Annotated in this window: 58 protein-coding genes, 1 tRNA gene and 1 pseudogene (1 of these 60 only partly in view); 35 read left to right on the forward strand and 25 right to left on the reverse strand. The window is 55.3% G+C overall.

From position 1 onward, the window contains the following. Window positions 1-110 (forward strand): integrase core domain-containing protein (locus tag ACFQUU_RS02510; RefSeq protein ID WP_382243339.1); only part of this gene is annotated, 110 nt, incomplete at its 5' end. A gap of 108 nt (window positions 111-218) precedes the next feature. Here ACFQUU_RS02510 and ACFQUU_RS02515 read toward each other — a convergent pair. The 5 genes from ACFQUU_RS02515 to ACFQUU_RS02535 form a co-directional block, all read right to left on the reverse strand. Continuing rightward, window positions 219-608, reverse strand: a complete 390-nt coding sequence (locus ACFQUU_RS02515) for a response regulator (RefSeq protein ID WP_382242206.1) — start codon at window positions 606-608, stop codon at window positions 219-221. Between the two features lie 361 nt (window positions 609-969). Then, window positions 970-1,581 (reverse strand): hypothetical protein, encoded by a 612-nt coding sequence (locus ACFQUU_RS02520; RefSeq protein WP_382242210.1) that lies wholly within the window; start codon window positions 1,579-1,581, stop codon window positions 970-972. Between the two features lie 14 nt (window positions 1,582-1,595). Continuing rightward, on the reverse strand, window positions 1,596-1,988 hold the full coding sequence (locus ACFQUU_RS02525; RefSeq protein ID WP_382242212.1) for a hypothetical protein: 393 nt from the start codon (window positions 1,986-1,988) through the stop codon (window positions 1,596-1,598). A 227-nt stretch (window positions 1,989-2,215) separates the two neighbouring features. Continuing rightward, window positions 2,216-2,536, reverse strand: coding sequence for a hypothetical protein (locus tag ACFQUU_RS02530; RefSeq protein WP_382242215.1), 321 nt, complete (start codon window positions 2,534-2,536; stop codon window positions 2,216-2,218). A gap of 12 nt (window positions 2,537-2,548) precedes the next feature. Then, window positions 2,549-3,433 (reverse strand): hypothetical protein, encoded by an 885-nt coding sequence (locus tag ACFQUU_RS02535; RefSeq protein WP_382242218.1) that lies wholly within the window; start codon window positions 3,431-3,433, stop codon window positions 2,549-2,551. Window positions 3,434-4,152: 719 nt separating this feature from the next. Here ACFQUU_RS02535 and ACFQUU_RS02540 point away from each other — a divergent pair. Next, window positions 4,153-4,401, forward strand: coding sequence for a hypothetical protein (locus tag ACFQUU_RS02540; protein ID WP_382242221.1), 249 nt, complete (start codon window positions 4,153-4,155; stop codon window positions 4,399-4,401). Window positions 4,402-4,783: 382 nt separating this feature from the next. Here ACFQUU_RS02540 and ACFQUU_RS02545 read toward each other — a convergent pair whose 3' ends face one another. After that, window positions 4,784-5,689 carry a YihY/virulence factor BrkB family protein gene (locus tag ACFQUU_RS02545; protein ID WP_382242224.1) on the reverse strand — a complete coding sequence of 302 codons (906 nt, stop codon included), beginning with the start codon at window positions 5,687-5,689 and terminating at the stop codon, window positions 4,784-4,786. A gap of 756 nt (window positions 5,690-6,445) precedes the next feature. Further along, a complete protein-coding gene (locus ACFQUU_RS02550; protein WP_382242227.1) occupies window positions 6,446-6,742 on the reverse strand; it encodes a hypothetical protein in 297 nt (98 codons plus the stop codon). A gap of 214 nt (window positions 6,743-6,956) precedes the next feature. On the opposite strand from ACFQUU_RS02550, the gene ACFQUU_RS02555 reads away from it, so the two are divergent. Further along, a tRNA-Asn gene (locus tag ACFQUU_RS02555) sits at window positions 6,957-7,032 on the forward strand. 56 nt (window positions 7,033-7,088) lie between these two features. Here the strand turns inward: ACFQUU_RS02555 and ACFQUU_RS02560 are convergent. Together ACFQUU_RS02560 and ACFQUU_RS02565 are read right to left on the reverse strand one after the other, a co-directional pair. Beyond that, a complete protein-coding gene (locus ACFQUU_RS02560) occupies window positions 7,089-7,277 on the reverse strand; it encodes a hypothetical protein (protein ID WP_382242230.1) in 189 nt (62 codons plus the stop codon). A 328-nt stretch (window positions 7,278-7,605) separates the two neighbouring features. Next, the gene (locus ACFQUU_RS02565; RefSeq protein ID WP_382242233.1) at window positions 7,606-8,136 is read right to left on the reverse strand and encodes a surface-adhesin E family protein; all 531 of its coding nucleotides are present in this window, start codon (window positions 8,134-8,136) and stop codon (window positions 7,606-7,608) included. Window positions 8,137-8,413: 277 nt separating this feature from the next. Between ACFQUU_RS02565 and ACFQUU_RS02570 the strand changes: the two genes are divergently transcribed. Continuing rightward, window positions 8,414-8,656 carry a hypothetical protein gene (locus tag ACFQUU_RS02570; protein ID WP_382242236.1) on the forward strand — a complete coding sequence of 81 codons (243 nt, stop codon included), beginning with the start codon at window positions 8,414-8,416 and terminating at the stop codon, window positions 8,654-8,656. Window positions 8,657-9,160: 504 nt separating this feature from the next. Here ACFQUU_RS02570 and ACFQUU_RS02575 read toward each other — a convergent pair. The 3 genes and pseudogenes from ACFQUU_RS02575 to ACFQUU_RS02585 all read right to left on the reverse strand — a co-directional run. Continuing rightward, window positions 9,161-9,385, reverse strand: a pseudogene (locus tag ACFQUU_RS02575) (J domain-containing protein); the annotation flags it as partial. Window positions 9,386-9,571: 186 nt separating this feature from the next. Next, window positions 9,572-9,805, reverse strand: a complete 234-nt coding sequence (locus ACFQUU_RS02580; RefSeq protein WP_382242239.1) for a hypothetical protein — start codon at window positions 9,803-9,805, stop codon at window positions 9,572-9,574. A 322-nt stretch (window positions 9,806-10,127) separates the two neighbouring features. Next, window positions 10,128-10,415 carry a hypothetical protein gene (locus ACFQUU_RS02585; protein WP_382242242.1) on the reverse strand — a complete coding sequence of 96 codons (288 nt, stop codon included), beginning with the start codon at window positions 10,413-10,415 and terminating at the stop codon, window positions 10,128-10,130. A 343-nt stretch (window positions 10,416-10,758) separates the two neighbouring features. On the opposite strand from ACFQUU_RS02585, the gene ACFQUU_RS02590 reads away from it, so the two are divergent. Next, a complete protein-coding gene (locus ACFQUU_RS02590; RefSeq protein ID WP_382242245.1) occupies window positions 10,759-11,031 on the forward strand; it encodes a hypothetical protein in 273 nt (90 codons plus the stop codon). A 218-nt stretch (window positions 11,032-11,249) separates the two neighbouring features. On the opposite strand, the gene ACFQUU_RS02595 is transcribed toward ACFQUU_RS02590, so the two are convergent. From ACFQUU_RS02595 to ACFQUU_RS02620, 6 genes are all read right to left on the reverse strand, one after another. Next, complete coding sequence (locus tag ACFQUU_RS02595; RefSeq protein WP_268793434.1) at window positions 11,250-11,372, reverse strand: hypothetical protein; 123 nt, start codon at window positions 11,370-11,372, stop codon at window positions 11,250-11,252. Window positions 11,373-11,433: 61 nt separating this feature from the next. Further along, on the reverse strand, window positions 11,434-12,576 hold the full coding sequence (locus ACFQUU_RS02600) for a mechanosensitive ion channel family protein (RefSeq protein WP_382242249.1): 1,143 nt from the start codon (window positions 12,574-12,576) through the stop codon (window positions 11,434-11,436). Window positions 12,577-12,769: 193 nt separating this feature from the next. After that, a complete protein-coding gene (locus ACFQUU_RS02605; RefSeq protein ID WP_382242251.1) occupies window positions 12,770-12,892 on the reverse strand; it encodes a hypothetical protein in 123 nt (40 codons plus the stop codon). A gap of 496 nt (window positions 12,893-13,388) precedes the next feature. Beyond that, window positions 13,389-13,697 carry a hypothetical protein gene (locus tag ACFQUU_RS02610; RefSeq protein ID WP_057291717.1) on the reverse strand — a complete coding sequence of 103 codons (309 nt, stop codon included), beginning with the start codon at window positions 13,695-13,697 and terminating at the stop codon, window positions 13,389-13,391. A 225-nt stretch (window positions 13,698-13,922) separates the two neighbouring features. Continuing rightward, entirely contained in the window at window positions 13,923-14,177 is a 255-nt protein-coding gene (locus tag ACFQUU_RS02615) for a DUF1488 family protein (protein ID WP_156396659.1), read from the reverse strand. A gap of 191 nt (window positions 14,178-14,368) precedes the next feature. Further along, window positions 14,369-14,593 (reverse strand): hypothetical protein, encoded by a 225-nt coding sequence (locus ACFQUU_RS02620; RefSeq protein ID WP_382242254.1) that lies wholly within the window; start codon window positions 14,591-14,593, stop codon window positions 14,369-14,371. A 286-nt stretch (window positions 14,594-14,879) separates the two neighbouring features. On the opposite strand from ACFQUU_RS02620, the gene ACFQUU_RS02625 reads away from it, so the two are divergent. Continuing rightward, on the forward strand, window positions 14,880-15,170 hold the full coding sequence (locus ACFQUU_RS02625; protein WP_382242257.1) for a hypothetical protein: 291 nt from the start codon (window positions 14,880-14,882) through the stop codon (window positions 15,168-15,170). A gap of 78 nt (window positions 15,171-15,248) precedes the next feature. Here ACFQUU_RS02625 and ACFQUU_RS02630 read toward each other — a convergent pair whose 3' ends face one another. Continuing rightward, window positions 15,249-15,656, reverse strand: coding sequence for a hypothetical protein (locus ACFQUU_RS02630; RefSeq protein ID WP_382242260.1), 408 nt, complete (start codon window positions 15,654-15,656; stop codon window positions 15,249-15,251). 516 nt (window positions 15,657-16,172) lie between these two features. Here ACFQUU_RS02630 and ACFQUU_RS02635 point away from each other — a divergent pair. The 5 genes from ACFQUU_RS02635 (at window position 16,173) to ACFQUU_RS02655 (ending at window position 22,117) form a co-directional block, all read left to right on the forward strand. Beyond that, window positions 16,173-16,379, forward strand: a complete 207-nt coding sequence (locus ACFQUU_RS02635) for a hypothetical protein (RefSeq protein WP_382242263.1) — start codon at window positions 16,173-16,175, stop codon at window positions 16,377-16,379. A gap of 173 nt (window positions 16,380-16,552) precedes the next feature. Next, window positions 16,553-16,783: a hypothetical protein gene (locus ACFQUU_RS02640; protein WP_057291712.1), complete on the forward strand. Its 231-nt coding sequence runs from the start codon at window positions 16,553-16,555 to the stop codon at window positions 16,781-16,783. Window positions 16,784-16,913: 130 nt separating this feature from the next. Beyond that, entirely contained in the window at window positions 16,914-17,426 is a 513-nt protein-coding gene (locus tag ACFQUU_RS02645) for a glycine zipper 2TM domain-containing protein (RefSeq protein ID WP_382242266.1), read from the forward strand. Window positions 17,427-17,972: 546 nt separating this feature from the next. After that, on the forward strand, window positions 17,973-20,198 hold the full coding sequence (locus ACFQUU_RS02650) for a family 1 glycosylhydrolase (RefSeq protein WP_382242269.1): 2,226 nt from the start codon (window positions 17,973-17,975) through the stop codon (window positions 20,196-20,198). Between the two features lie 128 nt (window positions 20,199-20,326). Further along, entirely contained in the window at window positions 20,327-22,117 is a 1,791-nt protein-coding gene (locus tag ACFQUU_RS02655; RefSeq protein WP_382242272.1) for a glycoside hydrolase family 2 protein, read from the forward strand. Between the two features lie 193 nt (window positions 22,118-22,310). Here the strand turns inward: ACFQUU_RS02655 and ACFQUU_RS02660 are convergent, their stop codons facing one another. Next, window positions 22,311-23,006, reverse strand: coding sequence for a UPF0149 family protein (locus ACFQUU_RS02660; RefSeq protein ID WP_382242275.1), 696 nt, complete (start codon window positions 23,004-23,006; stop codon window positions 22,311-22,313). A gap of 299 nt (window positions 23,007-23,305) precedes the next feature. Here ACFQUU_RS02660 and ACFQUU_RS02665 point away from each other — a divergent pair, with 299 nt between their 5' ends. The 8 genes from ACFQUU_RS02665 to ACFQUU_RS02700 all read left to right on the forward strand — a co-directional run bounded on the left by ACFQUU_RS02665 (window position 23,306) and on the right by ACFQUU_RS02700 (window position 31,966). Next, entirely contained in the window at window positions 23,306-23,737 is a 432-nt protein-coding gene (locus ACFQUU_RS02665) for a type IV pilin protein (RefSeq protein WP_382242277.1), read from the forward strand. Further along, window positions 23,731-24,303 carry a GspH/FimT family pseudopilin gene (locus ACFQUU_RS02670; protein WP_382242280.1) on the forward strand — a complete coding sequence of 191 codons (573 nt, stop codon included), beginning with the start codon at window positions 23,731-23,733 and terminating at the stop codon, window positions 24,301-24,303. Before ACFQUU_RS02665 ends, ACFQUU_RS02670 begins: the two co-directional genes overlap by 7 nt. Window positions 24,304-24,324: 21 nt before the next feature. Continuing rightward, on the forward strand, window positions 24,325-24,681 hold the full coding sequence (locus ACFQUU_RS02675) for a hypothetical protein (protein WP_382242283.1): 357 nt from the start codon (window positions 24,325-24,327) through the stop codon (window positions 24,679-24,681). A 6-nt stretch (window positions 24,682-24,687) separates the two neighbouring features. Next, the gene (locus ACFQUU_RS02680; protein ID WP_382242286.1) at window positions 24,688-25,818 is read left to right on the forward strand and encodes a PilW family protein; all 1,131 of its coding nucleotides are present in this window, start codon (window positions 24,688-24,690) and stop codon (window positions 25,816-25,818) included. Further along, complete coding sequence (locus tag ACFQUU_RS02685) at window positions 25,815-26,483, forward strand: hypothetical protein (RefSeq protein WP_382242289.1); 669 nt, start codon at window positions 25,815-25,817, stop codon at window positions 26,481-26,483. The genes ACFQUU_RS02680 and ACFQUU_RS02685 overlap by 4 nt, the downstream gene beginning before the upstream one ends. A gap of 27 nt (window positions 26,484-26,510) precedes the next feature. After that, window positions 26,511-30,176: a pilus assembly protein gene (locus ACFQUU_RS02690; RefSeq protein WP_382242291.1), complete on the forward strand. Its 3,666-nt coding sequence runs from the start codon at window positions 26,511-26,513 to the stop codon at window positions 30,174-30,176. 107 nt (window positions 30,177-30,283) lie between these two features. Further along, on the forward strand, window positions 30,284-30,886 hold the full coding sequence (locus ACFQUU_RS02695) for an energy transducer TonB (protein WP_382242294.1): 603 nt from the start codon (window positions 30,284-30,286) through the stop codon (window positions 30,884-30,886). A gap of 90 nt (window positions 30,887-30,976) precedes the next feature. Continuing rightward, complete coding sequence (locus ACFQUU_RS02700) at window positions 30,977-31,966, forward strand: serine/threonine protein kinase (protein WP_382242297.1); 990 nt, start codon at window positions 30,977-30,979, stop codon at window positions 31,964-31,966. A gap of 11 nt (window positions 31,967-31,977) precedes the next feature. Here ACFQUU_RS02700 and ACFQUU_RS02705 read toward each other — a convergent pair whose 3' ends face one another. Beyond that, window positions 31,978-32,313, reverse strand: a complete 336-nt coding sequence (locus tag ACFQUU_RS02705; RefSeq protein WP_382242300.1) for a hypothetical protein — start codon at window positions 32,311-32,313, stop codon at window positions 31,978-31,980. Between the two features lie 62 nt (window positions 32,314-32,375). Then, window positions 32,376-32,822, reverse strand: a complete 447-nt coding sequence (locus tag ACFQUU_RS02710; RefSeq protein ID WP_382242303.1) for an Lrp/AsnC family transcriptional regulator — start codon at window positions 32,820-32,822, stop codon at window positions 32,376-32,378. 141 nt (window positions 32,823-32,963) lie between these two features. Between ACFQUU_RS02710 and ACFQUU_RS02715 the strand changes: the two genes are divergently transcribed. From ACFQUU_RS02715 to ACFQUU_RS02775, 13 genes are all read left to right on the forward strand, one after another. Next, a complete protein-coding gene (locus ACFQUU_RS02715; RefSeq protein ID WP_382242306.1) occupies window positions 32,964-34,055 on the forward strand; it encodes a saccharopine dehydrogenase family protein in 1,092 nt (363 codons plus the stop codon). Window positions 34,056-34,069: 14 nt separating this feature from the next. Further along, the gene (locus ACFQUU_RS02720; protein WP_382242309.1) at window positions 34,070-35,602 is read left to right on the forward strand and encodes an aldehyde dehydrogenase family protein; all 1,533 of its coding nucleotides are present in this window, start codon (window positions 34,070-34,072) and stop codon (window positions 35,600-35,602) included. Between the two features lie 144 nt (window positions 35,603-35,746). After that, complete coding sequence (locus ACFQUU_RS02725; RefSeq protein WP_382242311.1) at window positions 35,747-36,640, forward strand: DMT family transporter; 894 nt, start codon at window positions 35,747-35,749, stop codon at window positions 36,638-36,640. Between the two features lie 148 nt (window positions 36,641-36,788). After that, window positions 36,789-37,775 (forward strand): GlxA family transcriptional regulator, encoded by a 987-nt coding sequence (locus ACFQUU_RS02730; protein ID WP_382242314.1) that lies wholly within the window; start codon window positions 36,789-36,791, stop codon window positions 37,773-37,775. A 151-nt stretch (window positions 37,776-37,926) separates the two neighbouring features. Continuing rightward, a complete protein-coding gene (gene astC / locus ACFQUU_RS02735) occupies window positions 37,927-39,183 on the forward strand; it encodes an acetylornithine/succinylornithine family transaminase (RefSeq protein ID WP_382242317.1) in 1,257 nt (418 codons plus the stop codon). 31 nt (window positions 39,184-39,214) lie between these two features. Next, entirely contained in the window at window positions 39,215-40,231 is a 1,017-nt protein-coding gene (locus tag ACFQUU_RS02740) for an arginine N-succinyltransferase (protein ID WP_382242325.1), read from the forward strand. Between the two features lie 8 nt (window positions 40,232-40,239). Next, the gene (astA, locus tag ACFQUU_RS02745; RefSeq protein WP_382243342.1) at window positions 40,240-41,322 is read left to right on the forward strand and encodes an arginine N-succinyltransferase; all 1,083 of its coding nucleotides are present in this window, start codon (window positions 40,240-40,242) and stop codon (window positions 41,320-41,322) included. Next, complete coding sequence (astD, locus tag ACFQUU_RS02750; RefSeq protein ID WP_382242328.1) at window positions 41,315-42,796, forward strand: succinylglutamate-semialdehyde dehydrogenase; 1,482 nt, start codon at window positions 41,315-41,317, stop codon at window positions 42,794-42,796. Before astA ends, astD begins: the two co-directional genes overlap by 8 nt. A gap of 30 nt (window positions 42,797-42,826) precedes the next feature. Then, the gene (gene astB / locus ACFQUU_RS02755; protein ID WP_382242331.1) at window positions 42,827-44,167 is read left to right on the forward strand and encodes an N-succinylarginine dihydrolase; all 1,341 of its coding nucleotides are present in this window, start codon (window positions 42,827-42,829) and stop codon (window positions 44,165-44,167) included. 190 nt (window positions 44,168-44,357) lie between these two features. Beyond that, window positions 44,358-44,516, forward strand: coding sequence for a hypothetical protein (locus ACFQUU_RS02760; RefSeq protein ID WP_382242334.1), 159 nt, complete (start codon window positions 44,358-44,360; stop codon window positions 44,514-44,516). Window positions 44,517-44,670: 154 nt separating this feature from the next. Further along, window positions 44,671-45,438: an ABC transporter substrate-binding protein gene (locus tag ACFQUU_RS02765; protein WP_382242337.1), complete on the forward strand. Its 768-nt coding sequence runs from the start codon at window positions 44,671-44,673 to the stop codon at window positions 45,436-45,438. A gap of 42 nt (window positions 45,439-45,480) precedes the next feature. After that, window positions 45,481-46,275, forward strand: a complete 795-nt coding sequence (locus ACFQUU_RS02770) for an amino acid ABC transporter permease (protein WP_382242340.1) — start codon at window positions 45,481-45,483, stop codon at window positions 46,273-46,275. Further along, complete coding sequence (locus ACFQUU_RS02775; protein WP_382242342.1) at window positions 46,272-47,069, forward strand: amino acid ABC transporter ATP-binding protein; 798 nt, start codon at window positions 46,272-46,274, stop codon at window positions 47,067-47,069. The genes ACFQUU_RS02770 and ACFQUU_RS02775 overlap by 4 nt, the downstream gene beginning before the upstream one ends. A gap of 747 nt (window positions 47,070-47,816) precedes the next feature. Here the strand turns inward: ACFQUU_RS02775 and ACFQUU_RS02780 are convergent. Both ACFQUU_RS02780 and ACFQUU_RS02785 read right to left on the reverse strand, forming a co-directional pair. Further along, a complete protein-coding gene (locus ACFQUU_RS02780) occupies window positions 47,817-48,623 on the reverse strand; it encodes an alpha/beta fold hydrolase (RefSeq protein ID WP_382242345.1) in 807 nt (268 codons plus the stop codon). A gap of 1 nt (window position 48,624) precedes the next feature. Beyond that, entirely contained in the window at window positions 48,625-49,935 is a 1,311-nt protein-coding gene (locus tag ACFQUU_RS02785) for an O-acetylhomoserine aminocarboxypropyltransferase (protein ID WP_382242348.1), read from the reverse strand. Window positions 49,936-50,146: 211 nt separating this feature from the next. On the opposite strand from ACFQUU_RS02785, the gene ACFQUU_RS02790 reads away from it, so the two are divergent. The 3 genes from ACFQUU_RS02790 (at window position 50,147) to ACFQUU_RS02800 (ending at window position 53,982) form a co-directional block, all read left to right on the forward strand. Continuing rightward, a complete protein-coding gene (locus ACFQUU_RS02790) occupies window positions 50,147-50,593 on the forward strand; it encodes a CBS domain-containing protein (protein ID WP_382242350.1) in 447 nt (148 codons plus the stop codon). A gap of 254 nt (window positions 50,594-50,847) precedes the next feature. Then, window positions 50,848-51,855, forward strand: coding sequence for an NAD(P)/FAD-dependent oxidoreductase (locus ACFQUU_RS02795; RefSeq protein ID WP_382242353.1), 1,008 nt, complete (start codon window positions 50,848-50,850; stop codon window positions 51,853-51,855). A gap of 240 nt (window positions 51,856-52,095) precedes the next feature. Next, entirely contained in the window at window positions 52,096-53,982 is a 1,887-nt protein-coding gene (locus tag ACFQUU_RS02800) for an MFS transporter (RefSeq protein ID WP_382242356.1), read from the forward strand. 87 nt (window positions 53,983-54,069) lie between these two features. Here ACFQUU_RS02800 and ACFQUU_RS02805 read toward each other — a convergent pair whose 3' ends face one another. Then, window positions 54,070-55,695 carry the end of a PAS domain S-box protein gene (locus ACFQUU_RS02805; protein ID WP_382242359.1) on the reverse strand. Its footprint extends 1,662 nt past the window's final position, so 1,626 of the gene's 3,288 nt are visible here — the last part of the coding sequence; its start codon lies off the right edge, out of view; the stop codon is at window positions 54,070-54,072.

A 55,695-nucleotide genomic window follows, 5' to 3' on the forward strand; every position in this document is an offset into this window, starting at 1 on the left:
GGCGACAGGAATACAACGACGAACGGCCGCACAGTTCGCTTGGCTACCTGACGCCTAACCGCTTTGCACAACGATTTCTAACCGCAGTTTCCATCGCGGTTTCGGACTAAGTTGGGTTGCAGGTCAATCTCAACAAAATCACGCTGAAATATATTTTCAAAATCCATATGCATGTCTTGTAGATGAGTCGTGCGGCAAGGGTGCGGCGTTAGATGAAGTCACGAAAGACCAGTGACTTTTTCGAGTGCCGCGCGAAGTGCATTGAGCGTGAATGGCTTTGCAAGGAATCGATCTATGAATTCTGCGTGCAGAGGTGTTGATTCCCCTAAATATGCGCTTGTTGCTATCAATTTGATTTGAGGTTGCAGGCTTTTGATCATTCGACCTGTGTCTAGATCTATCGGGCGTGCGTGCCCAATATCTAGCAGTACGACATCAAAATTTATTTGACGCCATATATTATTTTTGACGTCTTTCACTGTGGCAGTTTGATAGCCGCATGACTTCACCATTTCACTGATGGTAACTGAGGCATCGGGATGGAGGTCCCAAATTAAAATCAAGAACTCTTTGTTTTCTTTTGAGGTTGACTGAAGTAACTGTGACATTCTGCACTCTGGACAACGAAAGCGATTCCAAATGATAGTCGGTAATGTGTTGCCTAGGCCAATCAGTAGTCTAACTCAGAAAAATGCTAATTAGATAACGACAAAATAAATGGGGCGACGTTCCGCAATGCGCTTACTCTTCCCCCCCACGCCTAGAACGATCACTTGAATGGGTAAACGATGGGCAACTATACCGTGCAGGATTCGTGTGAGGGTAAATTGCTTTTAAGAGACGGGCTGGTTCGTGAAGACATTAGACGAGATATTGACGCGCTGAAGGTGCGTGTGGAGGAAGCGCTTGCAGCGGGCAGGGCGTGTCAGGCGTTTGTTATTTCTGAAGGCATGGCGCCATAGGCAAGATCTATTTTCCGTGTTTCACGGCCCAAGTGATGTACTGGAATGCTTCCTTAAAACCAAATGCATCACGCGTATCGTCGATGTACTGTTGATAAGGCCATTTCATGTAGCGAGTCGTCACGGATTTGGCCTTCTTTAACTGCGCGATGAGACTTGCGCTTGCGGCACCCGAGAAATCACCGTCGTTTGCGCTTGACGTTGAAATCGGTTTGCCGCCGTCTATCCGAATGGCGACTGAAGTCCCTGGAAAGTGCTCGGCCCCAATGCTGACGACGGCCTTCCCGGTCCCATGTACGTAGACCCAGAGATCTCCCCGGTGCATAGAACAGGTCTTCTTGTCAGTCATCGCATCTGTTTTGCACTCAATGTCCCAGTTACTGCCAAGTTGCTCGCCAACACCCAAATTGTTCCCTTCTTTGCCCGCAAAGATGCCGCTACCATCTGAGTAGTAAACTTTGTAGGCCACACCGTTCAAAACACCTTTTTCTACACCTTGTTCAACGGTGCCTTCAGCCGAAAATTTGGCTGTCCCAGACAGAAAATCCGCTGCCTGTGCCGATACGGCTAATAGTGACGCACATAGCGAAGAGAGAATAAATTTGGGAACTGGCTTCATGACGTCTGTCGGTACTAGTTATTGAACAGGCCAGTCTTCTGGGTCACATGCGATTCGCTCATGGAGTAGCGCTTGACCGTGTTATTCGATTCAAACAGAACCACCAGCTCTTTCTTCTTGCCGCTCGCACTTCCGCCGAACATATTGATGATGGGGACATAGCTGATCGCGTCGGCAGAGACGTTGCTGAACTCGTAGTTCCAGATTTCCAAGCCGCCATCGGTGAAGCTAGTCTTCATCGGCGATCCAAACATGGTGCGGATCTCGTTTTTAGTCGTTTTACCTTCAACGATCTTGGTGGTCACCGTCTGCTCTGACTCGGCACGCAGGGTTTCATTGCCGACGCTTGCACATCCAGTCAAGAAGATAGTGGCAACAGCAGAGATGAGTACGAAGGATTGTTTCAAAGGAAGCTCCGGTCCATTGTTGTAAAGGAATTGCTGAAAGGCAATAGCCTATACATTGAAAGACGTACTCACCATCCCATGAACATGGGAGGATTTTATTCGGGCGTCACTTATGCTTGAACTTCGTCGAGAAGATGGGAAGACAGTGGTTTGTTAGGCCTGATGCCGAATACCGGGCATAGTAATTTGCGAAGCTTTCGAAAATACAAACGGCAATTGCGTTTATCCTAATCGATGTTTTTAAACGACGCGAGCCTTTCTAGTGTCGGATCAATCTTATCAGCTTCATTCGAAGCCCATAATAGCCAAGGATTCGACTCACCGTTATTTGCCTCCAATAGATGCGCAACATAAGAACGAATCTGGCACGCTTGATTCCAAGATAGTGCTTCAGCTTTCAGAAGGTCGCGCTTTCTTCGCTCTTCCTCTTTTTGCCGCTGCTTCTCGGCTGCTATAAATCTCTCTTCTTCGCGACGTTGATCTGCTAAGACACGTAGACGACTATTTTCTGCCGCTGTTACTCGGTCGGCTTTGATGCGTAAGATCACTCGATAGACACGTCAAAAGATGGCGTTTAACTGTATATCAATCGGTCGTTTTTGTTCGTCTGAAAACCTTGTTTCACCTCCTGGATAACATACGAAAACGCGTAGGTTTCCCGTACCTTGTCTTCGTACGTTTTTTTTAATAAGGATTTCAAACTCTGACATCCCGCTAGTTGACCCAATCACTTGCTTGAGTTCTTCGGACATTCGAAGATCCACTTCGATAGCATCCAGTTTTAGTGTCAAGCGTGCTTTTGTAAGCTGGCATTCAAAACCACGTGATTCTGCTGCCTTTAGCAAAGTATCCCAAATGCATAATGCACGATCTGCGGACTCTAAAGAAACCCTCAGCGGAAGGACGCTGTCCGGTATTTCCAAGTAGCCGTGCGATTCATAGTGGCTCCAACTGTGCGAGTCGAATATCGAAAAATCTGGTTCGCGATGCTTTTTGGACTGCGAACGTTTTGCCTTTTCTGCCTTTTTCCGCGCTGATTCTAGGTTTTTCCGTGCCTGATCGACAACACGTCGGCAGTCTCTTACCAATGGGTGCGGACGACGCAAGGACATCTCCACAACGATTTGATGTTCAGCCTCACGCTCGAACGCAATGCGCTCTTTAAGCCAAATTTGCTCTATTGAATTTCGTTCTGTTGACTTCGAGGCGGGATCAGGTCGAGAAATGAACTGAGTTGGGCCGTCAAAAGGAGGCAAAAACTTACTTTTTATCGTTTGGCCAGCGGAGACCTTTGCCCAATGCCCTCGCTCTGGGAGAGGTATCGCTAGCGCTTTGCATACCTTCCGAAGGCCGTTGTCGGACAGACCGTACCGCTTCGCTAGCTGAGTCATTGGGAATTGCCAGACATCGTTGTACAGCGACTCTCGCTCAAAAACGACCTCCATACGGTTCTCCTTATTGCAAATTGTGTATTGCAAAAATTATAACGCGCATCACTCAATGACAGCTTTTTGACAGCATTTTGTTGGGAGCAATATAGATAGAGAGTCAACGGGGGTTCGAATCCCCCCCTCTCCGCCAAGACAAAACGCGTCATCTTTGAATTTCAAAGATGACGCGTTTTTTTATTTGTAATTCAGCTAGCACTATGTAGTTATTGAAGCAAGCTTGTTTTGGCCTGATTAGCAAAGGAGCGCCGGCGTTTTCCAAAGGTTTTCACGTAAATCCTATCTTTGTGATGCTTATTTCAATCACAAACATCCTAAGCAGGATGCCTTAAATCTTGCGAAGTTTCTCTTGCCAACCCAAGCGCCCACCTTTATTCCCATACATATGGGAGAGTGCCGGAAGTCGGTTTACGCTCTAATTGCGCAATATACATAATTACAACGCATCACTACAGGGAGACAACGTGCATCGCATCTTTTCCAGAACGGCACTCATCACAATTTTATTTTGATCGACTTTATTGACTGGCTGCGCGTCCATCGTAAACGGGACAAACCAAGTCGTATCTGTCGAAGCGCGACATAAAGGAACACAAGTCGTAGGCGCACAGTGCGCGCTGGTCAATCCCAAAGGGACATTTTATGTAACGACGCCTGGCACAGTGACAATTAACCGGGCCTACGATGACTTAAATGTCAAATGCGAGAAAGATGGCATGCAACCTGGTATGGCTGCGGTCAAATCAAGCACTAAGAGTATGGCATTTGGCAATATTATTTTTGGCGGCATTATTGGCGCCGCAGTCGATACCAGCTCAGGTGCTGCTTACGATTACCCAACACTAATCAGTGTCATCATGGGCGAGAGCATCGTTCAGGCGCCGCCAGCACAAGCACAATCGGCCGACACATCCGTTAAGCCTGCGGCGACGGCACCTGCAACAACCCCACTGGCTCAAAAATAACTGACAGTCTGGCTGAACTTAAACGTTCGGCCAGACTGTCAATATTTCCCGTGTTTGTGATGCTGGCCTGAGTCGCATACTTGGCATTTGCTGAAATCCTAAACGCATCAGCATGCAATTACGCGCTGTGTATTCCGCCTCCCGCGGCATCGAAATAATCTTTGAGCGTCGTCATAGCGCTGTCATATCAGACGCGTAAGATTCACTCATCTGCTGTACATGCAACCGATATGCATGATGGTAGTCAGGTACGTCCCGCTCGAACATACACGAGCGGACGTACCAACCCCTCCGCTTGCTTCCTCCCTCTGGCATCAAATCCCCGCTGGTCTTCGTGAATTCGCTTTGCCTTTACATCAGGTGATGGTGTTACGTCTGCATCCTACGCTTCGTCCGTATGAAACCCTTCGACGACATCTGTATTCGGTCCGATATCCGTGCGCTCAAACTCTGCAATCGCCTGTGCGCCAAACAAAAATAATGCGGCGGCGATTTCCAGGCTGAGCAGGACAACGATTGCGGTCGTCATTGAGCCGTACACCACATTGATTTGCGACAGCGTCGCAAAGTACCAGACAAGGAGATGCCGTGTGATTTCCCATAACAGGGCGGCTGTGACGCCGCCCACCAGGGCGTGGCGCCACATCAGTCGGCCGACGGGCATGACCATGTACACCGAGGTCAGCACAAGGATTTCCCCTCCGAGTCCCAGCAGGTAAAGGAGCACGCCCGATATGCCGCTTAATGACCATGTTCTTCCGAACAGGTTGATGCTCTCTTCGCCAATGGCTTGCAAACTGCCGGCGACCACGGTGACGATCAGCAATCCCACACCCAATGACAGGATGTAGCAGTAAGGGAGCAGGGCGGAGATCAGAAAGTGCCTGCGCCGGATCGACACGCGATGAAGAAAAATCACCGACATCGCATTCTCCAGGACAGTGAAGGCCAGTGAACTGAAAAAGATCAGCGTCGCAAACAGTAGCCAGCCGATCGTTTCGCGATGGGCCATAAAGTTTGCCAGTTCAGCGACTACTGCCTTCGACTGGCCGGGAATCAGCCACTCCAGGTAACGCCCTATGGTTTGAAGCAGTTCACCCTCGTCCACGAAATGCGATAACGCGAACAGCGTCACGATGAGCATCGGAATGATGGAAAGAAGGGCGTAATAGGCGACTGCGCCGGCTAGTAACAGGCCCTGGTTGGCGCGAAAGCCCTTTAGCGTTCGCAGGGCGAAGGCACCGGGATGTTCGAGCATCAAGCGGGTTTTTTGGTCGGTGATTTGCATGGTGAAATGCAATGATTGAAACCCTTGGACAATACAGTCTGCAAATCATTGCAAGCGAGCGCAATGCATGCTGAAGGGATACAGATTGACGTATTCTGCGCTGTACAGGGCAAGGCCGACGCGTAAAGATGTTTATGCACCTCAATGCCCCTATGCTGCACAAATCTTCATGACTGCTCCCTTAGCTAACCGTTGGCACCCGGCAGCACATCTATTTGCTCTGCGTCAATTGCAATTGTGCTGAGTGTCACATTCGGGTAATGGCTTGCTATTTATAATTTCACTCATCGGAAGTTAATTGCGCACACGGGGGGTAATCATGGGAAGGTCTTTGCACAACAAGATTCGTTTAAAGTCTCGTCCATCATTGTTGAGTAGCGCACAGGTACGTACATTGGTACGTGGCGTCGCGTGCTCGTTGGGCCTGGTATTTCTCGTCCGCAGGGATTGCAAGTAAGTTGAATACCTTGCCGGTGAGAGGCACTGTGCATTGCTGCGTAGATGGTGGCGGTAATGGTTGTGCAGGATTTGCCGGCTTTGTGCGCTGACCCTGTTGTCGATTTTTTCTTGGCGGCCAACAGATCTTGAGGCCATTGGAAAGATAGGCTCCAGTCCCTCAATGCTCCACATCGTAATAATTCAACGAGGCGCTAAGCGCCTCGTTTTGCATCCACGAGGCGCAACCAATTCTCCGGCGACTAGCCTACTATGCGCCTCAGCATCCTTCCTGATATTTCCGTCGCCACACCGGACAAATCAGGTGCCGGCGGAACCCGGATCGGCTGCCGCAGATGCCGAAGGATGATCTTCGAAGTAGGCCTTTTCTATGACGGGGTAGTAAACGGTGTTCTGATATTTCTGTCGGAACCAGCGACTCCAGTCGACGTCCTGGCGCACCGCTTCCTGTGCCTGTTCAAGCTCGCGGATCTGCTGCTTCTGGCGTGCGACCTCTTCCTGAAGGCGGCTTATGGTGGCTGCTGCTTTTTCAACTAGTGCCACAAGATCATCAAGACTGACTTCCCTGTTCGCCGCGTTTTGTTTCGGGTCTTTCATTACGATTGCTATTGATGTTGGCCGTGGAGTAATTAGGTATGCAAAGCGAACGCCAGTTCCGTAAGGCAGGTAGAGCCTCGGCGAAACCCGGCATTGCAGATGCAGATGTGATGCATAAAGCAAGGCAGTATGGCAGGCGATGCGTCGCGATGAAAGGCTTCTGAAATAAATTTTTGACTTGCCGGCAGGATCGCCTTTATAATGCGGCCTCTTTTCCCTGATAGCTCAGTCGGTAGAGCGACGGACTGTTAATCCGCAGGTCCCTGGTTCGAGTCCAGGTCGGGGAGCCAGTATTTAAAAGGCCCGCCAAATCGTATGTCGATTTGGCGGGCCTTTGCTGTTTTAGCTATGCCGATTCCATATGTACCCCGCTTTTGCCCAGCGCTTCCTTATCCAATCCGTATCCGGTCGGCTTCAATGCGGGATGCCGCACCACGAATAGCCGTGGCAGGCAGCAGATGACTGCTGCCGCGATGTAGAGATAGGCGAGCACGCATACCACCTTTATGTACAACCAAACAGAATTTTCTTTCATGTCGCCCTCCCCAGCATGACATTGGCCTTAAGTATGAGTATGGGTATGTTGAAGAGAGTAGACAAAAAGATTTTGATATGCCTTAACCACAAGTCACCTACTGAGCATTCGGTAAATAAATGACAGAGGAGCGTATTGGTGCTTTCGACCCCCATCCTACGCCGGGCGCCCCTAACCCTCCCCCTGCCCGGGGAGGGAACCGGCTCCTTCCTCCTGGCAGGGGGAAGGCTGGGATGGGGGTTGAGTGTGTCAAGTATCTACTGAACTCTCAGTAAAGACACCAGTTCCCTGTGCATGTGAGCAAAGAGCCTGACGAACCGGGTACCGTTCAGGTTCCAGGCTTGGCTTCCGCAGGGGCAGCTTTGCGTGGCGTTGGTTTTGCTGATGGCGCGTTGCGCGGTTTTGGCGCGCATGCGATCTTGAGAATCTGGTCTTCGATCGAGTCGGGTACGACATCGATCATATCGGGATTTTTCATTCGGCTGATACCGACGATGGCGCCGCCGCCAAACCGCTCGGAATACATTGATGTGTCGGCAACCCCAATGCGGGCGCCTTTGCAATCGACTACCATGCGTTCGCGGATCGACAGGTAAACCTTTTCCTTTTCAAGGTATTCTGCCGATAGCAGTTCACGGTCAATCCACAAGGTGATGTTCCCCTTGTCGCTCCTGCGGATATCCTTGTGAATGAAGACTGCGGCATTGTGTGTTTTGCCGAGTGGGCGCCAGTTCGGTGTCATTTCATGTTGCCCGCGCTGGTAGAGCTCATCGATCGTATCGTGTGAGCGGGTCTGTGCGCAGGCACCCGCTGCGGCAAACAGGGCGGCAAGCAAGCTGCCAGATATGAGCCAGGTCATGCAGAATCCTTGAGAATGAATAGATGCCGGACGTAGTTGCCGACAATGACGCGATGATAACGGCTCCAGCCGGCTCCGCAATCTGTTGTTCTTCAAGGACAGGATGGTGTACCATGAAAACATCCCCAATCCCAGACACGGGAATTCATAAGCCGGCCACGAGCCGGTTTTTTATTTAGGCGCCGCACCGGTTTATATCGGTGTGGATATGTCGAAGGCAGTTGGGATAAATGTAAAGAACCGGAACTTACGGCGAAATTTCCGTACGAAGTGACACATGACGTGGAAACCGACCCTGAGGTTCTTGATGCCCGCCGCCGAACATACTGCAAGACAACTTGAGATTTTTGTTGAAGCTGCCTGCCATTATGGATTGGTACTTGAATTGTTATCTGTCATCCACGATATGCGGAATGGACGCCAGTTGGATGCGGAAGATGCCCAACTGGTCAATACTGCTTCGATCGCTGCACTGCTGGCCAAGGTAGAGCGTTCCAATCGTGGAATTGATAGCGAGTAAGGTCTTGCCGCCTACTCGACGTATTTGACGAATTTCACTACCAAGGCAAGATTTCCAGACGGTAACTAATCAATCAATCGTGCTGCACGCTGCATAATCGACGCTACCTCGTCGAGGGTGACGCTTTTGCTTAACAACGTGCACTTTAACTCTTCCAGCTCAATGTCCACCGGGCCCTAAGGCGAGTCCTCTTTGGCTAAGCGTAGATATTGCATTTTGAAATTTTATTGTCAAGTCGATGTGTTTACTAGCCGCGATCGACTCGAACTGCGCCTCTTGAGCCCCTTAGATCTTCCTGAATAGCTTACGTCCCAATTGATCCCAGAACATGAGAGTCTTTTGTAAAGCCTTTAATAGCGGATTGGAATGGGCCCGTCGCGCGAGGAAGCTCCCGAGAGCGGAATGATGGCGATGGCGCGAGCGACGCGACGAAGACCTGCGGATGCTGCGCCCGATAACGAAATCGACATCGTCTATGCTGCCAGTTGCATGCTGGCTCTGCGCTTCCATGCGTGCAATCCACTCATCGTGTTCGCGACGCTTGGCCGGATCTGAAAGGACCGCATATGCCGAGTTGATGATCTGGATAACGCGGATCGAATCAGGGTTATCACTATTGCGATCCGGATGATATTTTTGCGACAGCGTCTTGTACGCCGCACGGATGATCTCCGGCGGCGCATTGCGCGCTACTTTCAAGTTGTCGTAATGCGTGTGGATCTGAGCCATTGGCGGCAATCCAAAGAGAAGTTACATAAAAAGGCTAACCGATGGGCAAGCAGAATATATTTCCATGGTAAGGGAGCTCAGGCATAAAACCATTGCAATTTATCAAGCCGTATAACGAAAGACCCTTGTGCGAGCAAATCACCTCAACCAGTCAATTTAAGCAGGCGATTACTTGCCTGCCTTGCGTTACACCTCTCCCTTTTCGATCATCATTGTACCAACCTGTCGCGCAGCTTCGATCGCTTTTTCATAGGTGTCAAAGGCTTCTTTAGTCGCATGTCGCTTCTCGACGACGCACCGGAAGTCGCCTTTGGCATCGTCAAATTTCAGGATGGTAATGAAAGAATCCCATCGCTGGCCACCCGCCACTTCGTGCGCGACTAAGTGCAGCTGATATTTTCCGATCGTCTCGATTTGCATCTGGCATCTCCATACAGTGTGGACTTATCCTAGCAGCGATGCATGCCAGCTCATTGACCGCTGTCAGGCGTACAAGGCTGGGGTCGAGTACCAAGCTGATCTCGGGGACGGTGTGTACGACGCGAGATGGTAGAAGCGGTATGCGTATGCGGGCTTGCCGGGAATGACGGTGTCTGGACAACGTCGGCTGGACATGCGGGCGTCCGCGCTGAAGGCACTAGCGTAAGCGCGTCGCTGTTCTGGATCTGCCCTTGTTTGCTTGGTGATTGCTGTATCGGGGTCTATCAGGACAGCCAGAGGTACATCGGGCGAGGGAAGATTTTCAGGTATTCCACCATGCACCAAGAAGGCCAATAAGGTAAAGAGCGCATCCCGCCACACCAACCATCCCCGCACTTGCCTGAAAATCGGCTAATGCCGCAGCTCCCGCGCCAATGATCGTGATCAGCCCCGCACGACGCATCAGGCGATACGGCTTCAGCGATGTTTGCTGTGAGAGCGGATGCTGATCCGATGCCGGAATGCCAGCCCCTATCGCCGGGTAGCCGCAATCGGGACAGGCTTCGGCCTGGTCTGACAGACGGCAACGACATTCAGTACATAAAATCACGGTATGGTCCTTCTATGACTTGTATCACTGTCGGTTTTTTTCCGACATACGGAAGCCATCATTATTCATGCTCACTTCTTTGCGGCCTACCCATATATATGGGAAATCGCGGGTCAACGTCAGATTCCCTTGATTTATAGCAATTTATTGTCATTGCAACGCGCCATTGTGGCGCGGCATGCATTTTGCAAGTGATGAAGGGCAATGTCATCGCGAGGTCGCTGCGAATGAACGGATTTGCTCGCTTTCATCCGCTTGTCACAATGGCCTTGCACACTGTGCCGGGCAAGGCGTGCGGGCTGAACAAGGCATTCCTTGCAGATGTTTAGTGCGGAGGATTGTGATGAAGGTAACAACCCAGATGATCGATGCGGCAATGAAGAAAGCGACCGAAGCCGGTCTCTTCCCGAGGCACGCACGCCAGGAGGACGTTTTAATCAATCAGGAACTGATTCGTATCGTTCTGCAATCGGCGCTGGAGGCGGCTCCGGTTACCGTTACCGTATTGGCAGCGGGCCAAACCAGCACATCGACAACGGATCTGAGCACACTTGCTTGCAAACGCCCGTTTACTCCGTTGAGCATGACGCACCTGCTGGTGTCGCTTCCAGGTTGAATGCTGAAGTGGTTAACCAGGAAGCAAGAAGGTGCCAATGGTGCATGCCTGCTTGTTTTTCATGCATAGATCACTTGCGGACCACTTGCTCACATTAACTGTGGTTAATCCTGTGGATAAGGCCAATGCACGCAAGCTAAGTATTTGATCTTTAAGGAAATAGGGTGCATGGTGAAAATCCGGGCAACTGCCATCGATCGGCAGCTGCCCGTGACTTTTCAGAGATACTTGGCAAGATAGATTGCCGGAAAGGACATTGCTGTCCAGTATTCGACGCTCGAACGAATCAGGTATTCATTGAAGGTATAGGCTGTACGATAGCTGTCGATATATTGCTGCATGGTATGTCTCCTCCCAGTTCGGATAAGCAATGTATCAAGGGAAACGTTCGCCGCATTTGCGTTAGCTCAAGCTCGTGTCGTCCTTGCTGGCTGCTACGCGGTGAGGGTCTTCAGCGGCCACTTCGGCACGCATGCGAGGCAGGTAGTCCGGATATTCACGCTGGACGAAGTCCACAAGGGCTTCCCGCAAGCGGCAACGCAGGTCCCAGCAGCGACCCGCGTCGCCGGCACTCACGAGTATTCGCACCTGCATGGCGCGTTCTCCAGCCTCGACCACCTGCGCCAGGCAGAGAACGTGATCCCATTCAGGCGCGGTTTCACAGATGCGCCTTGCTTCCTGTCGCAGCGCGTCCACGGGCATACGGTAGTCGACCCAAAGCGTGACGGTGCCAAGAATGTCCGCATTGGAGCGTGTCCAATTCTGGAATGGATTCTCGATGAACCATTGGAGCGGTACGATCATTCGTCGCTGGTCCCAGATGCGCACGACGACATAGGTGCCGGTAATTTCTTCCACATGACCCCATTCATTCTGCACAATCACCACATCCTGCAGCCGGATCGGTTGTGTCAGGGCGATCTGCATGCCCGCGAGCAGATTGCCTAATACCGGTTTGGCGGCAAAGCCGACCACTAGTCCGGCGACACCGGCGGAGGCCAGCAGGCTGGTGCCGATCTGGCGCAGAATCGGCAGCGTCGACAAGGCCGTTCCTGAGCCAATGAGAATGATGATCGCCATGACACAACGCGCCAGTACCTTTGTCTGCGTCTGGACGCGGCGCGCCTGCAAATTGTCCGGAACGTCTGCCGGATTGAGTTCGATGATGGTGTGTGAGATGGCCCGTACGAAACGCACTCCGAGCCAGGTAAGGGCGGCAATTAGCGCCAGGGCGCCAAGGTGCCTCGCGGTGGCAACGTTCGGCAGGCTTTCGGGGGCGCTGCGAAGAATGACCTGCGATATCACCAGAAAGAGCACGATACCTGCAGCCCGATGGCCATACTGAACCAACCGACGCGAATAGGGCAGCGAGTAAGTCAGGCGCTCCAGAACGATGATGGAGGTCCGATGAATTAATGCGACCACCGGCACGGCGATCAGCAGGTGGACGATGACGCTAACCCAGGGCATTTGGTTAACCAGCAGTACCCATGGCATGACAGTCAGGGCAAAAGCTTCAAGCCATCCGGGAGCAGGATTGTTCATAATGCAGCGCGCCTCAGTCCGAGGCCTTGTGATTCATGGAGGTGGAGTTGGATCGGGCTGAGCAATCAGGCACGATCATGGCCAGTCAGTGGCAAGTCGATGTGCCAGGACTGCGCCCTTGGGAGGCAAGCGCCATGCGGGGACGGCGCTCTTAAATGCAAACGCAAACGGTAGATCTCTCAATCTTTGCGTATTAATCGGCGACGGGATTGTGGTCCGGTACCGGATCCTCGTCCGGAGTCGGGCTTTGGTCGGGAGTTGGATCATCTCCCGGAACCGGGTCCGGCGGCACTTGATGGTTTTCAAAAATTAACATGTCTTGCTCCAATGCAGAGGGCTTCATCGTACCGTGCTTGTGCAAAAGGGACTTGAGCGAACTCAGCGCAAGAGGTCGCAAGCGTGCGACGCCATGCGCAGATTTGTTGAATCAGAACAAGAAAAGAAACTCGCCTGCAAGGAATGTTCTTCGACTGACTTGGCGTGTGCCACTTACACACTTACAGTACGCTGGCAATCGATAAACCTTCAGCGAAGCACATGACATTACGCCCGCGATTGACCAAACGGGAAGAACCAGCTGCGACAGCCTTCACGCGTCCGCTGTGAAGTTTTCATGTGCCAGGTGGAAGGGCAGACGGCGCTTTCAAGCTGACAAGCCCGGTTAACGGCCGGGCAGCGGTAACAATGGCTATACGGATAAGAGACGGATTTTTTCCAACACCGTCCCGTCACCGGCGCACCTACGATCGTTAGCAGAAGCCTGCAAGAGCAGGCGCCGGCATGCGCGTCGCTACGGTGTGATCGCTTCCAGCTCAGGCGGCCGAATTGTTCTTCGGCTTGAATTGCTTGTCGCTGATACGGAACTTGTTACGGCGGTCTCCCATCAGCTGGCGCAGATCGCGAATGCTCAGGTCCGATACTTCGTGCATGCGGATCAGCAGAGATGCGCCGACCGGCAGGCGGCGATGGCGGATCTTGCTGATCAGCGGTGGAGCAACCTCAAGCGCGCGAGAGAGGGCGGCATCGTTTTTCAGATTCAGCTTTTCGATCAGCGATTCCAGCAGATTGTTGGGATCGTATTGGAACTGTGCTGAAGCGTTCGTTTCTTTAACTTGGTTCATGTGGACTATTCCCCGTTCTGGTTCAATCTGGGTTTTATTCTGACCATTCGCCCAGATGTCTTTTTGATAATTCTCAGAGGAGCATGCATCTGCATCCGTGCGAGAGTGGGTGCTTGCGTAGTGCGTGCGAAAACACAGAACCTGTGCGCGCACTGCGCGAGCTGCTGCATAAACCGTGCTTGATACACGGCGTCTTGATGCGATGCCGGCATGGCCGGCACTGCGTCATACGAAATAGGCAGCACCAAGGACAAGCGGCGAGCCGCTCACACCTGCGACGACGAGGCGTCGTGCCACGCTATGAATCTGGTCCTCGAATGCGCGGTAAGTCTCCATGAAGTCAAGCTGACCGCCCTTCATGCGGCGCAAGTGAGCGAGGGCGTTCTTCGACACCAGGCATTCACGATCGGCGAAACCAACTTCTACCGTAAAGGTCACGCCTTCTTCTGCGACGCGCGGTTCCGACATTGTCTTGTGCATCGTTGTCTCCATGAGGTGAGGATTGCAGAAATGGAACTTGATGTGCTTGATGGTAATGAGCCACTACAGTGAAGTTTTGATACCACTCAAGCTACTGCACGCATGGATACGAAGTGGCGCAGGTATGGTGTGAATCTTGTTGACGGTGCGGCGATGCCTGTCACACAAAGCCTGCGCCAGGGCCTGCAGAGTCATGTCGGCGCCTGGAACAGCGTCATATCCCATTCGCGTGTGGCGAGCAGATAACGAAGGATGTAGGTGGCCTGGTCGGAGCCGGTAATCTTGAAATAACTGTGATCGGCAGCGAGCCAGCGATCGATCACCTGGATGACTTCGATGCGTCGCTCGCCTAGCGTGAAAGCGATTGGTTCACGTTCTCCATGCATACCCTGACGAGTTTCGACCTGCAGGTTCATTATGCATCTCCTCGGTAGACCGCTCGGTGTCGCCACTTGTCGTCGCTTCCCCTCGGGCGGCCTGATGGATTGTCACGTACGTTCCATGCCTGCCCGTTTGGCAGGTGCAGGCGGCGATCGTTCCCGCGAGGGGAACGGTGCTATGCTGGCGTATGCCGCAGCATATAGCGAGGCGAGGCACCGTGAGGTCATGCGACGGTGCCGAAACTATAATGACGTCGACGGATCCGTCGCGCAGGCGAGCACCGCGATCTGCACTCTTTTGCACTCAGTTGGAGAATAAACGATGTACCTGGACCATCCGAAAATCAGCGCAACGAATAGCAATACCGAACCGGATCGCATCGAGCGTCTTAATCGTGTCTATGGCTATGCGCTTGCCGTCGCCGACTTGGCGGGTGACCAGCAGTTCCTTGGGAAGCTTTCACAGCTGCATGATCACAAGGGGACCTTGATCGTCGTGTGGTTTGAGGAGCCTAGCGAGGACCAGAAAGCATTCTGGCTGAAGGCGTGGATGAGCAAGGTGGGCGATGAGAGCGCACAGGTTGAGCATGAAGTGAAGCCGCCCGGGGCGTGAACAGCCCACCGGTGCAAGTGGCCAGCGGTTTCCGTCGCATCGGTCATTCGGGGCTCGTCGTGGCTGAACTGGCAGTTTTTACTTGGATGACGGTACCAGCGAAATGACATTGTTGCTGGAGATCTGATCCTGGATCTGTTCGATTTCCGCAAGCAGCGTCATCAATGCACGCAGCCATGGATAGCGATTGAAGCGTGCCGTGCGGTTTGCCAGTTCAAGGTCGGCGATGAACTGCGAGGACATGACATGCGGATGGCGTGTGCTGCATACGCCGCCATGCAACTGAGCGCGCTTGCCCAGATAGGCAAGGGCACAGGCTCGCTTGTACGCGGCAACGCTGCCATAACGCGTAGCAATCCCCTTGTCCTCCTTGCATCGATTGACGCAATCGACGTAAGCTTTCCAGTCACCTTCACGGATTTCTATCGCGCCGGCTCTGGACGCGGATGAAGTTGCGACATCATTTGAATCGAGTACTGCTGACACACTACCTCCCTGGCATTGCGGTGCGGGTTGTTCGTTGCTGAAACGGTGTGGTTTGACGCAGCGCCGCAAACAAAAGTTCACACGGGAAACGGGGAAGCACACATCCTGGACATGCCGATACCAGACAACCAAAAAGTTGCAACGAACAGGCAATCGACAGGCAATGAACAGTGGAGTAGGCAGCGGCCGGCGGCAACCATCCGGCCTCATTGAGTTTGCAGCGCAGGGGTGAAAAAATATTTAAATGTCCGGCGTGTAGCGATGCGCTATATCTGGTTTAATGAAGTGCACCGGATGCGTTGCGTAAGACCTATCCGGCGGCTCTTCAAGGTTGAGTATTGCCCGCCGCCACAAGGGTGGCGGGCTTTTCTTGCCTGACGCCGAAAGCCTGATCGGTGGCCAAACATCTGGCTGGGGTTTTTCTGTCCGTGCTGTTGGCTTTGCACGGTAGGACTATACTGATTGCAATTTGTCTCTCGGCGCAATCGTTGTCGGTTAGGGAGTGGCGGCTGAATCATGAGTGACGCAGACCATACTGAAGAGCAAAGCGAGCCTAATGGCCAGGATCGGGTCGTCGGCGCGATGCACATTGCCACATTGAAGCCGAAAGGCGCTTGCTGGTATTGTAATCAGCCGCTGGACAACATTCGGCGCTTCTGCAGTAAAACCTGCGCGGACGATTACCGTATCGAAGAAGAAGCATTCAATAATCCTTCCGCGTAGCAAGTCATACAGCGCAGTTGCTTTGGCTCGATGATAAATTTTCAATAAACATTGACCGGCCACAATGCCGGTGTAAGCGCTTTGCGAAATTGCGCAGGGTCCAGATTTCCCGTGTCGTCAAAACTGTTGATAAATAAACATTACCCACAACAAGCTTGCTACGCGGAGGCGACATGACCCCGGAAGAAATCATCACCGAGCTTAATTCCCATAACCGTGAAGTGTTATATGGAATGGATGATTTTCATCATCTAACGCATGAGCAGGTATTGCAACTAATGGATGCCGCAGCGATGCGTGGCTTCAGGCTAGGCAGCAATGTTGCGGTGTCGATGGTGCAAGGGACGTTGCTCGTCCAGTTAAGCCGCATGGTCAGCGCCAGGCCGGATATTGCTGGAGTTTAACAACCGCTCAAGGTTGAGTTTAAGAGGCGGGAAATGTCGATACATATCGTTACATATTTCCGTCATACATTTATTCGCCTCAGGCGTTTAACGACGTACGATTTAATGTTGTTATTCCCGGGAGGCAAAAATGTCCAAAACCTTGACGACGGCCGCGCTCGCGCTGGCCACTATTGCATCCGCAACTGCATCGGCAGCATTCGCAGCTGAGTTTGACGACTATGCACGGGTGCTCAGGGTGACACCCCAAATAGAGCAGGTCAATTACCCGCAGCAAGAATGCCATACTGAGTATGTGCCGGTACAGCGCCAGCAGCAGCGTGGCATCGGCGGCTCCATTGTTGGTGGCGTCGCAGGCGGTTTGCTCGGTAACCAGGTAGGTGGTGGCAGCGGTCGGGCTGTGGCCACGGCAGCCGGCGCCATCGCCGGCGCCATTGTCGGGGACCGCGTCGAAAACAGCAGCGCAGGCACGTTCACCGAACAGCAGCCGGTGCGCCAGTGCCGCCAGGTCGATAATTGGCAGACCCGCAATAACGGCTATGCGGTCACCTATGAATATCACGGTCACACCTATACAAGCATGCTGCCCTACGATCCGGGCGAGCGCCTGCGCGTGCGTGTTTCTGTTGCTCCGCGCATGTAATACCGATCCCATACTTTGAGCGGGTTTCATATTGATGTACTGTCGCCTCGGGCCGCCTTGACGCGCCGGGCGGCGCTGCTTGTCGCTTGTGTGGCCCGCACACGGCGCTCCGCGCGCCTTGCCCTGCACGCCAAATCGACCCGTTTCTCCGCACACCAATATGAAACCCGCTCTAACGCAACATGAAATCGTGGCTTTCCGCCTGTGTGCGCAGAACGGAGCGGAAGTCCTTTCTTTTCTGTGGGACGCCCTTTATGCGCCATCCCGCCCGGCGCAGTGGGAAGCTTGATAACAACCGCCACTTGGCGAAATATCAAGGAACGATTGCGGCCACTACGGGTCTTCGTTATTAACGTAATCACATCGCCATAACGAAGCGAATCAAGCCTCATGTGGTTGCTTGCTGGGAAGCAAGCAACCGCTGCCAATCAAATCGACAGACATTCGACGCACGCAGCTAAACCTACGCGTGTGCTTGATCTTTATCACTAACAGTCAGGAGACGAGTAAGGATCATTTCATTCACTTTATTTCATCTATGCGGCTATGAATCTAACCAATACGAATAGCAAGCCCTCTTCTACTTCTAATACCGTCAGCCAAAAGCCCCTGGAACTGTGGGGCGGCATCGAATGTACCGTTGTCCGGATTCAGGACAAATTCCGAAACCAAGCTGAAGAAACCGGCCATGCCAGGCGCCTGCAAGACCTTGACGCTATCGCAGGCCTCGGTATCCGGACGCTGCGCTATCCAGTCCTGTGGGAAACCATTTCGCCTGATCATCCAGACGAGTGCGAGTGGGGTTGGCATGACGAGCGCATGGCACGTATGCGGGCGCTCGGTATTTCGCCCATCGCCGGACTGGTGCATCACGGCAGCGGCCCGGCTTATACCAATCTGCTGGACTCCAGCTTTCCGGTCTTGCTGGCTCGCCACGCGGAGCGCGTTGCCCTTCGGTATCCCTGGGTCAAGCTCTTCACGCCGGTGAACGAGCCGCTGACCACGGCACGTTTCAGTGGCCTGTATGGCCATTGGCATCCGCATGGCCACGACGAGAACACCATGCTGCGCGCCCTGTATACCGAATGCCGTGGCACGGTATTGGCAATGCGCGCAATCCGGCAGCACATCCCCGATGCCAAACTGGTGCAGACCGAGGACATGGGCAAGATTTTCAGTGTCCCGCGCTTACAGCACCAGGCCGATTATGAAAACGAACGGCGCTGGCTTTCCTTTGATCTACTCTGCGGCCGCATCGATAAGACGCATTACTGGTACCAGCGCTTTATTGATGCCGGCATCGAGGCCGAGCAACTGGATGAATTTGTCAATCAGCCGTGTATCCCCGACATTATCGGCATCAATCATTACGTCACCAGCGAGCGTTTTCTCGATCATCGTTTCCGGGACTATCCACCTGCTTTTCATACGGATGCGGTTCCTTACGTTGACGTGCATGCGACGCGTGCGTACCAGGCCGACGGATTAACGGGGCCCGAGGCGCGTCTGCGTGAAGTCTGGGAGCGCTATCGTGTTCCGATTGCCGTCACTGAAGCGCACCTTGGCGGATCGCGCGATGACCAGTTGCGCTGGCTCGGGCAGGTCTGGCAAGCGGCGCAAAACCTGCGTGCCGAAGGCGCCGACATCCGCGCCGTGACCGTCTGGTCAATCTTTGGCTGCGTCGACTGGAACTCGCTGTTGACTCAGCAAAACGGCTTCTATGAAAGCGGGGTATTCGATGTGCGCGGTAAGGGCGATACGGTTCGTCCGACAGCGCTTGCCGATGCTGTTTCGGGGCTTGCCAAAGAGGGCAGATTCGATCATCCGGTGCTGGATGGGCTAGGCTGGTGGCAGCGTGGCGATCGCTTTTTTGCGCCACCGCCGCAACCGAGCATGGTCCCTTATGTCAGTAGTAGCGCCCGCAAGCTGGTGATCACAGGCGGTCGTGGCACGCTTGGCCGGGCGCTTGCCCGTGTGTGCGAGCACCGCAGTCTTGCGCATGACCTGCTGACCCGTGATGAAATGGATATCGCCGACCAGGCGTCGGTAGAAGCTGCCCTAGCGCGACACCGGCCATGGGCAGTCATTAATGCCGCCGGGTATGTGCGTGTGGCGGATGCAGCGCGTGAATCTGATCGCTGCTTCCGTGAAAACGCCGCCGGTGCGGAAATGCTTGCCCGCGCCTGTGCCAAGATGGGAATTCCCTACATCACCTTTTCTTCTGATCTGGTATTTGACGGCACGCTGGGCCGTGCCTATGTGGAAAGCGACAAGGTCTCGCCCTTGTGTGTCTACGGCAGCAGCAAGGCCGAAGCGGAGAAACGCGTGATGCAGGTTTTCCCCGACGCATTAGTAGTGCGTACCAGCGCATTCTTCGGTCCCTGGGACCGCTATAACTTTGCGCATGCGGTACTGCGCGACCTTGCGGCCGGCCGTCAGGTGGAAGCCAGCGATGAAGTCCATGTGTCACCTACCTATGTGCCCGACCTGGCGCACGCCACGATCGACCTGCTGATCGATCGCGCCAACGGCATCTGGCACCTTGCCAACCAGGGGGCTATCTCATGGTTCGAGTTCGCCGAACGAGCCGCGCGACAGGCCGGCATGGATACCGGCACGCTAGTCAGAGTCCGAGGCACCAGCAGTGGTATCACCGCCTTGACCAGTGAGCGTGGATTGATCCTTCCGAGCTTTACCAGCGCCATCGAGCGGTATGTGCAGGAGAACACCATCGCCTGGAGCGACAGCCCGTCCGAGCGCGAAGCCGCCTGAAGTCGCCCGGCTTTTGACCGGGCCTGCGAGGCGATCGTGCAAGTTCTTTGGCCGGCGTGGGAACAGCCACGTTTGGTTTCACTCCAAACGTGGTACCGCCGACCACATAAAAAGGAACAGGAACAAGAATGGCTGATTATCCATACCCGCGTCCCCAGTTGGTACGTGAGCACTGGCAACCCCTGAACGGCCAGTGGAAATTTACGTTCGATAACGACAGGAAATACACTCACCCGACTGATCCTATCCAGTGGACACATAACATCGAGGTCCCCTTTCCGCCGGAATCGCAGGCTAGCGGCGTTGGCGATCGCGGATTCAACCGCGCCTGCTGGTATCAAAGGGAGTTTGACCTTGACGCGGAGGGTGAACGCGTACTGCTGCATTTCGGTGCCGTCGACTATCATGCCGTCGTTTGGGTCAACGGTCACCGGGTGACCGAGCATGAAGGCGGGCATAGTTCTTTCTATGCGGATATTACGACGGCTCTGGGAGGTCAGACGCATCACGTCGTGACCGTGTACGTCGAAGATGATCCGCTCGATCTGTCAAAGCCACGCGGCAAACAGGACTGGCAACTCGAACCGCATTCCATCTGGTATCCGAGAACCACCGGCATCTGGCAGGCCGTCTGGCTGGAGCGCGTACCGCGCACCTATATTCAAAAGCTGCGCTGGACACCACACTTTGAAGGTTTTGAAATTGGCTGCGAGGCCTTTGTCGCCGGCGACCTTGAAGACAACCTCTCGGTCGAAGTCAGGATCAGGCATGGCCAGAAGATGCTTGCGGATGACCACTACAAGGTGATCGGCGGCGAAGCGCATCGCAAGATCGCCTTGTCCGACCCAGGCATTGACGATTCGCGCAATGAATTGCTCTGGAGCCCCGAGCATCCTACCTTGCTCGATGTCGATGTCACGCTATGGCACGACAATCAGGTTGTAGACAAGATCAAGTCCTATACGGCGTTAAGATCGGTGAATATCAACCGCGACCGCTTCATGCTCAATGGTCGTCCCTATCATCTGAAGCTGGTGCTGGACCAGGGCTACTGGCCCGATACACTGCTGTGCGCGCCTTCGGACGATGCATTGCGGCGTGACGTCGAACTTGCCAAAGCCATGGGCTTCAATGGCGTGCGCAAGCATCAGAAGATTGAAGATCCGCGCTATTTGTACTGGGCGGACAGGCTGGGCTTGCTGGTGTGGGAAGAAATGCCTTCATCGTATCGCTTCACGCCGCAGGCGATCACCCGCATGGTGCGCGAGTGGAGCGAAGTGATCGAGCGGGATTACAGCCACCCTTGTATCATCGTCTGGGTCGCATTCAACGAGTCCTGGGGCGTGCCGAACCTGACATCGATGCAGGCCCATCGCAACGCCGTTGAAGCCTTGTATCACCTGACACGCACCTTTGACTCCACGCGACCCGTCATCGGTAACGACGGCTGGGAGGCATCGGCCACCGATCTGCTCGGTATCCACGACTACGATGGCGACGCGGAACGGCTGGCGGCGCGTTATTCCTCCAATGTGACCACACAAGAGCTGTTTGACCGTAGGCGACCCGGCGGCCGCATCTTGACACTGGACGGTTATCCGCATCGTGGCCAGCCAATTATTCTTACCGAGTTCGGCGGGATTACCTATGCAAAGCGGCCTGAAGAGGGTGTGAAAAATGTATGGGGTTATTCTCTGGCAGACAGCGACCAGGAATTCCTCGACAGCTATCGCAGGCTGCTGGAAGTGGTGAATGAGACGCCGATGTTCAGCGGCTTTTGCTATACCCAGTTCGCCGATACCTTTCAGGAGGCCAATGGATTGCTCACTGCGGACCGGTCACCCAAGCTGCCGCTGGAAGAAATCTATGCCGCCACCCGCAATTTCAAGCCGAATGCGAAAAAGCAGTATGGAATTTGAGTGAAATTTGGTTTATGTTGGGCAGGACGGGGCAGGGCGTTTCGATCGGCCTCCAGCCAGCTCAATGCAGTACTGAAACAAGGCCGGCGTCGGAATCAGACTCCGGCCTTGTTTATTGGCGGTCTACAGCATGTCTTCGACACCTGCACTAACTAGCTAGTAAGCGCGCAATGTCTGAAGAGGGCAAAGCGCCTCACGCCGGTTGATCGGCTCCGCAGCACTTCTTGTATTTTTTTCCGCTGCCGCAAGGGCAGGGATCGTTCCGGCCAATCTTTGGCGCATCTCGCTGCACCTGCTGGACCGCCGACTTGCGATGCGGCTGCCAGAACCGGTGAATATGCGGAATTGCAGCTTCCAATTCGATTGCCAGCTTATGGCGCTTGACCGGATCGTCGACCAGCGCCATTTCTTCTTCCTCGATTTCATCGGCGCCCAGCAGATAAACGGGGCGCACCATATCAGTCAAGTCGGATGACCAGATCGGTTCCCATGCTTCGGCACGCAGGTTGATCCCTTCCCAGAACCCCCAGGCCCATGCTTCGGCATCGAGCAGGGTGCGGCCATCGACTTCATGTTCGCAGTAGAGGGGCTCGAATTCCTTGGGCGCGACTTCGAAGGTAATTGCCACCTCATTCATGAAGCGCGCGATCAGGCCGGTAATCCGCTCGGCTTCTTTCGGGTTCTTGAACGCCGGTCCCTTGTCGCCATGTGACCCCCAGATCACCGGCAGCCATTCCGCCATCAGAACTTCTTCCGGGCCGATCGCCAGCGCAGTGAGAAAGCCATGGAGAGAGTCCATCGTCATGCCATCGTCGGCACAGCGGTCGGACAGGAGGAACTGGTCGAGTTCCTTGAATTCTTTATCGGAGAGGGGTTCGTCGAGATGCATGGAAATATCTAAGCCAAAGCTGGAAAACACATAGTGTAAGCCGCAAACAGGAACCCAGCGACGGCGAGGCAACATTTTTGCCCACTAAAAATAAACGATGCTGCATGAACCCCCACTTTGAGCATTGTCGGGTACGTGCGAGGAAAAGCGCTCAAGGTTTTCTGTTATTCAACATCTTTATCTGCTTTTGCGCACTTATGGTTGCCGATTGTCGTTGGGAAATTGCCGCTCGTCAGCTAAACCAGGTAATTTTCCTTGGGTAAACTAATATTTCGGCAAGTGTTGAAAAAGGAATATTAATGAGATCGATTAGGAAAAGCGCGCAGGGCTTCACGCTCATAGAACTCATGGTTACTGTCGCTATCGTCGCCATCCTTGCGGCGGTCGCGCTTCCTTCATACCAGGATTATGTTATTCGGGGGCGAATTCCCGAGGCAACCAACAACCTCGCCAGTATGCGAGTGAAGCTTGAACAGTTCTTTCAAGACAACCGGACGTATGTGGGAGCGTGTACGGACAACACGGTGGCGCCAAAGCCGCAGAACGATAGCTTTACCTATTCGTGTGCACTGACAGCAGACACCTTCACGGTAACAGCACAGGGACTCGGTACGATGAGCGGGTTTTCCTACACGATTAATGAAAAAAACGAGAAGGCTACAACTGCCTTGCCTAGTTCATGGGGAAGTAGTTCTGCATGCTGGATCGTTAAAAAGGGCCAAACATGTTGAACGCCGGGCAGCGTGGCATGAGCCTCATCGAATTAATGATTGGAATAGCGATCGTTTCGATTCTGCTTATGGCGGGCATACCGGGATTTAATTTATGGATTCAAAATTCACAGAACAGGGCAGCGGCGGAGTCTATTCTCAACGGAATTCAATTGGCGCGAACGGAAGCCGTCACTCGCAATACCCAGGTACGGTTTGAATTTACCGATGACCGCGGCCTGGTTGCATGGAATGTAGGTTGTGTGGCCGTTACTGCAGATTGTCCGGCGACGATCCAGCGCCGGACAGGCAATGACGGTGCGGCCAACGCCAGGGTTGGCGTCAGTACCGCTTCTAATCCGCTACCGGCGACCACACCGATTACGAGTGGAACCGGTGTCGACGGAACTATCAGCTTTAACGGTCTGGGAAGAGTGGCAGGCACAACCGACATTACCCGTATTGACGTCACAAATGCAGGATCGAGCAACGCGAGGCGATACGTTGTCGTTATCAGCCCGGGAGGACAAATCCGGATGTGTGATCCCGCACTTTCATTTGCGACCAATCCGCAAGGCTGCAGTTAGGGAAATGCAATGAAGTCCTTTATGTCAAGTACTGGTCAACGCGGCATCGTCCTGTTGGAAGGATTGATAGCCATGCTGATTTTTTCCTTAGGGATCCTGGCCATCGTCGGGCTGCAGGCTGCTGTTACGCGGCATGCAACTGATGCCAAATACCGCGCCGACGCCAGCTTCATCGCAAACCAGTCAATCGGTCTGATGTGGGCGGACCGGAAAAATCTCGCAAATTACGAGGTGACAGATGAAGACGTCGCTACTCTGCCTTCCGGCAAGCGCACAGTTGAAGTAACGGGAGATACCGTGAAAATAACAGTGACCTGGAAAATGCCAGGCGAGGCTGCTGCGCACAACTTCATATTGGTGTCGCAGATCAGGGGATAGAGAATAATGGAACGCTACTCGGAAATCCGGAAGCGAGGGTTTGGCCTTGTCGAAATCATAGTGGGACTAGCGATGGGCATGGTTTCCATGCTAGTCATCATGCAAGTATTTTCCGTATTCGAAGGTGGGAAGCGAACGGTAACAGGCGGAGCTGATGCGCAAAGCAATGGCACGATCGCCTTGTACATGATTGAGCGCGATACGCGAATGGCAGGTTGGGGCATGGGGACATCCGGCTATGCCGGGTGCAGCTCCACCTATGCATACTGTGATGGCAGCGCCGTGTGCGGCGGATCGACAGGTGCGCTGAATCTGTCGTTTGCCCCATTAAAGATAGTCGATGGCGGTGACAGGCCGGATTCGATCTCGGTCCAATATTTTTCCGACCCGACCTTGGGCACATTCCGCATCCCCACCACAACCACCTTGCGAAGCACGATGCCCCAATCGTCTTCGGAACTCAACGTGCAAAACGTATCGGGATGCAATGTCGGCGGCATGGTACTTGTGTCACAGGCCGGCAGGTGCACGCTCATGAAGATAACGGCGGTTCAAGGACCTGCGTTGAAAATTCAGCACAATCCAGGATCTCACGGAGAGTTTAATCCGCCTGCGAATTTTCAGAATGCCAATAATTGGCCGGCTTACTCAACCGGGGCGACCTTGGCGTGTTTCGAGCCCGCTTCGAACGCAGGAACGTTTCAACGTGGGTATTCAGTAGACTACGCATCTCGTCAGCTTCGCCGAACCGACAATTCCAGCAACGCACCAGCATCCGGCGAGGAAGTGATTGCGCCTGAGATTGTAGATCTTCAGGCCCAGTATGGCATTGCTCCCGCCAATGATCAGGCCGTGAATGAATGGGTGGACGCGAAAGGCGCAACCTGGACAACGCCGACCCTGGACAACTGGAAGCGTATTAAAGCCATACGTATTGCCCTCGTGGCACGCAGCACACAGTATGAGAAGCCTGACGCCGGTACTGCTTGCACAACGACGACATCGGACACGGTGACAACATGGTCGACGTGGGCGACTTTCGATGCAAGCAAGTATTCGAACGACTGGCAGTGTTATCGGTACAAGGTATTTGAAACGGTCGTCCCCCTGCGTAATGTGATGTGGGGGAATTTATGATGCGCCAATTCATCCCGTTTTTGTGGGACAGATCCTGCGCGCACCAAGGCAGGCATTTCAATAAGCAAAGTGGTGTCGTACTGATCGTTGCATTAATCGTTCTCGTGGTCATGACACTGGCGAGTATCGCCATGGTCCGATCTGTCGATACCTCGACCATCATCGCCGGGAATCTGGCATTTCGACAAAGTGCCACCGCAAGCGGCGATGCAGGCGTGGAAGCCGCTCTGACCTGGCTAACTACAAACGCCGCAAGTCTTGAGCAGGATAACGCAGCCAATGGCTATTACGCGACCAGTCAGAACTGTCTCGATATTACCGGTAACGGAAATGTTCCGCCTCCGTCAAAATGCCCACCGCCTATTGCGGTTCTGGATTGGAACGATGCACACGCAGTGAAGACCTTACCGAAAGACGCTGCGGATAACACCATGTCATACGTCATCCACAGGATGTGCGACAGTGCTGGTCAGCTCGACGGCTCGACGTGCGCCACTGAACAAACCGCGCAAACCGGTAGCAGCCAGGGCGCTGCCCGGCAAATGACGACATATCAGCCAGGCGCTTGGGAATCCGTTGCAAATCGCGGTTATTACAGAATTACAGTGCGGGTCTCCGGACCGAGGAACACACATAGCTATGTGCAGACCATAGTCTCGCTGTAGCAATGACTTGGGTCTATAAGGACAAACATGACATACCGTAACCCTACCGCTACCGCGAAAAGCGTTTTTCAGATTTCAGCGCTACTTGCCGGGACCGCACTGTTACCGACGACCGCCTGGACTGCTGCGACGGATCTTGCCAACGTGCCCTTGGCAAATGCCACCACAACGGCTATCTATCCGAACATCGCATACGTTTTCGATGACTCCGGGTCCATGGATGATGAAAACATGCCGGATAGCGATAGTACCAATAAGGGTAACTACTGCTGGAAGTGGCACAAGTACAATACGCTGGCCTACAATCCCGCGCAAGTCTATCGCCCGCCGATCAAGGCGGATGGAACCCGGTTCCCTAATGCGGTTTTTACCTCCGCATTGAAGGACGGCTATTTTGCATCGACTGCCAAGCAATTCAACGGCAGCTCGAATAACGGCTATGTCGATATTACGTCGATCGGTGCCGTCACCACGACCAAAGCCACAATAACGCTCCCCGATCTGGGTAGCTCCAAGTACTATGCGAGCGGATTGAAAGTCACCTTGCTCGATGGTACGCAGGTCGAGTTACTGGATTCGGCTGAAGTACCAGGCAATGCCGGGACCAGCAATGAAGACACGCTTGGGGTGGCCATACGGGATAGCATCAATGCGCGAACGGCTACCACGGGTTTTTCCGCCTCATACAGTTCGTCAGGCAACAGGCTGACTATCTCGGCGCCTGAAGGTCAGGTCGGATTGACGTCAACGCCGAATCTGGCACTGGTCAAAAGATCCGGTAACAACAGAAGCGCAACCGTCAATGCTTTTGTAAATACGACGTCACCGGGGTTTTTCTATGCCACGCACAAGACGGACGTGAATAGTAAGGCGTGTGATGACGACAATGACTATGACGTCGTCATGAATAAGTCGAATATTGCAGCACCTAATACCACTGCCGGAAGCGCCGATGCGTTGACCAACTATGCCAACTGGTATTCCTATTACCGTAAGCGGGCTTTTCTTGCCAAGGCAGGTATTGGTGAGGCGTTTAGCGAACTGGATCAGGACAAGTACCGGATCGGATTGTTTTTTATTAATAGTATCGAGTCCGGCGTAGGATCGACCAATCACGATCTCATCATCGACACATTCTCATCAACCCATCGTTCCAATTGGTTTGACAGGTTATATAGCGCACGCATGGACGGCTATACTCCTTTGCGTGGCGCTCTGTCTCGCATGGGACGGATGTATGCCGGTCAGATTTCCGGATGGGATCCTGTGCAATATTCCTGCCAAAGGAATTACACCATTTTGTCTACCGACGGGTACTGGAACAATGACACCGAAACATCGTCTTATGGACCGAAGAAAATGGACGGTTCGACCAACGTGGGAGACCAGGACGGTGTGGCAGGGGTCACGCGTCCCGAGCTGGACAGTTCAAAAGCGCAGAATACGCTGGCCGACGTCGCCTACTATTACTACCATACTGACCTTCGCCCCGGCACTTGTGCCAGTCCTGATGTATGCAAGGACAACGTCTCGCCCACAGGTACCGATCCCAAAGTAGACGACATCGCGCAGCACCAGCATATGACAACGTTTACGGTCGGTCTTGGCGTTGATGGGGCCTTGACCTATCAGGATGGATATAAAACCAGTACATCCGGCGATTACTTCAATATTAAACAGGGAACCAAGAACTGGCCGAATCCAATTTCCAACACGACGACCGCGCGTATCGATGATTTGTGGCACGCGGCAGTCAATGGTCGCGGTACCTATTTCAGCGCAAAGGATCCGGATAGCCTTGCCGATGGTCTTGGCAGCGCCCTGAAATCGATAGACAGCAAAACTGGTAGCGGTGCCGCTGCCGCGACAAGTAACCTGCAACCTACAACCGGTGACAATGCCATTTATATTGCGACCTACCGGACCCTGAAATGGGATGGTCAAATCAGTGCCTATACGGTTGATCTGACGACGGGCGCCATATCGTCAACCCCGACGTGGCAGGGTGCGTCTTTACTTCGTTCCAAAATCGCTGCAAGTGGTGACAGCGACAGCCGCACGATCTATACCGCAAATGGCACATCAAGGACTCTGTTCAAGGCTGGGACAGGCGGACTGACGGCTGCACAGGAAGCGTACTTCGATACCTCGAAGCTTACGCAATATTCAGACTGGTCGACAAGCCAGAAAACCACAGCGACCGCTTCTTCACTCATCAACTATTTACGAGGGCAGGACCGTTTTGAGGACCAGGAAAGAGATGCAAAAACTTACGGCGATTATTCCCGCCTTTACCGGGACAGGGAAGAGATTCTCGGCGACATCATCCACGCGCAACCGGTGTATGTAAAAGTACCTCCGCATAATTTTGTTGATGACGGATACGCAGACTTCAAGGCGCAGCATCTTGATCGTGCGGCTACGTTATACGTCGCCGCAAACGACGGCATGCTGCACGCATTCGATGCAACGACGGGGACGGAACGCTGGGCATATATTCCGCCAATTATCCTGCCTGAGCTCTGGCGGCTTGCCGATTCGGAATACGGAACGAATCACCGGTTTTATCTGGATGGTCCATTAACAGTCACCGATGCCAAAATTGGCACAAGCTGGAAAACGATCTTGATCGGTGCACTTGGAAAAGGTGGACGCGGTTATTACGCGCTCGACGTCACTGATCCCGCGGATCCTAAACCAATGTGGAATTTTTCGGCTGCTGATAAAGATAACGTCGGGTATAGCTACGGTATCCCTTACGTGACCAAACTAGCCGATGGCTCATGGGTTGCGATTGTTACGTCGGGCTATAACAATATTCCTGAAGGGAGCAATTATCCAAATGCCGACGGCAAGGGCTATGTCTATGTCCTGAATCTTGCAAATGGCAGCGTCATCAAAACCATTCCGACAAACGAAGGTTCGGTAGACAATCCTGGCGGTTTGGCCAAAGTAAATGTGAAAGTCAGAGAGTTTTCAGTGGATAACACGGCAGTTGCCGCATATGGCGGAGACTTGCTTGGCAACATGTGGCGTTTTGACCTGAATGCGGGTACGGCACATAAGCTCGCCGCAATGGGCACTGAAAAGCCGATTATGGCCTCACCGGAAATCGCCGATGTCGATGGAAAGAACGTCGTGTACTTTGGTAGCGGTCGCTATCTGGGTACCACAGACCTATCAAGCACCACTGTCCAGTCCATTTATGCGGTCCGCGACGATGGTTCGACAACGATTACCGGCACCTCACAGCTCATCCAGCAACAGGTTTCAGGAAATGGAGTATCCCGATCAGGTTCAAAGGATGCAGTTGACTGGACCACGGATTTCGGTTGGTACATAGATCTTCCCGATAGTGGCGAGCGCGTTACTGTTGACCCCCAGCTTTATTTCGGCACATTGGTCATGGCCACTACCGTTCCCGAAGCTTCGGCGTGCCAGCCCGGTGGCTACAGTTGGCTGTATCAGCTGGATTATCGCACTGGCGGATATGTGGGAAGCACAACGACGGTTGCCTCCAAATTTACGTCGCCCATCGTTGGTGTGACCGTATCCAAACTGCCTGGTGGGAAGCCTGTTACTTATCCAATTACAGCCGACGGACAGAAGCCCGTACCGATCGACATGAGGATTGCGCCTGCTGGAAGCGCTGGCGGAGCAAAGCGCGTTCTATGGCGTGAATTATTTGATTGATTATCGGTGTTTAACACTCCGGATTTTTCCAGGCTGCTGCGACTGTTTCAATTGGTGACTTACCGAAAAATGCCAGTATGGCCAATTCCATTACCTGATGATTTCTGATGAAGTCACGATATCGCAATAGTGCGTTCATTGGTTCAATAGCTGTGCATGTTGGCATGGTCTTCTGGATCAGCGCAAGTTCATCCACAACGAGCGCCGCAGGCAGTGCGTCGCAAAGCAAGCCGGCAATGTCGGTATATTTCGTACAGAATCAAGAGGCTGTGCGGGAAAAGTTATCGCAGGTCCAGCTGGGTCAGCAACATAGTGCAATAGCCGACAACGCACTAAAGAACGGAAACCTTGCAGAGCTTGGCCAAGATCCGCAAAATTCGGTGCTCTCTGTAGTGAAGCCTCCCGAACCTCGTTATTTTCGGCCTAGTGAGCTGACTGAATTTCCGGTGGTAATCCGGGATATCTCCAGTCAGTTAGCAATTTCAGGCGTTCCATCCCAAACGCTCATTCTGAGATTGTTTATCAATGACGATGGCAGTGTTATTCGTGTCGTCGTCGAGGATTCGTATCTGCAGGAAAAAGCAGAGCATCAGATTGTCGATGCTTTCAAGCAGGCAAAATTTACACCGGGAAAAATCGGGCGTATTGCTGTCAGAAGCCAGATCAAAATTCAAGTGATGCTGGAAGATGCGGACCGATCTCCCGCCTGATGCCTGATCCTGTATGAATAAGAAGCATGGTGATTGCTCGATGGCACGGTGACCTTCGCCATTGCGATCATAAGCGCCTACAATGACGGCATGACTCCACCGAATGCACATCCATTTTCATCCCTTACTCCTGACGCGGTGCTTGATGCACTGGAAAGCGTTCGACTCTTTAGCGATGGGCGTCTTTTAGCGCTCAATAGCTTCGAAAACAGGGTGTACCAGATTGGAATGGAAGAGGGAGCTCCATTGATCGCCAAGTTTTACCGGCCCGAGCGCTGGTCTGACGAAGCGATTTATGAAGAACATATGTTTACCAAGGCCTTGGCGGATCAGGAAATTCCCGTCATCGCTCCACTGGAGATCGCCGGCCACACCCTGCACACCCACGCCGGATATCGCTTTACGGTGTTTCCTCGCCAGGGCGGTCGCGCACCTGAGCTCGACGACAGCGCCACACTGGAATGGATGGGCCGCTTCATCGGTCGCATTCACGCAGTCGGCGCGATTGAGCCCTTCCAGTCAAGACCGCAACTCGACGTGGAAACCTTCGGAGTCGAGCCGCTGGACTACCTGATTGCCAACCGCTTTATTCCCGACGATCTTGAACAGGCTTATCGGAGCATCGTGCAGCAATGCCTGGACGGCGTGCGGCGCTGCTATGACCGGGCAGGCGATGTGGCAATGCTGCGCCTGCATGGCGACTGCCATGTGGGGAATGTGCTGTGGACCGATGCAGGACCCCATTTTGTGGATTTTGACGACAGCCGGATGGGGCCGGCGATCCAGGATCTGTGGATGCTGTTGTCCGGTGAGCGGAGCGACATGGTGCAGCAGTTATCGGACGTTCTGGCAGGGTACGAAGATTTCTACGACTTCAATCCACGTGAACTTTTTCTGATCGAAGCCTTGCGTACGCTGCGCCTGATTCATTATTCAGGGTGGCTGGCGCGACGCTGGGATGACCCCGCGTTTCCGGTTGCCTTCCCCTGGTTTAATACGCAGCGCTATTGGCAGGACCGGATACTCGAACTGCGCGAGCAGGCGGCCCTGATGGATGAGCCGCCCTTGTGGCCAGCATGACTGTTGCCGGTTTAGACGCGTTGTGCCGCAGCGGCCAGCGCGTCGAGATTCGCGATAATCCTGTCGGTTGACGGATCGCTGTTGGCGATCAGGACCGCGCGTTCGATCGCATCGTCGCGGGCTGTCTTCGGGAAGTAGTGCAGCAGGTAGTCGCCATTGTCGATGCCGCCGCCGCGCGGATCATCCTTGCCAAGCTTGCGCACATACCAGACGGCGTAGCCATTGGACTCTTCGCTGCAATAAACCTCCACCGAATGATGCGGCCCGAGCGGATGCTCATTCGGATCGGTGAACCAGACAACCTTGCGCCACAAGTGGTTTTTTTTTGATTCTGAAATGGAATGCATGTGTTTCTCCTTGAGGGCCGCCGCGCGTTCATCTGAACGAACCTTGGCCGCATTTGATGTCTTCAGACTGGACTTCGGTCAATCCGCTTGGTCAGGATGATGGAGGTCGACGTCTGACGCACGCCGTCGATTGCGCCGATCTGGTCAAGCAGGCGATCGAGTTCGCCGGTCGACTGGCAACGCAGTGTCAGCATGTAATCCACCGGTCCGCTGACGGCGCATAAGGTCTCGACTTCCGCCATGCGCTGCAGTAGTTTGACCAGCGAGGCTGCCTTTCCGGGATCGACGGCAATGCCCACGTAGGCGCGTACTGCCGGCTGGTACAAATCCTGGTTCAGGCGCACCCCATAGCCGGCAATGACGCCGCGTTTTTCAAGATTGCTGATACGTGCAATCGCCGTGGTGCGCGCGATGTCGACCCGCTTGGCGATGGTAGCTACCGGCATGCGGGCGTCATCCATCAACAAGGCGAGGATTTTATTGTCGATCTCGTCGAGTACCGGTTTCATATTAGGCGAAGTGTCTTGAAGTTTCGACGTTTTGTAGTGGAATGATACATTATGACGACGCTTTGCTCCCTATCTTCTGACCAGGCTCGCCCTTACACTTTTTGCATGGCCAGCCCGGTCCATTGACAAGAAGAGAGCCACATGAAAAACAAACTGATCCTCCTCGGTGCAGGAAAAATCGGCGATGCCATCCTTAATCTTCTGTCGCACAGCGGCGACTATACATTGACAGTGGCGGACCGCGATCCGCAGCGTCTCGCCCATGTGCATCAGATGAATTTTCCTGATGTGACGACAGTCTCTGTCGACATCGGCAATGCAAAAGCGGTGACAGAGTTGATCCACGGTCACGACATTGCGATTTCCGCCTGTCCCTATTTTCTGACGCCGGTCATTGCGGGTGCGGCAAAGAAAGCCGGCGCGCATTATTTTGACCTGACCGAGGATGTGGAAAGCACGCGCATCGTCAAGCAACTCGCCGAAGGCGCCGCGACGGCATTTGTTCCCCAATGCGGGCTCGCACCGGGCTTTATTTCCATTGTCGCCTATGACCTCGCCAGCCGTTTCGATACGCTGCGCGACGTCAATATGCGCGTCGGGGCATTACCTACCTTCCCGAGCAACGCGCTGAAATATAACCTTACCTGGAGTACCGACGGCCTGATCAATGAATACTGCAATCCCTGCGAAGCCATCGTGGACGGCGGGCTGCGCGAAGTATCGCCGCTGGAGGAGGTCGAGCATTTCTCGCTCGATGGTATCGACTATGAAGCCTTCAATACCTCGGGCGGTCTCGGCACCCTGTGCGAGAGCCTGGCCGGCAAGGTACAGAACCTGAATTACAAGACAGTCCGCTACCCGGGGCACCGCGATATCATCAAGATGCTGGTACGTGACTTGCAACTCGGCTTGCTGGAGCGGCGACCGATTCTGAAGGAAGTGCTGGAATCATCGATTCCCATGACCCGACAGGACGTCGTGCTGGTTTTTGCCAGCGTGTGCGGCCAGCGGGAAGGCCGCCTGGAACAGGAGACCTATGCCCGGAAGATCTACAGCCAGCCGGTCAATGGCCAGTTGTTGTCAGCGATTCAGATCACGACGGCGGCTGGCATCTGTACCATGGTGGACCTCGTCATGCAGGGCCGTTTGCCGAAGCGCGGATTGATCCGCCAGGAACAGGCAAGTCTGCAAGATTTTCTCGACAATCGCTTTGGCCGTGTCTATGCGGTCTGAGAAAGGAAAGCAACATGGAAACGATCAAGGATGTGCTGACGCAATTGGGTGTCATGGGTGTCCCGGGTATCCTGGATGTTGAGCTTTCCGCTCATGCAGGCAATGCGGTGCGCAGCATCTCACCGATCAATGGCGAAGTATTGGCAAGCCTGCGTGCCGACACGCAACAGGAGGCGACTGAAAAAATCTCCCGCGCGCATCGTGCTTTCCATGTTTGGCGTACGGTGCCCGCACCGCGCCGCGGTGAGCTGGTGCGACTGTTTGGAGAAGAGCTACGCGCACACAAGGACGCGCTTGGCCGGCTGGTCACGATGGAGGCCGGCAAGATCCTGCAGGAAGGCTTGGGAGAGGTGCAGGAAATGATCGACATTTGCGACTTCGCTGTCGGCCTGTCACGGCAGCTTTATGGACTTACGATCGCGTCAGAACGCCTGGGACACAGGATGATGGAAACCTGGCATCCGCTGGGCGTGGTCGGTGTGATTTCGGCGTTCAACTTCCCGGTCGCGGTCTGGTCGTGGAATGCGGCATTGGCTTTTGTCTGCGGCAATAGCGTGGTCTGGAAACCATCGGAAAAAACGCCATTGACCGCTGTCGCGGTGCAAGCCTTGTTCGACAGGGCATGTAAGCGATTTGACAGCGACGCGCCGGAGGGCTTGTCGCAACTGCTGATTGGCGGCAGCGATATCGGACAGGTACTGGTCGATGATACGCGCGTCCCGCTTGTCAGCGCCACGGGAAGCACGCGCATGGGACGTGCGGTCGCGCAGCGTTGCGCGCAACGGCTGGCACGTTCGCTGCTTGAACTGGGAGGCAACAATGCGATGATCGTCGCACCCAGTGCCGACCTGGAACTGGCCGCGCGCGCTATCGTCTTTTCCGCGGTCGGTACGGCGGGGCAGCGCTGTACCAGTTTGCGCCGACTGTTTGTGCATCGGCAGATTTACGACAGCCTCGTCCCGCGCCTGCAGAAAATCTATGGCACGCTTGCGGTCGGCAATCCGCTGGAAGCCGGCAAACTGATCGGCCCGTTGATCGACGCCGGGGCCTTCGAGGCGATGCAGCTTGCGCTGGACAAGGCGAGGGCCGATGGCGGCCAGGTATCCGGAGGTGACCGGGTGCAAGTAGCCGCTTTCGAACGCGGCTATTACGTGCGTCCGGCGCTGGTGGAGATGCCGGAACAGACCCAGATCATGCATCACGAGACCTTTGCGCCCATTCTCTATGTCGTGCGTTACGATGCGCTTGAACAGGCGATCGAATGGAATAACGCCGTGCCGCAAGGACTGTCGTCAAGCATCTTTACCACCGATATCCGCGAAGCCGAATTGTTCATGTCCGCAACGGGGAGCGACTGCGGCATCGCCAACGTCAACATCGGTCCGAGCGGTGCGGAAATCGGTGGCGCGTTTGGCGGAGAAAAGGACACCGGCGGCGGCAGGGAATCCGGGTCCGATGCCTGGAAGGCCTACATGCGGCGGGCCACCAATACCGTCAATTACAGTCATGCGCTACCGCTTGCGCAGGGCATCAGCTTCGATATCTGATCGATTCTAAAATACAGGCTTGTCCCGAAACTTGCCTCACCCAGCCAGCGTACATCACTGGCCGGGTGCGTCTTGTACCTCAACTCGATGCATGCGGCGCCAAGAACACCGATAATAGGCGGCTTTCCACTTTTCAGGTTTTTCATGCTGATTCCGCTTCGATTTCGCGGTGTTCTCGCTTTGCTCATCGTCACCATGGTATGGGGGACCACCTTCCCTGCAATGAAAGACTTGTCGAACCATTTCTCAGCGGTGTGGATTGCCTTCCTTCGCTTTGCGATGGCAAGCCTGCTGTTGCTGCCTTTCATGCTCAAGGCACGGCGCCCGGATTTCATCTGGGGCGGGGTGCTCGGCATGATGCTTTTTGCCGCCTTCATGTTGCAGGTAGAGGCGTTGGGCCAGATGAGCGCAAACCGCAATGCATTCATCACGGGCCTGAACGTACTGATCGTTCCCTTGCTGGGCATACTTGCCGGCCGCATGCCGGAAAACCGCATCATCGCCGCCGTACTGCTGGCCATCGCCGGCTTGTTTGCCATGTGCTGGGACGGCGGTGGATGGAGCAGCGGCGACACTATGGCATTGTGCGGCGCGCTGTGCTTTGGCGTGTACGTCAAGCTGATGGAAACCCTGACGCGTAAAGCCAGCGATCTGATGGCGCTCACCGCGATGCAGATTTTGACGGTGGCCTGCCTGGCGGGCGCGGCGATCATGGTAGTGACACCCGAACATTTGACGATGGAACAGCTCCGGCAGGGCGTCAGCGACAACATGGCAAACCTTGCCTATCTTGGCGCCTTCGCCACGGCGGCGATCATTGCCCTGCAAACCTGGGGACAGCGACACAGCAGTGCGAACGAAGCGGCGATCGTGTATGCGTTCGAGCCGGCTTGCGCCGCGATTGCCGCCTATTTCTGGCTGGCGGAAACCATGACCAGTCGCAGCGTGTTTGGCGGATTTCTGTTGATTCTCGGCATGATTGTGAGCCAATGGGCGCCGCGTCAGCGGCGGTCGCTAGCCGTTGCCTCGAACGGATAAAGCAAGGCATGATCAAGGACCGCAGGTGCCTGTTTGATCATGTCGAAGATTTTTTGAATGCGACGGACTTTTGCAGAATTCCGGCAAGCCTCTTGGTAGACTGGCATTGTTGGCACACAATGGCGTTCCGGACACCTCTCCCTGATCCATGCCATTTGCCAGCCTGTCCAGCCTTGCACGGAATACGCCGCTACGCATCCTGATTGTCGATGCGGCGCAAACCTATTCCCTGACGCTTTCCGGGGTGGTGCATCCGCTGCAGGCGGCGAGCGGCATTCTCGGTCCAGCGCTCCTGTCAGTCGAGGTAGTGCCTTTTGGTGACTTCATTGGAGGCGACACAAGAGGCCGTATGGCGTCGACGCCATACCTGCCTGCCGCACATATTGCCTTGGTGGCCGGTGATGAAGATTGCCCACCTCTTGCGCCTGCGGAATCACGTGCGCTGGTCGAAGGCTTGCGAACGGCCCCAGTATGGGGCGCTGTTGGCGGCCCCGTATTGTGGCTCGCACGTGCAGGTGTGATGGAAGGGGTACGAACGGCCTTGCCCTGGTCTCTCTATCCCGATACCGATGAAGTTGCCGAACATGCAATCCTGACACCCAACCTGTTCGAACTGGATAGCAAACGGCTATCCTGCTGCGGCGGGTCGGCCAGCATCGACTTTACCCTGACAGTGATTGGCGAGTTATTTGGCCCCGATGTGCAAGCGCAGGTTAAGGAGAAGCTGTGTGTCGATCGAATCCGCAGTCATTCCGATCGCCAACGCATGGCGCTTCAGGCGCGATTCGGCGTATTGCAACCAAAGTTGTCGGAAGCGGTGTCATTGATGGAAGCCAACATCGAAGAGCCGCTCGCTACCGACGATCTTGCCAGTCTGGTCGGTATTTCGCGTCGCCAGCTGGAAAGGCAGTTCAAACAATATCTCGGCAGTGTGCCATCGCGTTACTACCTCGAATTACGCCTGCAACGGGCGCGGCAGCTACTTCTTGATTCCAGTCACTCGATTGTCCAGGTCGGACTGATGTGCGGATTTTCATCGGGATCGCATTTTTCAACTGCGTATAGCACCTTGTTTGGTATTTCTCCCCGCGAAGAACGCCAGCGGAAACTTCTGCCGGAGCGGCGGCCTGCGTGATACTGAGCAATATAAACAGCATGAACAATGGCAATGCGAACCACTCAATAGGGCATGCGCTGCGAATTGTTGAAAGTCGGCGTCGCAGTTTTAAAAGAGTTTGTGCTACGCACTACCTATAATTTCCCTACACGATGAAACGGAGCCTGTAATGAATGCCATTCCACGACCTGACAACGAAGCAATTTTCCATGCAGACCCGGTCAGCCGCCAGACTTTCAATGAAGTCATGGTGCCGACCTACGCACCGAGCGACATGGTGCCGGTCAGGGCGCAGGGCCTGGATCTGTGGGATCAACAGGGCAAACAATATCTTGATCTTACCGCAGGCATTGCCGTTACCAGTCTTGGACACTCTCATCCCGCCGTCGTCGAGGCCTTGCGTACCCAGGCAGACAAGCTGTGGCATGTCGGCAATGGCTATACCAACGAACCCGTGCTGCAACTGGCACGCGCGCTGACCGAGGCGACCTTCGCCGATCGCGCCTTCTTCTGTAACTCGGGCGCCGAAGCCAATGAAGCCGCCTTCAAGCTGGCGCGCAAATATGCGCACACGAAGTTTGGCCCGCACAAGTCACGCATTGTCTCCTGCGTGAATTCCTTTCACGGCCGCACCCTGTTTACTGTCTCGATTGGCGGCCAGCCCAAGTACACCGAAGGCTTCGAGCCACTGCCGGCGGAACTGAGCCACGTTCCCTTCAATGACATCGAGGCGGCGCGCGCCGCCATTGGCGACGATGTCTGTGCGGTGGTCGTGGAACCGGTGCAAGGCGAGGGCGGTGTACTGCCGGCCGACCCGGCTTACCTGAATGCCTTGCGGGAATTCTGCGATGCGCGCGGCGCACTGCTGATTTTCGATGAAGTCCAGTGCGGGATGGGGCGCACCGGCAAGCTGTTCGCCTATATGGGCTATGGCGTAATACCCGACATCCTGACCGCGGCCAAGGCACTTGGTAACGGGTATCCGGTCGGCGCCATGCTGACCACCGAAATGATCGCCGCAGCATTTTCCGCCGGCTCGCATGGCACTACCTATGGCGGTAATCCGCTGGCGGCAACGGTGGCGCTGCGCGTGCTGCAGATCATCAATACTCCCAACTTCCTGGCACGCGTCAATCAAGCGGCCGAGCGCCTTGTCAGCAAGCTTAATGGTGTCGTGCGCGATTATCCGCAGGTCTTTTCCCTGGTCAGGGGGAGCGGGCTGATGCTGGGCATGGTGCTGGCCGACAGTTATCGCGGCAAGGCGAAGGACATCATCAAGGCGGCGGAAGCGCAGGGACTGATGCTGCTGATCGCCGGCCCCGATGTGGTGCGGCTGCTGCCCGCGCTCGTGATCAGCGACGCGCAGATCGACGAAGGTGTTGCCCGCATGCGTGCAGCGCTCGACACGCTAGCAACCTCACAATAATCGATGCAGCAGGCATAGACTGGAGAGCCCCATGTTCGTCGTCCGGCCCGTAGCATTAGCCGATATCCCGGTGCTCGAAACCCTGGCCGCCGTCGCGACACCGGGCGTCCATACCTTGCCGCGCACCCGCAAAACCATCGAGCGCTCGGTGGAGCGTTCGATCGCATCGTTCTCCTCGCAACCCGATGTGCCGAGCGAGGAAACCTACTTTTTTGTCATGGAAGGGCCGGATGGCGCGATTGCCGGCACTGCGGCGATTGCCGCGACTGCCGGTGCGTCAGGTACCTTTTTCGCGTTTCGCAATGATGTGCTGAGCCAAGTGTCGCGCGACCTCAATATCAGTCACAACGTGCATGCATTGACACTTTGTTCCGATCTGACCAGCCATTCACAGCTGTCGAGTTTTTACCTGCGTGAGCGGCGTGCCGGCGACAGCGCCGCCTTGCTGTCGCGGGCGCGGCTGCTGTTTGCCGCCGTCGCACCGCATCGTTTCAGCGACAAATTCTTTGCATCGATGTCGGGCATGACGGATGCCGATGGCCGCTCGCCTTTCTGGGAAGCGCTCGGCCGCAAATTCTTTGGCATGGATTTTCTGGAAGCGGAACGCATGATCGAAGGTGCGCGTAACCGGACGCTGATCGTGGAATTGATGCCGCATTACCCGGTCTATGTGCCGCTGCTACCCGGGGACGCGCAGGCTGCGCTGGGGCAGGTGCACAGCGAGGGAGAATTGCCGTTCCGGATTTTGTCGGACGAAGGCTTCGAACCCGACGAATATGTCGATATCTTTGACGGCGGCCCGGTACTGCGGGCGCACAAGAATGCGCTGCGTTCGTTTTCAGAATCGATGGAGTGCAGGGCAGGGGCCGGCCATACCGACGGAGATATCGAAACCTGCCTGATCGCTACCGTACGCGAAGACCGCTTCCGCGCGACGGTCACGCGCTGTGCATCGCCGGAAGTCAGCGAGGATATCCTGCTCTCGCAGGATGCCATGCGCAGCCTTGATGTGGTTGAAGGCGATCCTGTCCTGTGGGTGAAACTATGAGCCAGACCATGTTGGTGATACGCGCGATCCGGGAAGACGACCTCGACGACCTGTTCGATCTTGCTACCCAGGTCGGCCCCGGCATGACGACGCTCAAACCGGACCGCAAGAGTTTGGGCCGCCGCCTTGAAATCGCCTGTGCTTCCTTTGCTGAAACGATAGCGCCGGCGCAGCGTGACTACATGTTCGTCATGGAAGACGTCGAACGCAACAAACTGGTCGGCGTGTCTGCGATCAAAAGTGCGGTTGGACTGGACGAGCCTTTTTACAACTATCGTCTCGGCACCCTGGTACATTCCAGCAATGAACTGAACGTTTTCTCGCGCATGCAAACGCTCTACCTGTCCAATGACCTGACTGGTTGTGCGGAACTGTGTTCGCTTTTTCTGCATCCGGACTACCGCTGGGGGACCAATGGCAAGCTGTTGTCGAAATGCCGATTTCTGTTCATTGCGCAGTTCCCGCACCTGTTTACTGAAAAACTGATTGCGGAGATGCGAGGCTTCCAGCGTAGCGATGGCACCTCGCCGTTCTGGGACAGCCTTGGCCAGCATTTCTTCAAGATGGATTTCAACCGTGCCGACGACCTGACTAGTCTCGGGAAAAAATCCTTTATCGCCGAACTGATGCCGCGTCACCCGTTGTACGTCGCTTACCTGCCCAAGGAAGCCCAGGAAGTGATCGGTCGCGTGCATGTCGCGACTGCACCTGCACGCCATTTGCTGGAGCAGGAAGGCATGCACTATGAGGGTTATGTCGACATTTTCGATGCCGGTCCTGTCTTGCAGGCGAGGGTGATCGAATTACGCGCGGTGCGCGAGAGCGAACTGGCAACGGTTGGCAGCGCTGCAATGAAAATGAAAACGGAAGTGGAAGCCATAACCGAAACCCGTACGAAACCGAAAGAGGAAGACGTCCCGGTGATCGTTGCCACCACCTCCATGCAAGATTTCCGTGTCATCAGCACCGATGGCCGGCCTGGCGCTCGCCGTATCGTATTGGCAGATGAGCAGAAGCGCCTGCTGCAGGTCGCTAACGGCGACGCAGTGAGAACGATGGCACTCAATCCAAGGAAGATACCCCATGCCTAGTCATTATCTGAACGGCCAGTGGCTTGCCGGAGAAGGTCCGCGATTCGAGGTGGTCGATCCATCCACCGGCATCGTTATCTGGCAGGGCACGGCGGCCACTGTCGATGAGGTGACCCTTGCCTGCAAGGCGGCAAGGGCTGCGTTCGAACAATGGGCGTTAGCTTCGCTCGATGCGCGTGTTGCAGTATGCAACCGGTTTCGCGACTTGCTCAAAAAGCATGGCGAGGAACTTGCCTTGCTGATTTCACAGGAGGTCGGCAAGCCGCTGTGGGAAGCCCGGACTGAAGTGACCACGATGGCCAACAAGATTGATATTTCAGTCCAGGCCTATGGAGCGCGCACCGGAGAATCGTTGTCGCGCGTACCCGATGGCATCGCGGTGTTGCGCCACCGGCCGCATGGCGTGTTTGGTGTATTCGGACCCTACAATTTCCCCGGACATCTACCGAACGGGCATATCGTACCGGCCCTGATCGCCGGCAATACCGTTGTATTCAAGCCAAGCGAATACGCGCCGCAGACAGCGATCCGGACAGTGGAATTATGGGGCGAGGCCGGTTTGCCTACTGGTGTGCTCAATCTCGTCAACGGTGGCCGCGACACCGGCGCCGCACTGGCACAGCAGGCGGAACTCGACGGCATCCTGTTTACCGGCAGTTACCGTACCGGTGCTTTCCTGCATAAGCAATTTGCGGGGCATCCGGGAAAGATGCTGGCGCTGGAAATGGGGGGTAACAATGCGCTCGTTGCATGGGATGTCGATAATGCCAACAACGCCGGCAATCTGGATGCGGTAATTCACCATATTATTTTTTCAGCCTTTGTCAGCGCGGGACAGCGTTGCACCTGCGCGCGCCGCCTGATCGTCGAAGACTCCCGACGCGGCGAGGCCTTGATCGAGCGCCTGGTACAGGTTGCGGAAAAGATCGCCGTGGGACGCTTCGATGCAACACCCGCACCGTTCATGGGGCCAGTGGTATCGACCAGCGTGGCTGACAAGCTGCTGCAGGCGCAGAAAGATTTGCTGAGTCGTGGCGGCAGCAGCCTGCTGTCGATGCGTAGCTTGAAAGCAGGGTCAGGTTTTCTCTCCCCAGGCATCATCGATGTCACCAGCGCACAGGATGTGCCGGACGAAGAATGGTTTGGTCCCATGTTGCAGGTAATCCGCGTGCCTGACTTCACGCAGGCGATTCGCACTGCCAATGCAACCGAATACGGACTCGCGGCGGGGCTGCTGAGCGAAGACGAAGCCCTATGGAAGCAGTTCAATGCCCATGTGCGGGCCGGTATCGTGAACTGGAACCGGCCAACAACGGGCGCGGCGAGTACTGCACCATTCGGCGGCATTGGCAATTCGGGCAATCATCGGCCGAGCGCCTTTTACGCTGCGGACTATTGTGCCTATCCGGTGGCATCGATTGAAAGCAGCCGCCTGGAAATGCCCAAACAACTGTCACCGGGACTCCTGTTCTGAGCCGGCTCTGACGAAAACCCAAGGTCTATCATGGCGAACGCACGCGAATTCAACTTTGACGGACTGGTCGGTCCTTCGCATAATTATGCAGGGCTGTCGTTTGGTAACGTCGCCTCCTACAACAACGTCAAGAGTGTCTCCAATCCGAAGGAGGCGGCGCTGCAAGGTTTGGCCAAGATGCGCGCACTCGCGTCGCGAGGCTTTGCACAAGGTGTGCTGCCACCGCAAGTGCGGCCGAACTTTCGCCTGTTGCGCAGCATAGGCTTTACCGGCTCCGATGCCGAAGTGCTGTCGCGCGCCTACAAGGAAGCGCCAGTGATTCTGGCCTCCGCTTACTCCGCCTCGCCTATGTGGACTGCCAATGCCGCTACGGTGAGTCCGTCAGCAGACACCGCCGACGGGCGCACGCACTTCACGGTTGCCAACCTGAACAACAAGCTGCACCGCTCATATGAACATACCCAGACTGCGAGGACGCTGAAAGCCGTGTTTTTTGATGACCGGCATTTCGCCGTGCATGACGCCTTGCCCGCGACACCGGCTTTCGGCGATGAAGGCGCGGCCAACCATACGCGGCTCTGCGCCAGCCATGGTGCGCCCGGTGTCGAAATGTTTGTCTACGGTAGGGTGGAGTTTGATCCTGACCGGCCATCACCAAGACGCTTTCCCGCGCGTCAGACACTGGAAGCAAGCCAGGCCGTGGCCAGGCTGCACGGCCTTTCCGAGCGGCGGACCGTCTATATCCAGCAAGATCCGGACACGATCGATCAGGGCGTGTTCCATAACGATGTGATCGCGGTCGGCAATGCTGACGTGCTCTTCTACCACCAGCATGCTTTCCATCATGAGCGCACGGCGCTTGAGCCCTTGCGCCAAGCATTGGCCGGAGTCGATACCGAATTACGCGCGATTCGGGTCAATGCAGCCGAGGTATCGGTGGCGGACGCCGTGACCAGTTATCTGTTCAACAGTCAGTTGTTATCCCGTCCGGACGGACGCATGGCATTGGTCGTTCCACAGGAATGCCAGGAAAATGCAGCCGTTTCCCGTTATTTGCAGCAACTGATCGTCAGCGGCGGCCCTATTGATGAACTGATCAGCTTCGATTTGCGCCAGAGCATGCGCAACGGCGGCGGCCCTGCTTGCCTGAGATTGCGTGTGGTGCTGACCGATGCCGAGGTGGCGGCGATGCATCAGGGCGTGCTGATGACGGAAGACCTGTATGGCGCGCTTGTTTCCTGGGTAGGGAAGTATTATCGCGACCGGCTTGCTCCAGCGGATCTGGCCGACCCGGCGTTCGCAGTGGAAGTGCAGACTGCTCTGGAAGAGCTGTCCGGCGTTCTCAAGTTGCCGGATTTGTACGCATTTTGATACCTCTGGGTGGCGGTTCGCCCCGCCGTCATCGCTAGTTTGGACCTTTTCCGGCGGTTTGCTTGCGGGTACATCGATCGGGCGTACTCCGTTTGATATGCCGGGCTTTTTGATAGATGCCCTATGTACATTTGAAGAGAGTTGGCGTTATTTAGCCACTTTTGGCCGCGTAAGATTGGATCTTGCGTAGGTGACCTTCATCTTATGTATCGGCGCGCAAAAGAAGGCGGCAAATCGCAATGAAGAATTTTCCGGTTTTGCCGAATTTTCTTCAAAAGTTTCGCATTATTCCGCATCTTCTCCTCAGCAAGCTTGGCTAATATCGCGCGCCTGTCTGCTGTTTTCTTGATTTCCGGCACAACCCTGTTATCAGGTAATGCTTGCGCCAATGCTTTCGGGACGCTATGTATGCCAATCCTGATGTCTGTGCAGTTGCCTTTGTCCGAACCGTCTTGAAAAAAAACAGCTCTACATAACACCACCTATTCCATTGGAGGATACCCATGAACCGTATCAAATCCCTGTTGATTGTGATTGCCGGCCTGGTCGTCGGCATGACGGCGCAAGCGCGCACGTTCGACGAAATCAAGGCGAGTGGCAAAATCATCGTCGCCACCGAAGGCGCCTATCCTCCGTTCAACTACTATCAGGGTTCCAAGCTGACCGGTTTCGAAGTGGAACTGGCCGAAGCCATGGTCAAGAAAATGGGGTTGGCGATTGAATGGAAAGCGCTGTCCTTCGATGCACTGCTGGCCGGCTTGAGCCAGGATCGCTGGGATATGGTGATCGCTTCGTTCGGCGTCACTGAAGAGCGCGCCAGGGCGGTCACTTTCACCAATCCCCATTACTGCAGCGGCGGCGTCATCGTTTCACGGGATGGCAGCATTAAAACGCCCGCAATGCTGACCGGCAAGACGGTGGCTGTGCAGACAGGTTCGACCTATATGGCAAACGTAAAAAAACTTCCCGGCCTCAAAGACGTGAAAAACTTCCCGCAGGACAGCGATGCCCGTGCCGCGCTTCTCAATAAACGGGTCGACGCCTGGGTCAGCGACCGCTTTGTCGTCAAAAATGCCATTGAATCGAATCCCAACCTGCCGTTGAAAGCAGGCGGCTATCTGTTCGTCGAAAAAATGGCGATCGCCGTCAAAAAAGGGAATGCCTCGGTTGCCGCTGCGGTCGACAAGGCGCTCGCGGACGTGATGGCGGACGGCACCTACAAGACGCTTTCCGAGAAATACCTGAAAGAAGATATCCGCTGCCAGCAATAAACCTCACAAAAGCGTCACAAAAAGAAAGCCAAGGAGAGCGCCTTGAAAGCAGCTAAAGCAGCTATCAGTATCCTGCCGGCGGAGTGGTCGCGCGAAAAGCGCAGCGCCGTATCCATTGCCATTGCCATCGCAGGTCTGTTCCTGTTTCTATGGTTGATGGCGTTGCCGCTGTCCTGGATGCCGGAACCGATCGGCTCCAATGCGGAACAGTTTGCAGAAGGCGCCAAGACCACGATTCTGCTGACATTGGTGTCGGGCTTCATCGGGATCATACTGGGTGTGTTGGCAGCATTGGCCAAGCTGTCGAGGTTCGCGCCATTGCGCCTGTTGTCGGCGTTTTACATCTGGGTCATTCGCGGTACGCCGCTGCTGGTGCAAGTGCTGTTTGTCTTTCTCGCCTTGCCGGCCATGGTGCCGGGGCTGCAGTTGTCGGATTTTAATTCGGCGGTAGTAGCGCTGGCATTCAACGCTGGCGCCTACAACGCCGAGGCGATTCGTTCCGGCATCCTGGCGGTGCACAAGGGCCAGACAGAAGCGGCGCGTTCACTGGGCCTCACGCCTTTCATGACCTTCCGCGACGTCGTGTTTCCGCAAGCTTTCAGGGTGGCATTACCACCGCTGGTCAATAACTTTGTGTCCTTGCTGAAGGATTCAAGCCTTGCTTATGTAATCGGTGTAGTTGAACTGTCCAATATTGGCAACCGCATTCAGTCCGCGACCTTCCAGCCCATCCCGGTATTTGTAACGACGGCTTGCATCTATCTGGTCCTGACTACCGTGCTGACCCAGATTTCCGGCGCCATCGAGCGACAACTCGACGTGGAGCGACATCAATGAGTACAGAAAAGTCATTCGGTCTTTCAAATGGCATAGCGGCTGGCCAGGAACCCTTGATTCTGGCGGAACACGTCAATAAACATTTTGGCCAGTTCCACGTGATTCGTGACGTGTCGACGCGGTTTTATCAGGGAGAAGTTACTGTCATCATCGGCGCTTCGGGGTCAGGAAAATCAACTTTTCTGCGCATGCTCAACCGGCTGGAAAAGCATGATAGCGGGCGCATCGTCATTGATGGTATTGAACTCAACGATGACCTCAAGCATATCGACGCTGTGCGGCGCGAAGTCGGGATGGTGTTCCAGAGTTTTAATTTATTTCCGCATCTGACGGTGATGGACAACGTTACGCTGGCGCCGCGTCGGCTGCGCAACGTGACGCGTGCACAGGCCGAGGAGGCCGGACGTGGCTTGCTGGCGAAGGTGGGGATGGAGGCACATTCGCATAAATATCCGCATCAGTTGTCGGGTGGGCAGCAGCAGCGGGTGGCGATTGCGCGGTCGCTTGCGATGCAGCCGAAGGTGATGTTGTTCGATGAGCCCACCAGTGCGCTGGATCCGGAGATGATCAAGGAGGTGCTGGATGTGATGAAGGATCTGGCGCGTTCCGGGATGACGATGATTGTTGTTACGCATGAGATGGGGTTTGCGCGGGAAGTGGCGGATCGGGTGATCTTTTTTGAAAAGGGGCAGATTCTTGAGGAGGCGCCGCCTGGGGAGTTTTTTGGGAATGCGCGGAATGAGCGGATTCGGGCGTTTCTGGGGCAGATTGCTGATACGGGAGCCTCTGGGTGAGGTTTTTTGTTTGTTTTTCTTCGGTGATTCGGTTCCGTTTGTTCTTCGGACGAACTTGCCGGGACTGGCCCCGGCGGGCCACTCACTTTCTTTGCTTCGCCAAAGAAAGTAAGCAAAGAAAGGCGACCCCGGTTCGCCGCCCTTCGGGTGCCCAAAAGAGCACGGGCCAAAACGGGAAGCGAAACAAACTCGCCTGCGGCTCAGACAGGTTTCGCTTCTTTATCCGTTTTGGCCCGTGCTCTTTTGGCGGCTGCACAGGGGATTTTTTAAACCCATCCCCACCCTAACCCTCCCCCTACGCGGGCCGCCTTGAAGGGGAGGGAACTTCGGCTCGCTCGCTGCGCATCGCATTGCCGGTTGCCGGTTGCCGACGTCGGCGCTCTCTACGAACAATACTTTCTTCGGACGGCAATGCATCCCCACTACCTCCCAACATCAAGAACGTCCCCTCCCTTTCAAGGGGAGGGCTAGGGAGGGGATGGGTTGAATTCCCCGGTGCAGACGCCAAAAGAGCAGTGCCGCAAGCGGATAAAGAAGCGCAGTTGTCTGAGCCGCAGGCGAGTTCTGCGCTTCCCGCTTGCGGCACTGCTCTTTTGGGAACCCGAAGGGCGACGGCACCGGGGTCGCCTTTCTTGGCTTACCTTCTTTGGCGAAGCAAAGAAGGTAAGTGGCCCGCCGGGGTCAGTCCCGGCTAGCATCCACGAAGAACGAACGGAACTGAATCACCGAAGAAAGACAAACAAAAACTCACTCCACAGCAAACCCAAACAATTCCTCCAGCACAGCATCCGGCTGCTCCGCCATCAACGCATGCCCACAATCCTCCAGCACCGTCACCTTACAATCTGAAATCAGCTTCGCAAGCGCCCCCGTAGCCTTGGGTGGCGTCATCATATCCTTCCGCCCAAGCAGCATCAGCACCGGACAAGCCACCGCCTTCGCCGCAGCCTCTCCATTCGCATACGCATTACACGCCACAAAATCCGTATAAAACACCGGTGCTGCATGCTGCGCCGAAATCCTCTGCATCAAGCGCTGATTCCCGCCAAGCACATAAAACCCCGGCCCTGGCGATGAAGGCTTTTGCGAAAAGGTCGAATGCGACCACACATTCACCATATCGATCGCGGACTGCTCGTCATTCTTCGCCGCATTCAGCAAGGCATCCGACACCCGCATCGGATAAGCAGTCCCGACCAGCGCCAGCTTCGTCACCCGTTCCGGCGCGCGGCCAGCAGCTTCTAACGCGATCAGCGATCCCATGCTGTGACCAATCAGAATGGCTTTTTGGACACCGGCAGTATCCAGCAAGGCAAGCAGCCAGTCCGCCATTGCCTCGACGCTGGGCAAGGGCTCGCCTTTGCTACGACCATGCCCCGGAAGATCGACTGCCAGTACCCCGAACCCATGATGGGCAAAATATCGCGTCTGCAGAACCCACACCGAATGATCGTGTTGCGCACCATGGATAAACACCACCGTCGGCAACTCGGTACTGAACGACCGGCCACCGGTGTAGCAATAGGCCTCATGCCCCTGTACATTGATCAGCATCTCAGGCTCCTTTCTGCGAGGCCTTCAGCCCGCGGCCAAGATCTTCGATCAGGTCATCCACATCCTCCAGGCCAATCGACAGCCGCATGGTTCCCTCGGTAATGCCGGAAGCGGCAAGTTGCTCGGTCGGCACGCGGAAATGTGTGGTGGAGGCTGGATGGATTACCAGTGATTTGGCATCGCCCACATTGGCAAGATGAGAGAAGATTTTCAGCGCTTCAACGAAGCGCCGGCCCGCAGCCCGGTCACCCTTGATGCTGAACGAAAATACCGCACCGCAACCTTTGGGCAGCAATTTAGCTGCCAACGCGCGGTCGGGATGGGATTCCAGTTCGGGATAGGCAATCGATTCAACGGCTGAATGCGAAGCGAGAAATTCAACCACCTTGCGGGTATTGGCGACATGCCGGTCCATCCGCAGTCCCAGGGTTTCGATGCCCTGCAGAATTGCAAACGCATTGTGCGGGCTCATCACCGCGCCGAAATCGCGCAAGCCTTCGCGGCGGGCACGCAAGGAAAAAGCCGCAACAGTCGACTCTTCGCTGAAGACCATGCCATGGAAACCATCATACGGTTCGCACAATTCCGCAAAGTGGCCGGTCTTTTCATACGCCTGTTGCCAGTCGAAGGTGCCGCCGTCGACCAGCAGTCCGCCAACCGCCGTGCCGTGGCCGCAAAGGAATTTGGTGGCGGAATGAAAGATCAGGTCGGCGCCATGGTCGAAAGGGCGCAGCAGGTAGGGTGTCGTAAAGGTCGCATCGACCATCAATGGTAAATGACGCTCATGCGCAATTGCTGCGACTTCAGGGATGTTGAGGACATCCAGGCCCGGGTTGCCAAGCGTTTCACCAAACAGCACCTTGGTATTCGGGCGGATCGCATTGCGCCACGCATCAAGGTCGCGTGGATCGACAAAAGTGGTATCGATGCCAAAGCGCTTCATGGTATAGGCAAGCAGATTCTGCGAACCGCCGTACAAGGCACGCGAAGCCACCACATGCGAACCGGCGCCGGCGATCGTCGCCAGGCCCAGATGCATTGCAGCCTGGCCGCTGGCGACCGCGATGCCGGCTACGCCGCCCTCCAGTGCGGCAATGCGTTCTTCCAGCACGGCGTTGGTAGGGTTGGAAATGCGGGAATAGACATGGCCAGCGCGCTCCATGTTGAACAGCGAAGCCGCATGATCGGAATCCTTGAATACAAAGGACGTCGTCAGGTAAATCGGGGTTGCGCGTGCGCCCGTGGCCGGGTCGGGAATGGCGCCGGCGTGCAGCGACAGGGTGTCGAACCCCGGGTAGTATGGATTGCTCATGATGCGTATGGTCTCCAAAACATATTCTTTGCGGCGGATCAGGCGATCGCTGCGTGGCGGATATCCTAGCATCGTTCAGCTTGCCGGACTGTCATGCCGGCGACTTAACGCTTGACGCATTCCCTGCGCGCGGTATGCCTCTCTGGATTTTTCATTCGTGGTAAGCTACATTTCAATTGCGACAACAAACATTCACCCCGAGGATAGCCTCATGAAAGTATCCGAAATCCTGAAAGTCAAAGGCGATATTCTCTACACCGTCACGCCAGACACTCCCATGACCGAAGCGGTCGATACCATGGCCGAACGCGACATCGGTTCGCTGGTCGTGATGGAGTTTGGTGAACTGGTCGGCATGCTGACCTTCCGCGAGGTAATGAAGGCACTGCACCTCAACAAGGGACAAGTTGGCTCGGAAACCGTGCGCAAGCATATGGACGACCATCCGATCACCATTACACCCGACACCGAAGTCAATGAAGTGCGGCGCCTGATGCTGGAACGGCATGCGCGCTACGTGCCCATCGTTAATGCCAAGACCTTGCTCGGCGTGATCTCTTTTTATGACGTTGCCAAGGCGGTATTCGAGGCGCAGAGCTTTGAGAACAAGATGCTCAAGGCCTATATCCGAGACTGGCCGGCGGAAGGCGACGAGTAAGGCAACGCCAGGTGCGAAACACAAAATGGCAAAGGCCGTTCACGGAAAAATTCCTGAACGGTTTTTTTTTGATTTGCTTTGGTGTGTTCTGCACGCAGCAGGTGTGGCCACCTCAAGCTGTAATGCGGTCATGCGCCAGTTTGTCCGCTTAATTGTCTACGTATTTGACGCATATTCGTGCGGTCCGACGCGCAGTAAATTAAATTGTCCTTGTTTGTCCGCATAGGACATCAACGCTGAAAAGGGAGTACGCCATGCATATCGCAATTATCGGTGCCGGCTTGGCCGGACTGAGTTGTGCCCGCCTGTTGCGGCAGCACGGACATCGGGTGGTCGTCTTTGAGCGGGAAGAAGAAGCCGGAGGGCGTGTCGCTACTCTTCAGACGGAACTTGGCGGCTTCGACTACGGTGCGCAGTATTTCACCGCCGACAGCGGCCTGTTCCGTCGTGAAGTAAGGCAGTGGCAGGAGGCAGGATGGGTGCTTCCCTGGGAAGGCCGCCTGGTCACGCTGGAAGATGGCCATGCACGTCCGGCTGGACGCTCCGGCGGGACCACGCGGCCGCGGATGGTCGGGGTTCCCGGCATGGCGGCGCTGGCAGGTGAACTGGCCAGGGAGATCGACCTGCGCACCGCACAAACCGTCGTCCGCATCGAAAAGTACGGCGAAAAATGGCTGCTGGGCATCCAGTCGGAGACCGTCGCCATCGAAGCGACGGCCGGGCCGTACGACGCCGTGGTCGTCGCCTTGCCGCCGGAAGCGGCGGTTCCGCTACTGGAGCCGGTACCGGAATTGGCAGAGGAAACAGGGCAGGCCCATACCGCACCGTGCTGGGCGCTGATGGTGGGATTTCCACGATCCCTGGAACTGCCCTACGACGGTGCATGGGTCAGCAACGGCGGTCGCCTGCGCTGGCTGGCACGCGACAGTTCCAAACCCGGGCGACGACCGGGCGAGCACTGGATCGGCCATGCGTCGGCAGAGTGGAGTTCGGAACACCTCGGCGATGAGCCGGAACGCGTCAGGGAAAAAATGCTCAAGGCTTTCCATGAGGTGACCCGTTCCGCTGTGCGGCCTGTTTATGCCAAGGCGGTTCGCTGGCGGTATGCACAGGCAACCAGTACGCTCAACACGGACTGCCTCTGGGACAGCCGGGCCGGCATCGGCGTATGCGGCGACTGGTTTGCCGCCGGTCTGGATGAGGGCGGCCGGCTGGAAAATGCGTGGTTGAGCGGGCATGCGCTGGCAGTGAGAATAGGCTGAACCCACGGTATTATCTGGCAAGACTTTTGCAAACCTGTGCACAAGGCATAGCGCCTCGTCTACACTTCGCCCAGCGTGTTTTCGGAAATAGGGAGCACGTCCCAGACATTTGTGTGACCGGTAGCCGCCCGTACCCCGTGTCGGGCGAACATCCCGTCAGTGAGCGGGAAACCTTGGTGCCGACGCCACTCGGGCATGTTGCCTGACACTTGTTTACAGACTCCTTGCCATTACATTGACATGAGCCAATCCAGTCAGTTTTCCCTGTTACGCCAACGCCGTTTCGGCCCGTTCTTCTGGACGCAGTTTTTAGGTGCATTCAACGACAATGTCTTCAAGACCGCGCTGCTGACGATCCTGACCTACGATGCGCTGAACTGGACTTCGCTTGATCCCGGCCTGCTCAATAACCTGATTCCGGGGCTCTTTATCCTGCCGTTTGTGTTGTTCTCCGCGACCGCCGGGCAGCTTGCCGACAAGTTTGAAAAATCCACGCTGGCGCGTTACGTCAAAATTCTGGAGATCGCCATCATGGCGATTGCCGCATTCGGCTGGATGATGCATAGCTTGTGGCTGTTAGTTGCGGCGGTAGTGGGCATGGGCCTGCATTCGACGCTGTTCGGACCGGTCAAGTATGCCTATCTGCCGCAACATCTAAAGCCAGAGGAACTGGTCGGCGGCAACGGCGTGATTGAAATGGGTACCTTCGTCGGCATTCTGCTCGGTGAAGTCCTGGGCGCGGTACTCGTGGTGTATAAACCCTGGGGCATCGAACTGGTCGCCTTCGGCACCATCGCCATCGCTGTACTCGGCTGGCAATTCAGCCGAGGTATTCCGCATTCGCCGGCGCCGGAACCAAACCTGGCGATCAACTGGAACCCGGTGACAGAAACCGTTCGCAACATCGCTTTCACCAGGCAAAACCGCCCGGTGTTCCTCTCGGTGCTGGGCAATTCCTGGTTCTGGTTCTATGGCGCGGTGATCCTGGCGCAATTTCCGGTATACGCGAAGGATTACCTGCATGGCGACCATAGCGTCTTTGTGCTGCTGCTGACGGTGTTTTCCCTGGGGATTGGCGCCGGCTCGCTGTTATGCGAACGACTGTCTGGCCATAAGGTGGAAATTGGCCTGGTACCTTTCGGATCGATCGGTTTGTCGGTATTCGGCTTCGATCTCTACCTTGCCAGTCTGTCTTACACCAATACGGCCCTGGTCGACATTGCCGGTTTCGTCAGCCAGCAGGGCAGCGTGCGCATCCTGTTCGACTGCATCATGATCGGCGTCTTTGGCGGCTTTTATATCGTGCCCCTGTTTGCGCTGATCCAGACCCGTTGCGATCGCAAGCATGTCTCGCGCACCATCGCCGGCATGAACATCATGAATGCACTCTTCATGGTGGTCGCCGCGCTGTTTGCCATGGTCCTGCTCAACGCTGGCTTCAGCATTCCCCAACTCTTCATGGCAACCGCATTGCTGAACGCCGTCGTGGCGATCTACATCTTCTCGCTGGTACCGGAGTTCCTGATGCGCTTCCTGGCGTGGCTGCTGATTCATACGGTGCACCGTGTACATACCGTTGATGCCGACCGCATTCCGGACGAGGGCGCCGCCGTACTGGTGTGCAATCACGTGAGCTATGTGGATGCGATCGTGATCATGGCGGCGAGCCCGCGCCCGATCCGCTTTGTCATGGATCACCGTATCTTCAAGGTCCCGATCCTGTCCTGGATCTTCCGCACCGCCAGGGCGATTCCGATCGCATCGGCAAAAGAGGATCCGTGGCTGATGGAAAAGGCATTTGTTGATATTGCCCAGGCATTGCACGAGGGCGAACTGGTTTGCATCTTCCCGGAAGGCAAGCTAACCTCCACGGGCGAAATGAATGAGTTCAAGGGTGGCATCCGCAAGATCATCGATCGCACGCCGGTGCCGGTCATTCCGATGGCCTTGCGTGGTTTGTGGGGCAGTTTGTTGACGCGCAGTCCGGGTAATCCCTTTGAACGTTCCTTCCGTCGCGGTCCCTTTTCCCGCTTGTCACTGGTGGTCGGCCAGCCGATGGAGCCGGCCGTGGCAACGCCTGAATCGCTTTACCAGCAGGTGCTGAATCTGCGCGGGGACTGGCGATAGGCAAGAAGGGATTAAACAGCAAGAATGAGCGGGGGCATGCTCCCGCTTTTGATTCGGTGTTTGTTCTCGTGTTTCTTTTTCTTCCGCTTACTGCGTGCTATCCAGGGCCGGAAGCGTCGTCTGCTGACGCATTGCTTCTTCCACATTTTGCCGATGCGGTGCTACCAGCGGCAATGAAAGAATAAATGTGCTGCCGACACCGACTTCGCTTTGCACCCGTATGCGCCCACCCAGGACCCCGGTCACGATGTTATGGGTAATATTGAGGCCGAGCCCGGATCCGCCCGCGCCCAGCTTGGTGGTGAAGAACGGATCGAAGATGCGGCTCAGGTTGGCTGACGGGATACCCACGCCGTCATCATGCACCGTCAGCTCCATCCAGCCTTCGCTTGATAAATGGGCCATAATCCGTACATGACCAGCCTGACGGCCTTCAAAACCGTGCAGCAAGGCGTTATTGATGAGATTGGTAATCACTTGCCCCAGCGGTCCGGGGTAGCTGTCCATGAACAGGGAATCGGAAATGTTTTGCTGGACCGTGAATGCCGATTTCTTCAGCGTCGGCCATAAGGTCAGCATGATTTCAGAAACAACTTCAGACACGGAGAATCGGCGGCGCTGTGAACTGGTTTGATCGACGGCGACCTGTTTGAAACTGGTGACCAAGTCGGCAGCACGCTGCAGGTTACGCACCAGGATGTCGCCCGCCGTACCGGCGTCGGCAATATAGGATTCCAGCATAGAGCGCTTGAGACCGTGCTCGCGGTAGCTGCCGGACAAGCTGCGGGTCTGGTCGGCGAGGGTGCTTGCCACCATCAGGCTGTTGCCGATCGGTGTATTGAGTTCATGCGCAACGCCGGCTACCAGCGAACCCAGGGCGGCAAGTTTCTCGCTGCGTACCAGTTCTTCCTGTGCCTTGTGCAGGGTTTCGAGCGTATCCGCCAGTTCCAGATTGGCCTGCTGCAGTTCCTCGGTACGCTCGATGACACGCTGCTCCAGCGTCGCGTTCAGTTCGCGTATCTCGTTCTCGATACGGCGTTTATCGGTCACGTCCGCGCACGCGATAATGCCGAAGCGTTCGCCCGCAAGCGTAAATGTATGTCCGGAAAACTGGACCAGAACCTTGCTGCCGTCCCCACGATACATCCAGCTTTCGCGGTGGGTTTTGGTGGATCCCTTTTCCTTGAGTTCCGCAATCAGGGCGCTGCGGTCGTCAGTATTGCAATACAGGTTCAGTTCGACCGTATTGCGGCCGATGACCAGATCGCGTGGACGCAGGAAAAGTTCTTCGAACGCGCGATTGACGTCCTTGACAATGTAGTTGCCGCGCACCTGAGTGACGAACATGGCAATCGGCGATGACTGGAAAATCGCGGAGAAGCGTCGCTCGCTATTGCGCAATTCTTCTTCGGCACGCTTGCGTTCCATTTCCGCCGAGGCGCGCTCACTGAACACCTGCAGCAGGGATTTCACCAGGTCGGGATTGCCGAGAGCTTCGGAATGCATCACGACGAGCACACCAATCGTATTGCCGGCAGAGTCGCGCAGCGGAGCGCCCGCATAACTTTCCCAACCCTCGCGAACCAGGATTTCGTCGTTCGGATAGGCGTCTCGTACACCGTACGGCAGGACGTAGAGCTCACCTTCCAGCGTGCGTTCGCACGGTGTGTCGGCGCTGGCATAATCAAAACTTTCTACCGCAAATCCACGGAT

It is taken from the genome of Herbaspirillum sp. GCM10030257 (assembly GCF_042666555.1).
GTDB lineage: Bacteria > Pseudomonadota > Gammaproteobacteria > Burkholderiales > Burkholderiaceae_D > Noviherbaspirillum.

Excerpts from the sequence above, each read along its gene's own strand:
- ACFQUU_RS02515 (WP_382242206.1), bottom strand. The coding sequence starts at position 608 with ATGTCACAGTTACTTCAGTCAACCTCAAAAGAAAACAAAGAGTTCTTG.
- ACFQUU_RS02520 (WP_382242210.1), bottom strand. The coding sequence starts at position 1,581 with ATGAAGCCAGTTCCCAAATTTATTCTCTCTTCGCTATGTGCGTCACTA.
- ACFQUU_RS02535 (WP_382242218.1), bottom strand. The coding sequence starts at position 3,433 with ATGGAGGTCGTTTTTGAGCGAGAGTCGCTGTACAACGATGTCTGGCAA.
- ACFQUU_RS02540 (WP_382242221.1), top strand. The coding sequence starts at position 4,153 with ATGCAACCTGGTATGGCTGCGGTCAAATCAAGCACTAAGAGTATGGCA.
- ACFQUU_RS02545 (WP_382242224.1), bottom strand. The coding sequence starts at position 5,689 with ATGCAAATCACCGACCAAAAAACCCGCTTGATGCTCGAACATCCCGGT.
- ACFQUU_RS02550 (WP_382242227.1), bottom strand. The coding sequence starts at position 6,742 with ATGAAAGACCCGAAACAAAACGCGGCGAACAGGGAAGTCAGTCTTGAT.
- ACFQUU_RS02560 (WP_382242230.1), bottom strand. The coding sequence starts at position 7,277 with ATGAAAGAAAATTCTGTTTGGTTGTACATAAAGGTGGTATGCGTGCTC.
- ACFQUU_RS02565 (WP_382242233.1), bottom strand. The coding sequence starts at position 8,136 with ATGACCTGGCTCATATCTGGCAGCTTGCTTGCCGCCCTGTTTGCCGCA.
- ACFQUU_RS02570 (WP_382242236.1), top strand. The coding sequence starts at position 8,414 with ATGACGTGGAAACCGACCCTGAGGTTCTTGATGCCCGCCGCCGAACAT.
- ACFQUU_RS02580 (WP_382242239.1), bottom strand. The coding sequence starts at position 9,805 with ATGCAAATCGAGACGATCGGAAAATATCAGCTGCACTTAGTCGCGCAC.
- ACFQUU_RS02590 (WP_382242245.1), top strand. The coding sequence starts at position 10,759 with ATGAAGGTAACAACCCAGATGATCGATGCGGCAATGAAGAAAGCGACC.
- ACFQUU_RS02595 (WP_268793434.1), bottom strand. The coding sequence starts at position 11,372 with ATGCAGCAATATATCGACAGCTATCGTACAGCCTATACCTTCAATGAA.
- ACFQUU_RS02600 (WP_382242249.1), bottom strand. The coding sequence starts at position 12,576 with ATGAACAATCCTGCTCCCGGATGGCTTGAAGCTTTTGCCCTGACTGTC.
- ACFQUU_RS02605 (WP_382242251.1), bottom strand. The coding sequence starts at position 12,892 with ATGTTAATTTTTGAAAACCATCAAGTGCCGCCGGACCCGGTTCCGGGA.
- ACFQUU_RS02610 (WP_057291717.1), bottom strand. The coding sequence starts at position 13,697 with ATGAACCAAGTTAAAGAAACGAACGCTTCAGCACAGTTCCAATACGAT.
- ACFQUU_RS02615 (WP_156396659.1), bottom strand. The coding sequence starts at position 14,177 with ATGCACAAGACAATGTCGGAACCGCGCGTCGCAGAAGAAGGCGTGACC.
- ACFQUU_RS02620 (WP_382242254.1), bottom strand. The coding sequence starts at position 14,593 with ATGAACCTGCAGGTCGAAACTCGTCAGGGTATGCATGGAGAACGTGAA.
- ACFQUU_RS02625 (WP_382242257.1), top strand. The coding sequence starts at position 14,880 with ATGTACCTGGACCATCCGAAAATCAGCGCAACGAATAGCAATACCGAA.
- ACFQUU_RS02635 (WP_382242263.1), top strand. The coding sequence starts at position 16,173 with ATGAGTGACGCAGACCATACTGAAGAGCAAAGCGAGCCTAATGGCCAG.
- ACFQUU_RS02640 (WP_057291712.1), top strand. The coding sequence starts at position 16,553 with ATGACCCCGGAAGAAATCATCACCGAGCTTAATTCCCATAACCGTGAA.
- ACFQUU_RS02645 (WP_382242266.1), top strand. The coding sequence starts at position 16,914 with ATGTCCAAAACCTTGACGACGGCCGCGCTCGCGCTGGCCACTATTGCA.
- ACFQUU_RS02650 (WP_382242269.1), top strand. The coding sequence starts at position 17,973 with ATGAATCTAACCAATACGAATAGCAAGCCCTCTTCTACTTCTAATACC.
- ACFQUU_RS02655 (WP_382242272.1), top strand. The coding sequence starts at position 20,327 with ATGGCTGATTATCCATACCCGCGTCCCCAGTTGGTACGTGAGCACTGG.
- ACFQUU_RS02660 (WP_382242275.1), bottom strand. The coding sequence starts at position 23,006 with ATGCATCTCGACGAACCCCTCTCCGATAAAGAATTCAAGGAACTCGAC.
- ACFQUU_RS02665 (WP_382242277.1), top strand. The coding sequence starts at position 23,306 with ATGAGATCGATTAGGAAAAGCGCGCAGGGCTTCACGCTCATAGAACTC.
- ACFQUU_RS02670 (WP_382242280.1), top strand. The coding sequence starts at position 23,731 with ATGTTGAACGCCGGGCAGCGTGGCATGAGCCTCATCGAATTAATGATT.
- ACFQUU_RS02675 (WP_382242283.1), top strand. The coding sequence starts at position 24,325 with ATGTCAAGTACTGGTCAACGCGGCATCGTCCTGTTGGAAGGATTGATA.
- ACFQUU_RS02680 (WP_382242286.1), top strand. The coding sequence starts at position 24,688 with ATGGAACGCTACTCGGAAATCCGGAAGCGAGGGTTTGGCCTTGTCGAA.
- ACFQUU_RS02685 (WP_382242289.1), top strand. The coding sequence starts at position 25,815 with ATGATGCGCCAATTCATCCCGTTTTTGTGGGACAGATCCTGCGCGCAC.
- ACFQUU_RS02690 (WP_382242291.1), top strand. The coding sequence starts at position 26,511 with ATGACATACCGTAACCCTACCGCTACCGCGAAAAGCGTTTTTCAGATT.
- ACFQUU_RS02695 (WP_382242294.1), top strand. The coding sequence starts at position 30,284 with ATGAAGTCACGATATCGCAATAGTGCGTTCATTGGTTCAATAGCTGTG.
- ACFQUU_RS02700 (WP_382242297.1), top strand. The coding sequence starts at position 30,977 with ATGACTCCACCGAATGCACATCCATTTTCATCCCTTACTCCTGACGCG.
- ACFQUU_RS02705 (WP_382242300.1), bottom strand. The coding sequence starts at position 32,313 with ATGCATTCCATTTCAGAATCAAAAAAAAACCACTTGTGGCGCAAGGTT.
- ACFQUU_RS02710 (WP_382242303.1), bottom strand. The coding sequence starts at position 32,822 with ATGAAACCGGTACTCGACGAGATCGACAATAAAATCCTCGCCTTGTTG.
- ACFQUU_RS02715 (WP_382242306.1), top strand. The coding sequence starts at position 32,964 with ATGAAAAACAAACTGATCCTCCTCGGTGCAGGAAAAATCGGCGATGCC.
- ACFQUU_RS02720 (WP_382242309.1), top strand. The coding sequence starts at position 34,070 with ATGGAAACGATCAAGGATGTGCTGACGCAATTGGGTGTCATGGGTGTC.
- ACFQUU_RS02725 (WP_382242311.1), top strand. The coding sequence starts at position 35,747 with ATGCTGATTCCGCTTCGATTTCGCGGTGTTCTCGCTTTGCTCATCGTC.
- ACFQUU_RS02730 (WP_382242314.1), top strand. The coding sequence starts at position 36,789 with ATGCCATTTGCCAGCCTGTCCAGCCTTGCACGGAATACGCCGCTACGC.
- astC (WP_382242317.1), top strand. The coding sequence starts at position 37,927 with ATGAATGCCATTCCACGACCTGACAACGAAGCAATTTTCCATGCAGAC.
- ACFQUU_RS02740 (WP_382242325.1), top strand. The coding sequence starts at position 39,215 with ATGTTCGTCGTCCGGCCCGTAGCATTAGCCGATATCCCGGTGCTCGAA.
- astA (WP_382243342.1), top strand. The coding sequence starts at position 40,240 with ATGTTGGTGATACGCGCGATCCGGGAAGACGACCTCGACGACCTGTTC.
- astD (WP_382242328.1), top strand. The coding sequence starts at position 41,315 with ATGCCTAGTCATTATCTGAACGGCCAGTGGCTTGCCGGAGAAGGTCCG.
- astB (WP_382242331.1), top strand. The coding sequence starts at position 42,827 with ATGGCGAACGCACGCGAATTCAACTTTGACGGACTGGTCGGTCCTTCG.
- ACFQUU_RS02765 (WP_382242337.1), top strand. The coding sequence starts at position 44,671 with ATGAACCGTATCAAATCCCTGTTGATTGTGATTGCCGGCCTGGTCGTC.
- ACFQUU_RS02775 (WP_382242342.1), top strand. The coding sequence starts at position 46,272 with ATGAGTACAGAAAAGTCATTCGGTCTTTCAAATGGCATAGCGGCTGGC.
- ACFQUU_RS02780 (WP_382242345.1), bottom strand. The coding sequence starts at position 48,623 with ATGCTGATCAATGTACAGGGGCATGAGGCCTATTGCTACACCGGTGGC.
- ACFQUU_RS02785 (WP_382242348.1), bottom strand. The coding sequence starts at position 49,935 with ATGAGCAATCCATACTACCCGGGGTTCGACACCCTGTCGCTGCACGCC.
- ACFQUU_RS02790 (WP_382242350.1), top strand. The coding sequence starts at position 50,147 with ATGAAAGTATCCGAAATCCTGAAAGTCAAAGGCGATATTCTCTACACC.
- ACFQUU_RS02795 (WP_382242353.1), top strand. The coding sequence starts at position 50,848 with ATGCATATCGCAATTATCGGTGCCGGCTTGGCCGGACTGAGTTGTGCC.
- ACFQUU_RS02800 (WP_382242356.1), top strand. The coding sequence starts at position 52,096 with ATGAGCCAATCCAGTCAGTTTTCCCTGTTACGCCAACGCCGTTTCGGC.